Annotated in this window: 43 protein-coding genes and 1 tRNA gene (1 of these 44 running past the window's edge); 34 read left to right on the top strand and 10 right to left on the bottom strand. The window is 66.2% G+C overall.

Translation table 11 applies throughout. The features are described from left to right. The 25 genes from H5T65_01370 to H5T65_01250 form a co-directional block, all read left to right on the top strand. A protein-coding gene (locus H5T65_01370) for a TlyA family RNA methyltransferase (GenBank protein MBC7257877.1) crosses the window boundary here: on the top strand, nucleotides 1–712 show its 3' portion. Its footprint begins 158 nt before the window's first position; 712 of the gene's 870 nt are visible here — the last part of the coding sequence; its start codon lies off the left edge, out of view; the stop codon is at nucleotides 710–712. 27 nt (nucleotides 713–739) lie between these two features. Then, entirely contained in the window at nucleotides 740–1,909 is a 1,170-nt protein-coding gene (locus tag H5T65_01365) for an MFS transporter (protein MBC7257876.1), read from the top strand. Then, nucleotides 1,899–3,686: a glycosyltransferase family 39 protein gene (locus tag H5T65_01360; GenBank protein MBC7257875.1), complete on the top strand. Its 1,788-nt coding sequence runs from the start codon at nucleotides 1,899–1,901 to the stop codon at nucleotides 3,684–3,686. The genes H5T65_01365 and H5T65_01360 overlap by 11 nt, the downstream gene beginning before the upstream one ends. Nucleotides 3,687–3,768: 82 nt before the next feature. Next, on the top strand, nucleotides 3,769–4,806 hold the full coding sequence (locus tag H5T65_01355) for a GDP-mannose 4,6-dehydratase (protein MBC7257874.1): 1,038 nt from the start codon (nucleotides 3,769–3,771) through the stop codon (nucleotides 4,804–4,806). A 13-nt stretch (nucleotides 4,807–4,819) separates the two neighbouring features. After that, complete coding sequence (locus tag H5T65_01350) at nucleotides 4,820–5,974, top strand: glycosyltransferase family 4 protein (GenBank protein MBC7257873.1); 1,155 nt, start codon at nucleotides 4,820–4,822, stop codon at nucleotides 5,972–5,974. Beyond that, nucleotides 5,931–6,764 carry a class I SAM-dependent methyltransferase gene (locus H5T65_01345; GenBank protein MBC7257872.1) on the top strand — a complete coding sequence of 278 codons (834 nt, stop codon included), beginning with the start codon at nucleotides 5,931–5,933 and terminating at the stop codon, nucleotides 6,762–6,764. Before H5T65_01350 ends, H5T65_01345 begins: the two co-directional genes overlap by 44 nt. 13 nt (nucleotides 6,765–6,777) lie before the next feature. Further along, complete coding sequence (locus tag H5T65_01340; GenBank protein ID MBC7257871.1) at nucleotides 6,778–8,775, top strand: glycosyltransferase family 39 protein; 1,998 nt, start codon at nucleotides 6,778–6,780, stop codon at nucleotides 8,773–8,775. A gap of 33 nt (nucleotides 8,776–8,808) precedes the next feature. Next, nucleotides 8,809–13,671 (top strand): glycosyltransferase family 39 protein, encoded by a 4,863-nt coding sequence (locus H5T65_01335; GenBank protein ID MBC7257870.1) that lies wholly within the window; start codon nucleotides 8,809–8,811, stop codon nucleotides 13,669–13,671. A 7-nt stretch (nucleotides 13,672–13,678) separates the two neighbouring features. After that, nucleotides 13,679–16,054: a hypothetical protein gene (locus H5T65_01330; GenBank protein MBC7257869.1), complete on the top strand. Its 2,376-nt coding sequence runs from the start codon at nucleotides 13,679–13,681 to the stop codon at nucleotides 16,052–16,054. Between the two features lie 24 nt (nucleotides 16,055–16,078). Further along, complete coding sequence (locus tag H5T65_01325; protein MBC7257868.1) at nucleotides 16,079–17,800, top strand: glycosyltransferase family 39 protein; 1,722 nt, start codon at nucleotides 16,079–16,081, stop codon at nucleotides 17,798–17,800. A gap of 14 nt (nucleotides 17,801–17,814) precedes the next feature. After that, on the top strand, nucleotides 17,815–20,886 hold the full coding sequence (locus tag H5T65_01320; GenBank protein ID MBC7257867.1) for a TIGR03663 family protein: 3,072 nt from the start codon (nucleotides 17,815–17,817) through the stop codon (nucleotides 20,884–20,886). A 76-nt stretch (nucleotides 20,887–20,962) separates the two neighbouring features. Further along, complete coding sequence (gene sucC / locus H5T65_01315; GenBank protein ID MBC7257866.1) at nucleotides 20,963–22,102, top strand: ADP-forming succinate--CoA ligase subunit beta; 1,140 nt, start codon at nucleotides 20,963–20,965, stop codon at nucleotides 22,100–22,102. Between the two features lie 16 nt (nucleotides 22,103–22,118). After that, a complete protein-coding gene (locus tag H5T65_01310; GenBank protein ID MBC7257865.1) occupies nucleotides 22,119–22,538 on the top strand; it encodes an HIT family protein in 420 nt (139 codons plus the stop codon). A gap of 23 nt (nucleotides 22,539–22,561) precedes the next feature. Then, nucleotides 22,562–23,428: a succinate--CoA ligase subunit alpha gene (sucD, locus tag H5T65_01305; GenBank protein ID MBC7257864.1), complete on the top strand. Its 867-nt coding sequence runs from the start codon at nucleotides 22,562–22,564 to the stop codon at nucleotides 23,426–23,428. A 252-nt stretch (nucleotides 23,429–23,680) separates the two neighbouring features. Beyond that, entirely contained in the window at nucleotides 23,681–23,950 is a 270-nt protein-coding gene (locus H5T65_01300; protein ID MBC7257863.1) for a 4Fe-4S binding protein, read from the top strand. A 44-nt stretch (nucleotides 23,951–23,994) separates the two neighbouring features. Beyond that, nucleotides 23,995–25,113, top strand: a complete 1,119-nt coding sequence (locus tag H5T65_01295) for a 2-oxoacid:acceptor oxidoreductase subunit alpha (protein ID MBC7257862.1) — start codon at nucleotides 23,995–23,997, stop codon at nucleotides 25,111–25,113. Nucleotides 25,114–25,156: 43 nt separating this feature from the next. Next, entirely contained in the window at nucleotides 25,157–25,951 is a 795-nt protein-coding gene (locus H5T65_01290) for a 2-oxoacid:ferredoxin oxidoreductase subunit beta (GenBank protein ID MBC7257861.1), read from the top strand. 28 nt (nucleotides 25,952–25,979) lie between these two features. Continuing rightward, nucleotides 25,980–26,537 carry a 2-oxoacid:ferredoxin oxidoreductase subunit gamma gene (locus tag H5T65_01285; GenBank protein MBC7257860.1) on the top strand — a complete coding sequence of 186 codons (558 nt, stop codon included), beginning with the start codon at nucleotides 25,980–25,982 and terminating at the stop codon, nucleotides 26,535–26,537. Beyond that, complete coding sequence (locus H5T65_01280) at nucleotides 26,534–29,743, top strand: FAD-dependent oxidoreductase (GenBank protein MBC7257859.1); 3,210 nt, start codon at nucleotides 26,534–26,536, stop codon at nucleotides 29,741–29,743. The genes H5T65_01285 and H5T65_01280 overlap by 4 nt, the downstream gene beginning before the upstream one ends. A 1-nt stretch (nucleotide 29,744) precedes the next feature. Continuing rightward, complete coding sequence (locus H5T65_01275) at nucleotides 29,745–30,149, top strand: hydrogenase iron-sulfur subunit (protein ID MBC7257858.1); 405 nt, start codon at nucleotides 29,745–29,747, stop codon at nucleotides 30,147–30,149. Between the two features lies 1 nt (nucleotide 30,150). After that, nucleotides 30,151–31,290: a (Fe-S)-binding protein gene (locus H5T65_01270; GenBank protein MBC7257857.1), complete on the top strand. Its 1,140-nt coding sequence runs from the start codon at nucleotides 30,151–30,153 to the stop codon at nucleotides 31,288–31,290. Nucleotides 31,291–31,358: 68 nt separating this feature from the next. Further along, nucleotides 31,359–32,279: a radical SAM protein gene (locus H5T65_01265; protein ID MBC7257856.1), complete on the top strand. Its 921-nt coding sequence runs from the start codon at nucleotides 31,359–31,361 to the stop codon at nucleotides 32,277–32,279. Nucleotides 32,280–32,305: 26 nt separating this feature from the next. After that, nucleotides 32,306–33,292, top strand: a complete 987-nt coding sequence (locus H5T65_01260; GenBank protein ID MBC7257855.1) for a prenyltransferase — start codon at nucleotides 32,306–32,308, stop codon at nucleotides 33,290–33,292. A 62-nt stretch (nucleotides 33,293–33,354) separates the two neighbouring features. Continuing rightward, on the top strand, nucleotides 33,355–35,751 hold the full coding sequence (locus H5T65_01255) for a hydrogenase iron-sulfur subunit (GenBank protein ID MBC7257854.1): 2,397 nt from the start codon (nucleotides 33,355–33,357) through the stop codon (nucleotides 35,749–35,751). Nucleotides 35,752–35,890: 139 nt separating this feature from the next. Next, nucleotides 35,891–36,031, top strand: coding sequence for a hypothetical protein (locus H5T65_01250; GenBank protein ID MBC7257853.1), 141 nt, complete (start codon nucleotides 35,891–35,893; stop codon nucleotides 36,029–36,031). A gap of 187 nt (nucleotides 36,032–36,218) precedes the next feature. Here H5T65_01250 and H5T65_01245 read toward each other — a convergent pair whose 3' ends face one another. Next, the gene (locus tag H5T65_01245) at nucleotides 36,219–36,437 is read right to left on the bottom strand and encodes an amidohydrolase family protein (GenBank protein ID MBC7257852.1); all 219 of its coding nucleotides are present in this window, start codon (nucleotides 36,435–36,437) and stop codon (nucleotides 36,219–36,221) included. A 102-nt stretch (nucleotides 36,438–36,539) separates the two neighbouring features. Between H5T65_01245 and H5T65_01240 the strand changes: the two genes are divergently transcribed. Continuing rightward, nucleotides 36,540–37,205, top strand: coding sequence for a 50S ribosomal protein L25 (locus tag H5T65_01240; GenBank protein MBC7257851.1), 666 nt, complete (start codon nucleotides 36,540–36,542; stop codon nucleotides 37,203–37,205). 356 nt (nucleotides 37,206–37,561) lie between these two features. Here H5T65_01240 and H5T65_01235 read toward each other — a convergent pair whose 3' ends face one another. From H5T65_01235 to H5T65_01225, 3 genes are all read right to left on the bottom strand, one after another. Further along, nucleotides 37,562–38,818, bottom strand: a complete 1,257-nt coding sequence (locus H5T65_01235; GenBank protein MBC7257850.1) for a hypothetical protein — start codon at nucleotides 38,816–38,818, stop codon at nucleotides 37,562–37,564. 198 nt (nucleotides 38,819–39,016) lie between these two features. Beyond that, nucleotides 39,017–39,454, bottom strand: a complete 438-nt coding sequence (locus tag H5T65_01230; GenBank protein ID MBC7257849.1) for a hypothetical protein — start codon at nucleotides 39,452–39,454, stop codon at nucleotides 39,017–39,019. Between the two features lie 139 nt (nucleotides 39,455–39,593). Beyond that, a tRNA-Lys gene (locus H5T65_01225) sits at nucleotides 39,594–39,667 on the bottom strand. A gap of 713 nt (nucleotides 39,668–40,380) precedes the next feature. On the opposite strand from H5T65_01225, the gene H5T65_01220 reads away from it, so the two are divergent. Continuing rightward, the gene (locus tag H5T65_01220) at nucleotides 40,381–41,646 is read left to right on the top strand and encodes an argininosuccinate synthase (protein MBC7257848.1); all 1,266 of its coding nucleotides are present in this window, start codon (nucleotides 40,381–40,383) and stop codon (nucleotides 41,644–41,646) included. 48 nt (nucleotides 41,647–41,694) lie between these two features. Here H5T65_01220 and H5T65_01215 read toward each other — a convergent pair whose 3' ends face one another. From H5T65_01215 to H5T65_01205, 3 genes are all read right to left on the bottom strand, one after another. After that, nucleotides 41,695–44,538: a hypothetical protein gene (locus H5T65_01215; protein ID MBC7257847.1), complete on the bottom strand. Its 2,844-nt coding sequence runs from the start codon at nucleotides 44,536–44,538 to the stop codon at nucleotides 41,695–41,697. Nucleotides 44,539–44,664: 126 nt separating this feature from the next. Continuing rightward, nucleotides 44,665–45,528, bottom strand: a complete 864-nt coding sequence (locus tag H5T65_01210; GenBank protein MBC7257846.1) for a DMT family transporter — start codon at nucleotides 45,526–45,528, stop codon at nucleotides 44,665–44,667. Nucleotides 45,529–45,531: 3 nt separating this feature from the next. After that, nucleotides 45,532–46,785: a GNAT family N-acetyltransferase gene (locus H5T65_01205; GenBank protein ID MBC7257845.1), complete on the bottom strand. Its 1,254-nt coding sequence runs from the start codon at nucleotides 46,783–46,785 to the stop codon at nucleotides 45,532–45,534. A 673-nt stretch (nucleotides 46,786–47,458) separates the two neighbouring features. Here H5T65_01205 and H5T65_01200 point away from each other — a divergent pair. The 4 genes from H5T65_01200 to H5T65_01185 all read left to right on the top strand — a co-directional run bounded on the left by H5T65_01200 (nucleotide 47,459) and on the right by H5T65_01185 (nucleotide 52,775). Then, the gene (locus tag H5T65_01200) at nucleotides 47,459–48,208 is read left to right on the top strand and encodes a prepilin peptidase (GenBank protein MBC7257844.1); all 750 of its coding nucleotides are present in this window, start codon (nucleotides 47,459–47,461) and stop codon (nucleotides 48,206–48,208) included. Between the two features lie 17 nt (nucleotides 48,209–48,225). Next, nucleotides 48,226–50,205, top strand: a complete 1,980-nt coding sequence (locus H5T65_01195) for a DUF4910 domain-containing protein (GenBank protein ID MBC7257843.1) — start codon at nucleotides 48,226–48,228, stop codon at nucleotides 50,203–50,205. 29 nt (nucleotides 50,206–50,234) lie between these two features. Beyond that, nucleotides 50,235–52,016, top strand: coding sequence for an indolepyruvate ferredoxin oxidoreductase subunit alpha (iorA, locus tag H5T65_01190; protein ID MBC7257842.1), 1,782 nt, complete (start codon nucleotides 50,235–50,237; stop codon nucleotides 52,014–52,016). Between the two features lie 174 nt (nucleotides 52,017–52,190). After that, nucleotides 52,191–52,775: an indolepyruvate oxidoreductase subunit beta gene (locus H5T65_01185; protein MBC7257841.1), complete on the top strand. Its 585-nt coding sequence runs from the start codon at nucleotides 52,191–52,193 to the stop codon at nucleotides 52,773–52,775. Nucleotides 52,776–52,852: 77 nt separating this feature from the next. On the opposite strand, the gene H5T65_01180 is transcribed toward H5T65_01185, so the two are convergent. Then, entirely contained in the window at nucleotides 52,853–53,227 is a 375-nt protein-coding gene (locus H5T65_01180) for a DUF1232 domain-containing protein (protein ID MBC7257840.1), read from the bottom strand. A 215-nt stretch (nucleotides 53,228–53,442) separates the two neighbouring features. Here H5T65_01180 and H5T65_01175 point away from each other — a divergent pair, with 215 nt between their 5' ends. Further along, the gene (locus H5T65_01175; protein MBC7257839.1) at nucleotides 53,443–55,131 is read left to right on the top strand and encodes a helicase-associated domain-containing protein; all 1,689 of its coding nucleotides are present in this window, start codon (nucleotides 53,443–53,445) and stop codon (nucleotides 55,129–55,131) included. A gap of 199 nt (nucleotides 55,132–55,330) precedes the next feature. On the opposite strand, the gene H5T65_01170 is transcribed toward H5T65_01175, so the two are convergent. Both H5T65_01170 and H5T65_01165 read right to left on the bottom strand, forming a co-directional pair. Continuing rightward, nucleotides 55,331–55,816, bottom strand: a complete 486-nt coding sequence (locus H5T65_01170; protein MBC7257838.1) for a hypothetical protein — start codon at nucleotides 55,814–55,816, stop codon at nucleotides 55,331–55,333. A gap of 102 nt (nucleotides 55,817–55,918) precedes the next feature. Beyond that, nucleotides 55,919–56,302, bottom strand: coding sequence for a hypothetical protein (locus H5T65_01165; protein ID MBC7257837.1), 384 nt, complete (start codon nucleotides 56,300–56,302; stop codon nucleotides 55,919–55,921). Here H5T65_01165 and H5T65_01160 point away from each other — a divergent pair. Next, nucleotides 56,292–57,059: an ABC transporter permease gene (locus tag H5T65_01160; GenBank protein MBC7257836.1), complete on the top strand. Its 768-nt coding sequence runs from the start codon at nucleotides 56,292–56,294 to the stop codon at nucleotides 57,057–57,059. The two genes, H5T65_01165 and H5T65_01160, sit on opposite strands and share 11 nt — an antisense overlap. Then, nucleotides 57,056–57,671 (top strand): ABC transporter permease (locus H5T65_01155; protein ID MBC7257835.1); only part of this gene is annotated, 616 nt, incomplete at its 3' end. The genes H5T65_01160 and H5T65_01155, both read left to right, overlap by 4 nt.

Genomic DNA, 57,671 nt, shown 5'->3' with positions numbered 1-57,671 from the left:
GGCCGGGCAGGTGGAGGTGGACGGGCGCACCGCGGACAAGCCGGGGATGGCCGTGCCCCGCGACGCCGACGTGCGCGTGCGCGAGGGGCTGCCCTTCGTCAGTCGCGGCGGCCTGAAATTGGCGGCGGCGCTGGATGCCTTTGGCGTCGCCGTGGGGGGAGCGGTGGCCGCCGACTTTGGCGCGTCCACGGGCGGGTTCACCGACTGCCTGCTCCAGCGCGGCGCCAGGCGTGTGTACGCTCTGGACGTGGGGTACGGGCAACTGGCCTGGCCCCTGCGCGATGACCCCCGCGTGGTCGTCATGGATCGGGTGAACGTGCGCTATCTGGAAGCGTTGCCCGAAGCCGTGGACATCGTTACGATAGACGTGTCTTTCATCTCTCTGGGCCTGGTGCTGCCCGCCGCGCTGCGCGTGCTCAAGCCCGAGTCGGGCCAGGTGGTGGCGCTGGTGAAGCCCCAGTTTGAAGCGGGCAGGAACAAGGTGGGCAAGGGGGGCGTTGTCAAGGATCCCGCCGTTCACCGCGAGGTGCTGGAACGGGTGCGGGACACCGCCCGCGCGCTCGGGTTTCGGGTGCGCGGGCTGATTCGCTCGCCCGTCACCGGCCCCGCGGGCAACGTGGAGTTTCTGATGCACCTGGCGCTGGCCGGCGAGGAGCCGAACTGGGATTCCATCCTGGAAGCGGCATTGGCGGCAGCCTCGCCGAACTCATAGACGAATCCGAAGACGGAGCAACGCACTGTGGCCAAAGTCAACTCGCGAGACCGCTACTCCCGCATGTTCTTCCTGGCTATGCTCGCCCAGTTTGTGTTCTTCGCCAGCATCCACCTGCTCATGTGGACGTTGCCTCTGTACATATCCTTGAAGTTCCCGAGCGCGACGGAAGTGGGGCTGATCATCGGCCTGATGGCGGTTTCCGCGGTGCTGTTGCGGCCCTGGGCGGGGGCCTGGGCCGACCGCTACGGACGCAAGGTGCTCCTCGTCGCAGGGGCTGTGGCCACGGGCATCGCCCCGCTGTTCTACCTTGCGGGCGGGTCCCTTCCTCTGCTGGCGGTTGGGCGGCTCATTCAGGGCGCGGGGATATGTCTGTTCACCACCGGCTACGGTGCGTTGATCCCGGACATCACGCAGCCGTCCAGGCGCGGCGAGGCGATCGGGCTGGCGTCCATCACCATGCCGCTGTCGCTGATGATCATGCCGCGCGTGGGCGCTGCCGTGCAGGAGCACTACGGGTTTGCGGTGCTGTTCGTTGCTTCGTGTGTGGTGGCGGCAATGGCCCTTTCGGTGAGCCTGGTTCTGCCGCGCGGGAACTACAGCGGGCAGTCGGGGGTCAGGCCGGTCTCCTTTCGCTCCGTGCTGGGCATACGGCGGCTGTGGGCGGCGCTGGCGGCGGTGGCGGCGCTGGCGCTGGCCTGGGGCGCGCTGCTGGCCTTCTTGCCCCTCTTCGCCGAATCGCGCGGCATCGCGGGGGGCAGTTACTTCTTCCTGGGCTACGGCTTGGCGCAGGTTGCGGCGAGTTACTCGGTGGGCGGCCTGTCGGACCGCTACGGCCGGGCGCGCCTTATCGTGCCGGGGATGCTGGGCGTCGCGGTGGCGCTGGTGCTGGTGTCGCGGGTGAGCAGCCTGGTCCCATTGCTCGTGCTGGCACCTGTGATTGGGCTGCTGTTCGGCGCGGCGAAGATTTCCCTGGACGCCTTCTGCGTGGATTCGGTGCCTGTGGAGGGGCGCGGGGCGGTTGTAAGCCTGGAGTTCGCCGTGTTTGACGCGGGCATTGGTTTGGGTTCGCTTGGGCTTGGGGCCGTGGCCGATGCGTTGGGCTACGGCAACATGTTCGTGGCCATGTCGGGGCTGGTCCTCGCCGGGCTGCTGACGTTTGTATTTCTTCACAGGAGGAACGGGCGTGCGGCGTAACGTCCTCGGCCCGCGCGTCGGCCTGGTCCTCGTCGTGGCGGTCGCCCTGGCGCTGCGCCTCTACGGGCTGAACTGGGATGGCGGACAGTGGATTCACCCCGACGAGCGCATGATCCTGATGGTGGTGAGCAATCGACTGTCGGTCCCGACGCCCGAGCAACTGCCGCTTCTCCTGACGCCCGAAAGCCCGCTGAATCCGGCGTTCCACGCCTACGGTTCGTTCCCGCTGTACCTGCTCAAGGCCCTGCAATTGATGGCGGGCGGCCGGCTGCCTCTGCACATTCTGGCGCGGGCGCTGTCGGTGGCCTTTGACTGCGGGACGGTGCTGCTCGTCTATGCGCTGGCGGCGTCCCTGGCCGGGGCATGGTGGGGCGTGCTGGCAGCGTTTTTGCTCGCCGTGTCGCCCATCCACGTTCAGTTGGCGCACTACTATACCGTGGACACGGTGCTTGCGTTCTGGACGGCGCTGGGGGCGTATTTCGCCTTGCGGTTGGCCGCGACGGGCAGGCGGCGATGGGCGCTGGCAGTGGGCGCGGTCTCGGGGTTGGCCGCCGCGACGAAACTCATCGGAGCCGCGGTCATCTTGTTGGCGTTCCTGGCGCTTGCCGCGCGAGTGGCGGGGGGCGGGCGGTGGAGCCGCAAGGGCCTTGTGCAGGCGGTCGGGCCGATGGCGGCGGCTGCGGGCGTGGCTTTGGCGGTCTTCGCCCTCGCCGACCCTTACGCGATTGTGGATGCACGGGCCTTTTGGGGCGAGGCGGCCAACCAAGCCCTGATGGCGCGGGGCGATCCCCGCTTCCCGTACACACTCCAATTCTACTATACGGTCGTGTACCTTTACCCGTTGTGGCAGAATCTGACGCGGGGCTGGGGCGTCGGAGCAGGGCTTCTGGCGTGGGGCGGCCTGATTTGGAGAGGCGCGCGGGCGGTGCTTCGGGTTCGCCGTCCCGACGGTTGGGCGGTGCTGGCGGCGTGGGCGCTCGCGTTCTTCGTCGTGGTGGGCGGGTGGCATGCCAAGTTTCCGCGCTATCTTCTGCCGATGATGCCGCTGCTGTGCGTGTTGGCGGCGGGGATGTTGGCGGATGCCTGGCGGCGCTTCGGGGCGTGTGGTCAGCGAGTGGGAATCGCGCTGGGGGTCTTGATTCTCGTCGCCACCACGTGCCTGTACGCGGTCGGCCTGGACGGCATCTTCGGCCAGGAGCACCCGTGGGTGCGGATGTCGCGGTGGATGTACGAGCGCATCCCGAAAGGCGCTGCGGTGGCCACCGAGTACTGGGACATGGCCCTGCCGCTGCCCCTTGTGGTGGAGGGCCAGCCGCGCGACCGGGGCAACTACCGCCTGACCGAGTTGAGCCTGTACGATGCGGACACGCCGGAGAAATGGGAGGGTTTGGCGAAGGCGCTTGCGGCCACGGACTACTATGTTGTGGCGTCGCAGCGGGTGTATGGGCCGGTGGGCCTGCTGCGCGAACTGTATCCCATCACGTCGCGCTTCTATACGCTCCTGTTCCAGGAGCGGTTGGGTTTTCGCCTGGCTCACTGGGAGGGCACGGACATGCGGGTTCTGGGCGTGCGCGTTGTGGAGAACCCCTTCGCGCGGGCGGGGCTGCCCGTGCCCGAAGCCGTCCTGCGTACCTGGCAGGACGGGCGCGCGTTGCTACTGCCGGGGGCCGACGAGTCGTGGACGGTGTACGATCGCCCGCTGGTGATGGTATTCCGCAACGAGGGCCGGCTCAGCGCGCAGGACATTGAGGCGGCGCTGCAGTCGGCGGGGCCATAGCGTGGGGGCTGGCGGCCTGTTTTGTCCAAGATTTGGCAAGGGATTATAATGGCACACCGACTAGGGATATGAGGAGGGCATTGTGGCCGGACCGAGGATACTGGTAACAGGGGGCGCCGGTTTCATCGGCTCCAACCTGGTCCACTCGCTTCTCTCCGATGGCTATGACGTTACGGTTTTTGACAATCTCTCGCGGGCCGGTTCCAAACTCAACGCGGCTTGGTTGGCCTCTGTGCACGGCAAGGCATTTCGCCTGATTGAGGGGGATGTGCGGGATTTTCGGGCCGTGGCCGAGGCGGCACGGGGCAAGGACCGCATCTACCATTTCGCCGCGCAGGTGGCGGTTACCACCTCGGTGCAGGACCCACGCGAGGACTTTGAGGTCAACGCCCTGGGCACGTTCAACGTACTGGAGGCCGCCCGCACGGTGGCCGATCATCCCGTCGTCCTGTTCACGTCTACGAACAAGGTGTACGGGGGCATGGAGGATGTGGTCATCGTGGAATCGGCGACCCGCTATGCGTATCGGGATTTCCCAGACGGCATAGACGAGACGCGGCCCCTGGATTTCCACTCGCCCTACGGCTGCTCCAAAGGCGCGGCCGACCAGTATGTCCGCGACTACTACCGCATCTACGGGATTCCAACCATCGTTTTCCGTATGAGTTGCATCTACGGCACGCGGCAGTTCGGCGTGGAAGACCAGGGGTGGGTGGCCCACTTCGTGATTTCGGCCGTGCGCAATCGGCCCATTACCATCTACGGGGACGGCAAGCAGGTGCGCGACATCCTGTTTGCCGACGACCTGGTGCGGGCGCTGCGGATGGCTCCCGAGCACCTTGACCGCACGGCGGGGCAGGTGTTCAACATCGGGGGCGGCGCGGCCAACACCATCTCCATCTGGGCCGAGTTCAAGGAGATTCTGGCGCGCCTGGCCGGCAAGCCGGTTGAGGCGGCGGGGTGGGGGCCGTGGCGGCCCGGCGACCAACTGGTGTACGTGAGCAACTGCGCGAAAGCAAAGCAGGCTTTCGGGTGGGAGCCTCGGGTTAGCAAAGAGGAGGGCATCGCGCGCCTGTGGCACTGGGTGCGGGACAATCCGGGGCTTTTTGACTCCATGTAGACGGGGGTTGTAGGTGAGAATCCTGTTTGCCCTGACGTACTACAGGCCCCACGTTTCGGGCCTCACCATCTACGTGCAACGGCTGGCCCACGTGATGGCCGCGCGGGGGCACCAGGTAACGGTGCTCACGTCGCAGTACAGCAAAGACCTGCCCGCCGAAGAGGACGACGACGGCGTGCGCGTCGTTCGGGTGCCGGTGGCCTGGCGCATCAGCAAGGGCGTGGTGATGCCGTCGTTCCCCTGGTACGCCTGGCGCGAGATTCGGCGGCACGATGTGGTGAGCATCCACCTGCCCCAGTTTGAGGCGAGCGTGCTGGCCGGCCTTGCGCGGCTGGCGGGCCGACCTGCGGTGCTGACGTACCACTGCGATTTGCAGTTGCCGCCTGGCCTGTTCAACCGATTTGTGGATCAGGTAGTGTTCGTGAGCAACTACATCGCGGGCCTGCTGGCCAATTCGGTTGTGGCCTATACCGAGGACTACGCCGAGAACTCGCGGTACCTGCGCAAGTTTGCCCGCAAGCGGTGCGTGATTCCCCCGCCCGTGATCATGCCGCCGGCGGACGCTGGCGGATGCGAGGCCCTGCGCCAGGAGCATGGGCTGGAAGGCAAGAAGGTCATCGGGTTTGCGGCCCGCTTCGCCGCCGAGAAGGGCGTAGAGTACCTGCTGGGCGCGATTCCCTACATCCTGACGGAAATCCCGAACATCAAGATTCTGTTTGCGGGCGAGTACCAGAACGTCATCGGCGAGCGGGTGTACGAGCGCCTGAAGCCGACCATGGACGAGTATGCCGAGTACTTGGCGTTCTTGGGGGTTCTGTCGCCGCAGAGGATGGCCGATTTCTTCTCGGTGTGCGATGTGGTGGTGCTGCCAAGCATCAACTCCACCGAATCGTTCGGCCTGGTGCAGGTGGAGGCGATGCTGTGCGGGACGCCGGTGGTGGCGAGCAACCTGCCGGGCGTGCGTGTGCCGACCCGCGTAACGGGCATGGGCGAGACGGTGCCGATTCGCAACGAGGTGGCCCTGGCCGAGGCGATTGTCCGCGTCATCCGCAACCGCGAGCAGTACGTGCGCCCGCGCGAGGAGATTGAGCGCGCCTTCAGCCTGGAGACGACGCAGAAACTCTATGAAGAACTCTTTGAACGCCTCACCGCCAAGCGCGCAGGGTAGGCCGGACTACTTCGGGCTGCATCTGCCGGAGGTGCCGGCCTTTCGCGCGCTGATTCGCGCCGTGGAGTGTCGGCTGCTGGCCGAGGTGGAGATGCCGGAGCCTGTGCTGGACATCGGCTGTGGCGATGGCATTTTCGCGCAGATTCTGGCCGGCGGGCGGTGGCTGGCGGGGGTTGACACGTGGGCCGAAGGCGTGCGCCAGGCCCGTGCGCGTCGGGCCTACCGGTATGCGCTGATCGCCAGCGGCACGCGCCTGCCGTTTGCCGACGGCGCGTTCCGAACCGTGGTGAGCAACTGCGTGCTGGAGCACATCCCCGACGTGGACGCAGTGCTGCGCGAGGCGAATCGCGTGTTGGCCGTGGGCGGGCGATTCGCGCTCACCGTGCCCAGTCATCGGTTCGCGGAGATGCTGTTCGGGAGCACCGCCTGCCGGCGCCTGGGGTTGCGGCGCCTCGCGCGCGCCTATGGCGAATGGTTCAACCGAAAGGCGCGGCACTACCACTGCGACCCACCCCAGACATGGGTTGCGCGCTTGGCTGACGCAGGGTTCGCGGTGGAGCGCTGGCAGTACTACCTGTCGCACGCGGCGCTGCAGGCCATTGACCTGGCGCACTACTACGGCGTGCCTTCCCTGGTGTGGAACAAAGTCCTTGGCAGGTGGAATATCGCCCGGGGCAAGTGGAACTATGTGGTTCCCAACCTGTGGCTGCGGCGGTACTACGAGGAGCCTGCGCCGAACCCGGGGGGATATATCTTCCTTGTGGCTACAAAGGCGCGCGTTCTGGAGTGATGGGAGCAAGGCGATGACGCAGGGAATCCAGCGACGATGGCTCGGACTGGGGGTTGCGGTCTGCCTGGCCCTGGCGCTGTGGGGGCAGTACCTGCTTGCGCGGCAGAGACCGGCGTTCGCCGACGGGGTGGTGTTGTACGCCATCAGCGCCGTGCTGTTCCTGGTGCTGAACCGCATGGCCGAGCGCGCGGGCATCGGCGAAGCACCCCCTCAACCGCAACAGGCGGCGCGCCCGTTGCTGTGGGCCAGGCCCGTGCGGATTGGGCTGGTGGCCGCTTCGCTGCTGGCTGCAGGCCTGTGCCTTCGGATCATCATCGGCCGCCCCGCCACGTACTGGACGGCGCTGTACCTGTGGCTCGTGGCCATCATCTTGTTTGTCGTGGCCTACGTGCACCGACCGGCGTGGCCTACCTGGGCCGACCTCAAGCGCAGGGCCTACGCGAACCGCTGGGAGATCGCGGCGGTGGCCCTGATGTTGATTGCGGGGGCTTTGCTGCGCGGCGTGAACCTGGCTGGCATCCCGGCCAACGTGGGCGGAGACGAGGGGTCGCAGGGGCTGGAGGCCATAGACTTCCTGACGGGCGCGAAGACCAACATGTTTGAAACCGGCTGGCTGGGTGTGCCGACCATGTCGTTCCTGTGGCAGGCGGCATGGTTCAAGGTCTTCGGCATCAGCGTTACGACCCTGCGCCTGCCCTGGGCCTTCGTGGGTACGGTTACGATTCTGGTGTTCTACCTGCTGGTGCGTCGCCTTTTCGGGAAGCGGCTGGCGCTGGTGAGCGGGTTCTTCCTGACCGCATACCACTATCACATTCACTACAGCCGCCTGGGGTCTAACCAGGTGGCCGACGCGCTGTTCATGGCGCTGGTGCTGTACTTCCTCACGCGCGGGCTGTCCACGCGGCAGCCGCTGGATTTCGCGCTGGCGGGGGTGTTCCTCGGCGGGAGCATCTACTTCTACGCGGGCGCTCGGTTGACCTTCGTGGTGGTGGCGGCGTACCTGGTGATGGTAGCCCTGCTGGATGAGCGCAAACTCCAGGGGCAGGCGTCCAATCTGCTGGTGCTGGCGGGCGCGGCTTTCGTGGTGGCGCTGCCGCTGGGCTACTTCTACTACAAGCACCCCGACGATTTCAACGCGCGGCTGAACATGGTGGGCATCATCCAGTCGGGCTGGCTGGAGCGCGAGGTGCAAATCACGGGGCGTCCCATGGTGCGCATCCTGGCCGATCAGTTCCAGCGGGCCTTCTTCGCGTTCAATTACTATCACGACCGCACGGTGTGGTACGGCGCGACTATCCCCCTCATGGATTTCGCGTCGTCCATATTCTTCCTGCTGGGGCTTGTGTTGGCGACGTTCCGCTGGCGCCGCGAGCCCTACCTGCCGTTCCTGGTATGGTTCTGGCTTGGCCTCATCCTGGGCGGCATGATGACCGAAAGCCCGCCCAGCAGTCAGCGGCTCATCACCCTGGCGCCGTCGGCCAGCCTGTTCGTGGCGCTGGCGCTCACGCGGACGTGGGACATGTTCGGCGCGGCGCTGGGCAAGGCGCGCGCCTGGAGCGACCGGGTCATCGCCGTCTCGCTGGTGTGCCTGGCCCTCATCGGGACGGTGTACTATTTCCACAGGCTGATGCCCAAGCGGTTGTACGGGAGCCTCAACGGCGAAGTGGCGACGGAGATGGGCTACTACCTGCGAGACCTGGGGCCCGACTATCGCTGCTACTTCTTCGGGCCAGGGCGGATGTACTACGGGTTCGCCACCATCCCGTTTATCGCCCGCGGCGTGGAGGGGGTGGACGTGCTCCAGCCGCTGTCGGGCGCGCCCGACTTCGTGCTGCCGGATAAGGGGGCCGTGTTCGTGTTCTTGCCGGAGCGCCTGTGGGAGTGGAACTTCGTGAAGGAGAAGTACCCCGGAGGCAAGATTCGGGACTTCGCCCATGCCAAGTCGCAGGATTTGCTGTTCACGGCATATGTGGTGCCGCGCAGTGTGGTGGAGGCGGCGGCCAACCCGTAGGGGCGGATGGGCATGTACCTTGCAGGCTGCAACATGGAGGACAACTTGTTTGCGCGTCGCACGGCGAGGGAAACCGTACAGAGGATTTGGAACATGAAGTCGGTGTCGCTGGTGAAACAATGGGCCGCACGTGGGGCGCAGGCATTGGGCATCGCGGTGCGGTGGCTGCTTCACCCGAGCAACAGCGCTATCGTGCTGGCCGCGATTCTTGCGGCGGCGTTGGCGCTGCGCCTGATAGGGCTGGACTGGGACAAGGGCCACGGCATCCACCCCGATGAGCGTTTCCTACGCATGGTGCTGAACGACATCCGCTGGCCCAAGTCCATTGCGGAGTACTTCAACACGGCCCAGTCGCCGCTGAACCCGCGCAACAAGAACTTCACGTTCTGGGTCTACGGCGAGTTGCCGCTGTTCCTGGTGCATCGGCTTGGCGACCTGCTGCACAAGTCGGGGTACGGGCAGATTCACCTGGTGGGGCGCGCGGCGTCGGCGCTGATAGACGTGGGGTCGGTGATCGTCATCTATCTTCTGGGCAAGCGGTTGTACTCCAAGAAGGTGGGGCTGGTGGCCGCGGGGCTGCTGGCGTTCACCGTGCTGGATATCCAACTGTCGCACTTCTTCGCCGTGGACACGTTCGCGGCGTTCTTCGCGACGCTGGGCCTGCTGTGCGCCGTGTACGCGGTGGAGCAGGGGCGCTGGTGGCAGTTCTTCGTGCTAGGCGTAGTCGTGGGGGCCGGGATGGCGTCCAAGATCAGCATGGCGCTGTTCGGCGCGGTGGCGGGGCTGGCCTGGCTGATGTTCGCGCTCCGCACGCACCGCGATGAGGTCTGGGCCGAGCGCACGATCCTTCGGCTGGGGCTGCTGGGCCTGGGGGTGCTGCTGGCGTTCCGAGTGTTCCAGCCCTACGCCTTCTCGGGGCCGAGTTTCCTGAACTTTACCCTGTCGCCGGACTTCTTGGCGAACATGAAGGAAGCCCAAATGTACCAGACTGGCAAGGCCGACCCGCCATGGGGGTTCCAGTGGGCCAACCGCACGCCGTACATTTTCCCACTGTACAACATGGTGCTGTTTGGGATGGGCGTGCCCATGGCGCTGGCGGCCTTTGTGGGGTGGGCTGCGGGCGGCTGGGAGATGCTGTCCAAGAAGCGGATGGCGCACCTGCTGCCGTGGGCATGGGTTACGCTGCTGTTCGTGTATCAGGGCGGGCAGTTCGTGAAGTCCATGCGCTACTTCATCCCCATCTATCCGGCGATGGCGCTGCTGGCGGCCTTCGGAATCGCCTGGGTATATCGCCAGGCCCGAAATCGCGGCGCATGGGCCAGGCGGGCGGCGGCGCTGCTGGCGGTGCTGGTGGTGGTCAGCACGGCGGTGTACGGCGTGGCGTTCGCGGGCATCTACACGCGCCCGCACCCGCGCATGGCGGCCAGCACGTGGATTTACGAGAACGTGCCCATGGCGGCCACGCTGCACTACCGCACGGCGGACGGCACAATCCGCCAGTATCAGTTGGGCATCCCGCACGGCCAGATTCTCTCGCCGTCGTCGCCGGCCTTCGCCTCGTTCTCCCTGCCCGAATCCGGCGACATCGTGGACGTTACGCTGAATCACCTGCGGAGCGACGGGACGGCGCCGAGCACGCTGCGGGTAGAGGTGGCCCGCGAAATGTGGCCGGAAGATACCCTCGTGTCGGCGGAGTTGAGCGGCATCTTCGCGCCCGACGCGGACGGCAAAGGGCGGGCGTATCGGCTTGAGATGCGCGGCCTGACCATGGCGCCGGGCGTGCGCTACGTGGCGAAGTTTTCGGTTACCGAGGGCGCGTCGCTGATCGCCGAGAGCAGCACGATTCTGCAGGAGACCTACGACGACCCCAAAGTGCCCTTCAGCGAAGTGGGGCGCGATCCCTTCCGCAACTACAACATCCCCGAGTTGCGGGTGTACGATGACGAGAGCCCCGATAAACTGCGCCACTTCCAGGAGATGCTGACCCAGGCCGACTATATCTGCTTCACGAGCCAGCGCGGATATGGGTCTATCCCCCGAATGGCGGCGCGCTTCCCCATGGCCACCAAGTTCTACGACTTGCTGTTCGCGGGCCAGTTGGGGTTCAAACTCGTGGGCGAGTTTACGTCCTATCCCCAACTGGACGGCCTGGTGTTCAACGACGACAAGTCGGAGGAAGCGTTCACGGTTTACGATCACGCCAAGGTCTTGTTGTTCCAGAAGGTGGAGCCGATCACGGCGGAACAGATCGCCGCGGCGATTGCCCCCGCGGACTGGCGGGCGATTCCCCACTACACGGCGCGCGAGGCATCCAGGTACAAGACGCTCCTGCTCACGCCAGAGGATTTGTCCATCCAGCAACAGGGCGGCACATGGCGGGAGATCTTCAACCCCGACTCCTGGGTGAATCGGGTGCCGACGCTGGTGTGGTTGCTCCTCGTGGAATTGCTCGGCGTGCTCGGGTTCCTCATCGGGTTCCCGCTGTTCCGCAGCATGACGGACCGCGGATACGCGCTCGCCAAGACCTTTGGCATACTCCTGCTGGTGTTCGTGAGTTGGATTCTGGTGGCGCTGCGGGTTGCTTGGTTCACGCGGCTGACCATCGGCATCGCGCTGGTGCTGCTGGCTCTGGCGGCGGGGGCGGTGGCGTATGCGGAGCGGCGATCCCTGCGGCAGTTCCTGCGGGAGCGGTGGCGACATCTGGCTGCGATAGAGGGACTTTTCCTCGTGTTGTTCTTCGCCTGGCTGCTGGTCCGCTGGGGCAACCCTGACCTGTGGCACAACTATCTCGGCGGCGAGAAGCCGATGGAGTTCGCCTACCTGAACGCGGTCATCAAGAGCACCACGTTCCCGCCGTATGACCCGTGGTTCGCGGGCGGATACCTGAATTACTACTACTGGGGCCAGGTGATTGTGGCCACGCTCATCAAGTTCACGGGCATCGTGCCGTGGGTGGGGTTCAACCTGGCGGTGCCCCTGCTGGCGGCGCTGACGGGGATGGGCGCGTTCACCGTTACCTACCACCTGCTGCCGGAGCGCGTCCGGGGCGCACTGGGCACGCGCGTCCAGGGGTGGCTGTACGGGCTTGTGGGCGTCGCATTCGTCGTGTTCTTCGGCAATCTGGGGAACATGAACCTCATCGTCGGGGGCTTGATTCGGCAAGGTGTGCCCGAGTTCAAGAGCAGCGTTCCCGGGCTGGTTCCTGTTGTGCGGGCGCTCACGGGGTTGTGGAAGGTACTTTCGGGGGCGTCGCTGGGGTTCGCAAGGGAGTGGTGGTTCTGGAACGCCACCCGCACGATTCCGGACACGGTGAACGAGTTCCCGTTCTTCACGTTCTTGTTCGCCGATTTGCACGCGCACCTCATCGCGCTTCCGTTCACGCTGTTGGCGCTGGGGATGGCGGTGAACATCGTGCGCGGGGCGCGCGCGGGGACAGAAGCCTCGCGTCCTGCGCCGAATGCGTCCATTCTGGCGCGGCTGGCGGGCCTGGCGCGGGACTGGGACCTGGGCGTTCTGATGGGGCTGGCGTTGGTGTTGGGGGCGTTGTGGCCGACGAACACGTGGGATTTCCCGACCTACTTCGTTGTCGGCGTGGGGGCGCTGCTGATTCGGGGCTATGCCCGCGAAGGCCGAATCGCCTGGCAGTGGCTGCTGAAGGTGGCGGCCCAGGCGGTGTTCGTGGCGGCCCTGGCGGTGGCGCTGTTCTATCCGTTCCACGCCTACTATGGCAGTTACTACACGAGCGTGGAGTTGTGGAAGGGGCAGCGGACACGGCTCTTGGAATTCCTGACCATATCGGGGCTGTGGCTCTTCATCCTGTTGGCGTATCTGCTGGACAAGGGCCTCGGCAGGGGCGCGGGCGGCGTGATGGGCTGGATCGGGCGCATGTCCGTCCGTCGGAGTCAGGCCGCCAGACGGTGGTCGCTTACTCAGGCGTTGAGTCCGACGTTCGCGGGGTGGTGGACAGGGCTGGTGATGACCGTCGTGGCGCTGGCGATGGGGGCCTACCTGCTGGTGCAATTGAAGTATCCGGTGGTGGCGTTTCTCCTGGTGCCGTTCATTATCGCGATGGCGCTATTCTTCCGGAGGCGCGCGTCGCCGGAAGAGCGGTTCGTGGCGCTGCTCATCCTGGGCGGCCTTGCGTTGAGCATGGCTGTGGAGATCGTGGTGCTCAAAGGCGACATCGGGCGGATGAACACCGTGTTCAAGTTCTACTTGCAGGTTTGGGTCATGTGGGCCATCGCCGCTGCCGTGGCGCTGGCGCATCTGGCCGAGCGCAGCCGCAACTGGGCGCGCGGCTGGCAGAGGTTCTTCCGGGGCGGCGTGGCGTTCCTTGTCGCCATGTCGCTGCTGTACACGGTAACCGCGACGCCAGCGCGCATCGGCCTGCGCTACGACGCGAGCCTAGGCCCTTCGCTGGATGGCATGGCGTACATGGACTCGCCGAAGGCGCAGTACTGGGAGAACGAGCGGGTTCTAGACCTCAAGTGGGACAAGGAAGGCATCCTCTGGCTGTTGGCGAACGCGGAAGGTTCTCCGGTGATCCTGGAGGGCCAGACGGGCGAATACCGTTGGGGTTCGCGCGTGTCTATCTATACGGGCCTGCCGAACGTTGTTGGCTGGCGATGGCATCAGGTGCAACAGCGCATGCTGATGCCAGGCGGCACGGTAGAAGGGCGCGTGGATGATGTTCGCACCATCTACACAACGGCGGACGATGAGATGGCATTGGCGCTGCTGAGGAAGTACGGCGTGTCGTTCATCTACGTCGGCCAGTTGGAGCGGGCGCTGTACGGCGAGGAAGGCCCGGCGAAGTTTGACCGGTGGGCGGAGCAGGGTATCCTGGAATTGGCGTTCTCCAGCCAGGAAGTGAAGATATACCGCATGGTGAAGTAGGTGGCGTATGGGTTCGGTTCTGGCGTGGTGGCTGCTGGTTACCCTGGCAGGCTGGACGGTTCTTCCCGTCGCCCTGCGGCTGTTCAATCGGCTGCCGGGGCGGGGCTATGCGCTGGCGAAGGCGCTGGGGCTGCTTCTCATCGGCTACGTCTTCTGGCTGCTGTGCTCGCTGAAACTGCTGCGCAACGACGTGGGCGGGATTCTCATCGCGTGGGCGGTGGTGCTGGGGCTGTCGGTGTGGTTCTATCGGCGCGGCGGGGGGAGCCTGGACGAACTGCGGGCCTTCATCCGCGAGCGGTGGCGCTACATCGTGGCCACGGAAGCGATCTTCCTGATCGGCCTTGTGGGCTGGGCGGCCTTCCGCGCCTTTGACCCCGACCTGGTGGGCACCGAGAAGCCGATGGAATTCGCGTTCCTCAACGCGATTCTGCGGAGCGACACTTTCCCGCCGCACGACCCGTGGCTGTCGGGCTACGCCATCAGTTACTACTACTTCGGCTATGTGATTATCGCCGCACTCACGAAACTGGCCGGCACGCCACCTGCCGTGGCGTTCAACGTGGGGATTGCGCTGCTGTTCGCGCTGACGCTCACGGGGAGTTTCGGCGTGGTGTACGAACTGGCCGCGTGGAAGCGCGAGGCGAGCGAGGGGCGGGCGCTCGGGTTCAGCCTGTTCGGGACGCTATTTGTGGCGCTGGTGGGCAATCTGGAGGGCCTGCTGGATGCGCTGCATTCGCGGGGCATCGGCTCGGCGGCGTTTTGGAAATGGGTGCAGATCAAGGGGCTTGCCGACGCTCCGATAACCGGCTCGTGGGTTCCGCAAGACCACTGGTGGTGGTGGCGGGCGTCTCGCGTAGTCTATGATATGAGCGCGCTGGGGGAGCACCAGGAAGTCATTGACGAGTTCCCGTACTTCAGTTTCATCCTGGGGGATATGCACCCGCACGTGCTGGCGCTGCCGTTCGTGATGGTGGCGATTGCCCTGGCGGTGCAGGTCATCCGCTGGGCGGCGGAGCAGAAGCCGCTCGCGCTGCCGAAGAAGGGCGGCGTGAGCGCCTGGCTTCCGGCGTACCTGGCACAGGACTGGGAACGCACCCTGCTCATCGCATTGTGCCTGGGCGCGCTCGGATTCCTGAACACGTGGGACTTCCCCATCTACTGGGGCGTCGCGACGTTGTGCTACGCTGCCGGCCGGTATGTGGCAGGCCGCAGGCTGGACATGGCTTACTGGCTGGATGTCGCGCTGTGGGCGGGGAGGGCGCTGATCCTTGGTGTCCTGCTATTCCTGCCGTTCTACATCTCCTTTAGTTCCCAGGCCAGCGGCATTGGTCTGGTGATCATCAACAAGACACGCCCGTGGCACTACTTTGTGATGTTTGGCCTGTTCCTGGCTACTGCCGTGGCGTTCGCGGTGTACGCGACGCGTGCGGCGTTTCGGCAACGCAAGTGGGCCGCGACGGGCGACGTGAGGGCCATCGCCGCGGTTGTGGGGCTTCTCGCGCTCCTATCGGTCATAACCGGCAAGTGGACGGCGCTCATCGCGATCCTGCTTGCGGGCGTGCTGGCGCTTACCGCGACGCGGCGGCTGGCGCAGGACCCCGCCGCAGACGAACATGCGCTGACCGACGCGACCGTGTCCTTGATGATGATGGTGGGATTCCTGCTGACCTTCGCGGTGGAGTTCGTGTTCCTGCGCGACTACTTCGGCACACGGATGAACACCGTGTTCAAGTTCTACTACCAGGCGTGGGTGCTGCTGGGGTTGGGCGGCGCGTATGCGCTGTGGGCCATCTTCGGGCGGGGCGCGGCGGGCCGTAGCCGATGGGCAGCCGCGGGGCGCGCCCTCTTCGCGGCAACGTTCGCCGTGCTCCTCGCGGCGAGTTTGGTCTATACGTTCGCGGCAGGCTACTCCAAGGCCAACGGGTTCCGGGGCCAGGCGACCCTGAACTGCCTGGCCTTCGTCCAACGGTACTCGCCAGCCGAGTACAATGCCATTGCGTGGCTCAATGCAAACGTCAAGGGCGCGCCGGTGATCCTTGAGGCTACGGGCGGCTCCTACACCGAGGCGGCGCGCGTGTCGGCGCGGACGGGCCTGCCCACGGTGCTGGGGTGGGACTTCCACGAACAGCAATGGCGCGGAAAACGGAATCCGGCGGGCAGTCGCGCGATGGACATAGAGACGATGTACCGTGCGCCTGACAGCCCCGAATCTTTGACGCTGTTGGACACCTATGGTATAAGTTATATCTACATAGGGGATTTGGAGCGCAGCAAGTACGGCTTGAGCGAGGCCGTCGTGGACCGGTGGGATCGGATTGCCGTGCGCGTGTACGATGTCGGCGGCGTGCGCATCTACCGGTACGCGCCCCGAACCCCACGATGACCGACAAGGAAGCCGCAAATCGGGATGACCGAAAAGCCTGATGCCAAGAACAGCCCCTTCGCCCGCATAACGATAGAGATGGCGATCTACGGCGTCCTTCTCCTGGTGTCCCTCACGCTCCGCCTGGTGGACCTGGACGCGCGCCCGTTGAGTTCTGCGGAGGCGGCGCGGGCGCTGGGCGCATGGCAACTGGCCCAGGGCCGCGAGCCGGCGTTCGTGGGCAGCCCGTTGCTCACCAACGGCACGGCGGTGGTGTTCTTCCTGTTCGGAGCCAATGATTTCACGGCGCGCCTGCTGCCTGCGCTGTTTGGCGCGCTGATGGTGTTGCTGCCCTACTTCTGGCGCGAGCGCCTGGGACGGGAAGGGGCGCTCCTGGCGGCGGCGCTGTTGGCCATCTCGCCCATGGCGCTGTTCGCGTCGCGCTCCGTCGGGCCAGAGGCGCTGGCCGCCGCATGGGGCCTGGGCCTGGCCACGGCGCTGGTGCGGTTCGCGGATACGGGCGCGCCGCGGTATCTGTACGCGGGCGCGGCGGCGCTGGGGCTGCTGCTCACGTCGGGGGCGGGCGCGTACTTCGTGTTGCTGGCGCTGCTTGCGGTTGCGGTGGCGGCGTGGGCGCTGGGCCGCAGGGGGAATGCGGCTATCGCCTCGTTCCAGGAGCGCCTGCTGGCAAGCCGCGCAACACTCCGCACGGGCGGATTCGTGTTCTCGGGGACGGCTGTGGGCGTTGGCACGCTGTTGCTCTTCCACGTGTCGGGCCTGCGCGGGCTGGGCGATGTGCTGGGCGAGTGGTGGCGTGGCTTCGGGGCGGCAGGCGCGATGCCCTGGTTCAGCCCGCTGCTGTGGCCCCTGCTGTACGAGCCGCTGGTGGTCGTGTTCGGCATCGTCGGCGGGATTCGCGCCGTGCGCGAGCGGGATTTGCTGGGCAGTAGCCTGCTGGGGTGCGCTTTGGGAATCTCGGTCATGCTGATGGCGTGGCCGGCGCGGACATCGGGGGACATGCTCCTGGTGTTGGCACCGCTGACGCTGCTGGCGGGCAGACAAATCGCCGCGTTGCTGCGCGACGCACGGGCCGATTGGCGCGGCCTGCGCGACGGGGTGTACGTGGCCGTATTCGCCATTCTGGTGGCCTATGTGTACCTCCAGTTGGCAGGCTTCGCGGAGCGCGGCGATTCGGTCTTCGCCATTCTCGCATGGGTGGGCACGGCGCTGTTCATCGTGCTGACGACGGGCCAGGGCGTTCTGTACGGCGTGGGAAACGCGCTGCGGAATCTGGGGCTGGCGGGCGCGGCGCTGACGCTGGTCATCACGCTGTCGGCGGCGCTTGGCTCGGCGTACGATGCGGGGCAAGGGCGCGCCGAGATTCTGGAGCCTACGCCGACCTCGCCGCAGGCGCGGGCGCTGGCGGCCGATGTGGCGACGTGGTCACTGCGCCGCATGGGCGACGCGCGCGAGATGTCGGTCGCGGTGGTGCTGCCGAATCCCACCGTGATGCAGTGGTACCTGCGGGAGTTTCGCCATCTGCAAGTCCTCGTGGGCACGGCAGCGCCTGTGAGCGCCGAGGCCCTCATTACGCTTGAGGGCGTGCAACCGGCGGCGCAAGGATCGTATGTCGGCCAGCCCTACGAGTTGACACGGGACTTCCGATGGCGAGCGCTGCCGGCCAGGGATTGGTGGCGTTGGGCCTTGTGGCGCGCGCTTCCCGCGGCGTCGGAGAGCCGCGCGGTGCTGTGGATTCAAACCTCGTGAGAGTGATGGGACGGATGGCTCAAGTCGGAGCGGTTTCGGACGGCAAGGACTGGTGGGAGACGCCGGTCCTGCATAGCCTGCAGAACCTGACGCGGGAGAAGGCCGCGTACATCGGGATTGCGGTTGTGGCGCTGGCGCTGCGCCTGTGGGCGCTGGGGGCGCGCGCCGTGAGTTTTGACGAGTGCCAGCACCTGTATTTCTCGTGGCAGCCCTATTCTGTCGGCTCCATCTTCAAGTTTGACCCCGTTACCGGGCCGATCACGCACGGGCCGTTCCTGTTCCTGGCGAACACGCTGATGTACACGCTGTTCGGCGTGAGCGACTACACATCGCGGTTGGCGTCGGCGTTTTTCGGCACGGCGCTGGCGCTCTTGCCGTACTTCTTGCGCAAGTACCTGGGGCGCGGCGGGGCGCTGGCGGCGGCGGTGATGCTGACTGTGTCGCCGTTCCTGCTGTTCTACTCGCGGGACAACCTCCACGAAATCTACGGCGCGGTCTGGACCATGCTGATGGCCATCGGCTTCCTGCGCTACGTGGACGAGCGGAAGCCGAAGTATCTGTACCTGTTCGGCGCGGCGGTGGGGTTCTACCTGTGCACCAAGGCCGTGGCGTACATCATGGGGTTCATCGTCGTGGCCTTCGTGGTGGTGGCGCTGGTGTGGGAGCGACTGTCGGCGCAGGCGGCGCGGACGGCGCGGGGCGTGGGGCTGGCCGTGAGCGCAGGGGGGCTCGCGCTGCTGGTGTGGCTCACCAATCGGCCCCAGCCGGCGGGGGTCGCGCGGAGCGGACTCCTGCCGGTGCTCGTGGTGGCGGTCTGCCTGCTGGGGGCGGCGGTGCTAGCCGGTTGGGCGTACCCCGGCGGAAAGGAGCGGCCGGTGGCCCGCGCCCTGGGGGCCATCCGCGGGGCGCACTTCTGGGCGATGGTCGGCATCGGCCTGGGGGTGGTGGTGTTGTTGTACACCACGTTCTTTACCAACCCCAGGGGCTTGACCGGCCCCATTAGCCAACTATCCTACTGGTTCGGGCAACACGGTGAGGCGCGGGGCGGCCAGCCGTGGTACTACTTCCTGCTGGTGCTGGCGCCCATGTACGAGTTTCTGCCGCTCCTGGGCGCGGTTGCGGCGATTGTGTACTACGCGGCCTTTCGGAGGCGGCCGCATCCGGAACGCGACGCGGTGCCCTTTGTGCCGTTCGTCATCTTCTGGGCGATTGCGGCCATGGCCATCCACAGTTGGACGGGCGAGAAGATGCCGCAGCACACGGTGTACCTGGTGCTGCCGATGATTCTGCTGACGGGGCGTCTGCTCCAGGATTGGCTGGGAGATGGGAACGGAGACCAGGAGCGTCGGCGCGAGTTCGTTGCGTTCTTCGCGCTGCTGCCCGCCGCCGGGTACTCGGTGATCCGGCTGCTGTCCATCCGGCCCTTTGCGGGGCTTTCGCAGGCGCAACTGAATCAGACGATGGTTTGGCTTGCAACGCTGGGCGTGGCGGCGGGCCTGGCGTGGGCGCTGGCGCGGCTGGGCCAGCGCCTGGGCAAGGCCATGGCGCTTCGGGCGTGCGCGGCGTCGGCCTTCGCCGTCCTGCTTCTGCTGACCGTGCGGGTCAGTTGGGTGGCGAGTTTCGTGAACTACGACAACGCCAAGGAACTCATCGTCTATGCGCATGGAACCCAGGACGCGAAGGTAACGCTGAACGAGATTCTGGACATCTCGCGCCGAACCGTCGGGGACAACCGCATCAAGGTGGCATATGATTCTCGCACGGGGTTCCCCTTCGCCAACTGGTACTTGCGGGACTTCCCGAACGCCGTTTCGTTCTCCGGCGAAAGCCCCAGCCGAGAGGCGCTGGACTCGCCCATCGTCATCGTGCACGGCTGGAACGACGCCAAGGTGCGCCCGATTCTGGCGAATTACGACCGTTTCCCGCGCCTGGTCATGTGGTGGCCCGTGGAGGACTACAAGGGGCTGACGCCCGCGCGCCTGTGGGCCATGCTGCGGGATCCAGCCAAGCGCGCTGAAATCTGGGGCATCCTGTGGTCGCGCACGTATCCCTACGCGCTCAAGGACTGGCCGTACCGCGAGGAGATGATCCTCTACATCCGCAAGGACATCACGGCGCAACTCTGGCAGTATGGCGCTCTGACCGCAGCCGCAGCGCCGCAGCCGCCTGTGGTCGTTACCGAGGATCCGTATCAGGCGAAGAAGGTGCTGGTGCCGGCGGCGCTGACGTTTGGGCGGCAGGGGCAAGGGCCAGGGGAGTTCCAGGACCCGCGCGGGGTGGCGGTGGACGCGGCGGGGAACATCTACGTGGCGGACACGGGGAACCATCGGGTGCAGGTGTTTGACGCGAACGGGCGGTATCTGCGGGGATGGGGTCGGTACGGGAGCGGGCCAGGGGAGTTCAACGAGCCGTGGGGGATTGCGGTGGACGGCGCGGGGAACGTGTACGTGGCGGACACGTGGAACTATCGCGTGCAGAAGTTTGACGGCACGGGGAAGTTTGTGACGATGTGGGGGGAGAGCGGGGACACGGGCGGCGACGCGGCGTCGTTGCCTGGTGCGTTCTACGGGCCGCGCGCGGTGGCGATGGCGTGGGATGGGAGCGTGTTGGTGATGGACACGGGGAACGAGCGGATTCAGCGGTTCACTGCGGAAGGTCAGTTCATTGCTGGGTACGGTGGGTTTGGGGCGGGGCCGGGGCAGTTCTGGGAGCCTGTGGGGTTGGCGGTGGACGGAGAGGGGAACGTGTATGTGGCGGACACGTGGAATCGGCGTGTGCAGGTGTTGGATCGGGAGATGAGGTATGTGAGGGAGTGGGGGGTGAAGACGTGGGCAGGGGAGTCGGTGTTGAACAAGCCGTATGTGGCGGTGGATGGGCGAGGGCACGTGTATGCGAGCGATCCGGAGGGGCATCGGGTGTTGGAGTGGACGGTGGGCGGGGAGTTTGTGGCGGCGTATGGGGAGTATGGGGTGGATGAGAGTCGGTTCAGCCTGCCTGTGGGTTTGGCGGTGGATGGGAGCGGGCGGCTGATCGTGGCGGATTCTGGGAATCATCGCATTATGGTATTTGCGCCTTTCGGGCCGTGAGGCACAGTGGAATCTCGGCTGCGCGGGAGAATGCGACGGCCGTGGGTATAGTCTGTTTTGTTGCGAGGAGGTTGTGGTGAAACTGCATGAGTACCAATCCAAGCGCATCTTTGCGCGTTATGGCATCCCTATTCCAGAAGGGGATGTGGCGACTACGCCTGTGGAGGCGGGTGCTATTGCGGCGCGCCTGGGCAAGCCTGTGGTCGTGAAGTCGCAGGTGCTGGTCGGGGGCCGCGGCAAGGCAGGGGGCATCAAACTGGCGCGCGATCCTGCCGAGGCCGAGCGGGTGGCCGGGCAGATTCTCGGCATGGACATCAAGGGCCTAAAGGTGAAGAAGGTCCTGGTGGACGAGGCGGCGCGAATTCAGAAGGAAATCTACCTGGGGGTTGTGGTGGATCGGGCCAGCAAGCGCGCCGTCATGATGGCTTCGGCGGAGGGCGGCGTGGAGATAGAAGAGGTGGCGCGCGTCTCGCCCGAGAAGATTTACAAGGTGAGCATCAATCCTTTCCTGGGGTTGCAGCCGTTCCAGGCGCGTGAGATCGCCTTCGGCATCGGCCTGGACAAGGACTTGGTGGGGTCTTTTGCCGCGATTGCCCAGGGGCTGTACCAGGCGTTTGTCAGCACCGACGCGTCGCTGGCGGAGATCAACCCGCTGGTCGTTACCGATGAGCACAAGTTGCTGGCGGTGGACGGGAAGATCGTCCTGGACGACAACGGGCTGTTCCGCCACCCCGACCTGGCCGAGATGCGCGACCTGGACGAGGAAGCGCCTGCCGAGACCGAGGCGCGCAAGTATGGGCTGAGTTACGTGAAACTGGACGGCAACGTGGGGTGCATGGTGAACGGCGCGGGGCTGGCGATGGCGTCCATGGATGTCATCAAACTGTTTGGCGGCGCGCCGGCGAACTTCCTGGACATCGGCGGGGGGGCGAAGGCCGACAAGGTGGCGGCGGCCCTGCGCATGATTCTGTCGGATCCGAACGTGAAGTCGGTGCTGTTCAACATCTTCGGCGGCATCACGCGCTGCGACGAGGTGGCGAAGGGCATCCTGGCGGCGCTGGAGGAGGTCAAGCCGAACGTGCCGATGGTGGTGCGTCTGGTGGGCACCAACGAGGAGGAAGGGCGGCGGCTGCTGGCCAGCGCGAACATGCGCGCCACGACGTCGCTGGTGGAGGCGGCGCAACTGGCGGTGGCGGCGGCTCGCGGCGAGGCGTAGTAAAGGAGGGGCCGGCATGGGATGCGTGTTCTGCGACATCGTGGCCAGGCGCGTTCCGGCGCACATCGTGTACGAGGACGAGGCGACGCTGGCTTTCATGGACATCGCGCCGATTCACGAGGGGCACACGCTGGTGGTGCCCAAGACCCATGCGGCCGATGTCTTTGAGGTAAATCCGGAGGATGCGGCGGCGGCGATGCGCACGGCGGTGAAGGTGGCCCGCGCGGTGAAAGCCGCGTTCGGATGCGACGGGGTCAACATCTTTCAGAGCAACGGCCCTGCCGCGGGGCAGACCGTTTTCCATTTTCACATCCACGTGCTCCCGCGCTGGGCGGGCGATCGTTCCATCGCCTTGCGTCGCGAATACTTCGCCGGAGACAGCGATTTGCAGCGGGCAGCCGAGCGAATCCGACAAACCATCGGGTCAAAATCCTGAAGTTTACATAAGAAGGGGATGCGATGAGCGTTTTGGTCAACAAAGACACCCGTCTGTTGGTTCAGGGGATTACGGGGCGTGAGGGGGAATTCCACACCCTGCAGATGATCGCCTACGGCACGAAGGTCGTCGGCGGGACGTCGCCGGGCAAGGGCGGCGAGTGGGCGGCCGGCGTGCCGGTCTTTGACACCGTGAAGGAAGCGGTGAACGCGACGGGCGCCAACACGTCCATCATCTACGTGCCCGCCCGCTTCGCGCCGGATGCCATCCTGGAGGCGGCGGACGCGGGGATTGAACTCGTCGTGTGCATCACCGAGGGCATCCCTGTGCTGGACATGGTGAAGGTGTGCGAGTACCTGCAGCACACGTCCACGCGGCTGATCGGTCCCAATTGCCCCGGCCTGATTACGCCCGGCGAGGCGAAAGTCGGCATCATGCCCGGGCATATCCACATGCCGGGGAAAGTCGGGGTGGTGTCGCGCAGCGGGACGCTGACCTACGAGGTGGTGTACGCCCTGACGCAGAAGGGCATTGGGCAGTCCACCTGCATCGGAATCGGCGGCGATCCGATTATCGGGACGACGTTCATTGACGCGCTGAAACTGTTCCAGGACGATCCGCTGACCGAGCAGGTGGTGCTCATCGGCGAGATCGGGGGCACCGACGAGGAGCGCGCCGCGGAATACATCGCCACGCACATGACCAAGCCGGTTACCGCGTTCATCGCGGGGCAGACGGCTCCTCCGGGCAAGCGCATGGGCCACGCCGGCGCGATCATCTCGGGCGGCACGGGCACCGCGGCGGAGAAGATTGCCACCCTGCGCGAGGCAGGCGTGCGCATTGCCCGCCATCCGGTGGAGGTGGCCGACCTCGTCGCCGAGATGGCGTGATTCGGCTCCGTTGTGTGTTGGCGACCGATGCCCATGGCGCGGCCAACTTTGGGACGTGTTGTGGCGTAGCCTCCTTGACAGCGGCAGGGCTATCGGTATACTGAATTTGACAGGACATGGACGCCGCACGCGCGTAAGCAAGGGCGCTTGGGCGGGGTGTGGAACGCTGGCTATCACCGAGGGCGCTCCATTCGCTCAGGAGTCTGCAATGGAGCGCCCGCGTTTTCGCGAAGAACCGACAGGAGGGGCAGCGTGAAACTTTGGCGTCGTCCTCTGGATGCCGGCCAGGTTGTGGTGCCGCGGGGCAGAATCTCCGTTCTGGTGGAGCGGTGCAAGGGGTGCGGGTTCTGCGTGGAGTTCTGCCCCCGCAACGTGCTGGCGATCTCCGAGACCTTCAACCAGAAGGGCTACCATCCTCCCTATGCCCTGCACCCCGAACAGTGCGTCGCGTGCGGCCTCTGCGAGATGCTGTGCCCCGAATTCGCCATCCACGTGAGTGAAGCGGTGGAGGTGGCCCCATGAGCGAGTCCAAGCGAGAGCCTCGGCTCCTGTGCGGCGAGTACTTTATGAGCGGCGACGATGCCTGCGCCGAGGCGGCCATCTGCGCCGGTTGCCGCTTCTTCGCGGGATACCCCATCACGCCGGCAACGGAAATCGCGGAGCGGATGGCGGCCCGACTACCCGAGGTGGGCGGCGTCTACATCCAGATGGAGGACGAACTGGCCTCCATGAACGCGGTGCTAGGTGCATCCTGGGCAGGGCGGCGGGCCATGACGGCGACCTCTGGCCCGGGCTTCAGTCTGATGATGGAGAACCTGGGCCTGGGCATCATGACGGAGACGCCGTGTGTGCTCGTGAACGTGCAGCGCGGCGGGCCGTCCACGGGCCTGCCGACGCTGGTGGGCCAGGGGGACGTGATGCAGGCGCGATGGGGTTCCCACGGCTGCTACGAGATCATCGCGCTGTGCCCCAGTTCGCCGCAGGAGTTGTTTGACCTCACCATCCGCGCCTTCAACCTGGCGGAGGAGTTCCGCACGCCCGTGCTGGTGATGACCGACGCCGAGGTGGGGCACATGACGGAGAAAGTCGTCATCCCGCCGGAGGAGCAGATTCCCATCTACCCCCGCCGCAAGCCGTCCGTGGGGCCGGATGCGTACAAGCCCTTTGAGGTCGGCGAAGACCTGGTGCCGGCCATGGTGAACGCCGGCGAGGGGTATCGGATTCACATCACCGGCCTCACCCACGACGAGCGCGGCTACCCCATGGTGGACGCCGTTACGCAGCAGCGGATGATCACGCGCCTGGTGGAGAAGATACGCCGGAACCGCCATCGGATGATTGACGTGGAGGCGCAAGCCCTGGACGATGCCGAGGTGGTGGTGGTTACCTACGGCATCTCGGCCCGCACGGCGCACTGGCCCATAGAGCAGGCGCGCCAGGAAGGCATCAAGGTGGGGATGCTGCGCCTCATCACGCTGTGGCCGTTCCCGGAGGAGAAGATACGTGCCCTTGCGGGGCGGGTGCGGGCGTTTGTGGTGGTGGAGATCAACCTGGGGCAGATGGTGTATGAGGTGGAGCGGTGCGCGGCCGGGAAGGCAGCGGTGTACCTGGCGGGGCATGCCGGCGGGGACTTGCACGACCCCCACGACATCCTGTCGCTCATACGCGAGGCTGCGGGTCGGTAACGGGGAGGTGTAGATGATTGAGACGGTGCCACAGGAACTGGAGATGGCGGAATCGCACCCTATGGACGCGGTGCTGCGGCAAGACCGACTGCCGCACATCTGGTGCCCGGGGTGCGGGCTGGGAACGGCCCTCACTTGCTTCGTCAGCGCCCTGGTGAAGTCGGGCCTGGACTTGGACAAGGTGGTGGTGGTGTCGGGCATCGGGTGCACGGGGCGGGTGGCCGGGTATGTGCGGCTGGATTCGTTCCACACGACACACGGGCGGGCCATCCCGTTCGCCACGGGGCTGAAATTGGGCAACCCGGAACTGAAGGTGGTGGTGTTCAGCGGGGACGGGGATTTGGCGGGCATCGGCGGCAATCACCTCATCCACGCGGCGCGCCGCAATGTGGACATGACGGTCATCTGCGTGAACAACTTCAACTACGGGATGACCGGCGGGCAACTGGCTCCGACGACCCCCTTGCATGCCCGCACGTCCACGTCGCCGCGCGGGAATCAGGAGCATCCCTTCAACCTGCCCTACCTGGCGGCGGGGAGCGGGGCCGTGTACGTGGCGCGGTGGACGGTCCTCCACGTGCGGCGCTTGGAGAAGGCCATCGGCGAGGCGCTTGTGAAGCGGGGGTTCAGTTTTGTGGAGGTTATCTCGCCGTGCCCGACGCTGTACGGCCGGATGAACAAACTGCGCGAAGGGCTGGAGCATCTGCGCTACTACCGCGAGCGCAGCCGCATTGTCCACGGCGCTGACCCGCGTGATGTGGACATTGAACTGAGCGGGGACATCATCGTGGGCAAATTTGTGGACATTGAAAAGCCCGTCTGGGGCGATACGCAGTAGGCTGTAGTGCCAACGGATGGAGGGCGCCATGTCGCGGACGGAGATACGGCTTACGGGATTCGGGGGGCAAGGCATTATCCTGGCCGGGTACATCCTGGGCAAGGCGGCCGCCCTCTACGATGGCAAGTATGCGACCTTCACCCAGAGTTACGGCCCCGAGTCGCGGGGAGGCGCGTGCGCGGCGCAGGTTGTGCTGTCCGATGCGCCCGTGCAGTACCCGCACCTCATTGACCCATCCATCGTCGTCATCATGTCTCAGGAGGCGTACAACAAGTACGCGCCTTCGCTGCACGACGGGAACTTGCTCCTGGTGGATGAGGATTTGGTGGTGTTGGGCCCGCTGCCGGAGGGGGTGAAGGTGTACGCCATTCCGGCGACGCGCATTGCCGAGTCGGAGGTGGGCCGCAAGTTGGTCGCCAACATCGTCATGCTGGGCTTTCTGACGGCGGTGTCGGGCGTGGTGTCCGAGGAGTCCATGCGACGGGCCGTGAGCGAATCGGTGCCCAAGGGCACGGAGGAACTCAATCTCAAGGCTTTTCAGGCCGGGCTGGACTATGGCAGGCAAGTCGTGGGGAGCGCCGCGTGATGGACGGGTTCCTGGTCATCGGTGGGACTCTGGCAGGAGCGCAGGCGGCCTGGGATCTGGCCGAGGCGGGGGCGCGAGTCCACCTGGTGAGCGAAAACCCATGGTTTGCGGCGCCCGAGGGCGACCTAGACGTTCGGGCGTGGCTGTTGCAGACTTCGCGCCACCCGAACATTCGGTTTCTCGCGCCGGCGTCGGTGGCGGGGCTGAGCAAGGAGGGCGCGGCGTACAAGGCCCTTGTCCGCGTGCGTAGCCGTTTCGTGGACGTGGAACGCTGCACCGGCTGCGGCGAGTGCGAGCAGGTGTGCCCGGTGGTGGTGGACATAACGCGCCACGCCATTTGGCGGCCCGCAAACGCCGTCCCCGATGTGTACGCCATTGAGCGGAGCGGGCGGCCCCCTTGCTCCGACACGTGTCCGGGGGGCATCCACGTGCAGGGCTATGTAGCGCTCATCGCCCAGCGGCGCTTTGAGGAGGCGCTGGAACTCATCCGCGAGGCCATTCCCCTTCCGGCGATTTGCGGGCGCGTGTGCGATCACCCATGCGAGGCCAATTGCCGGCGCAACGAGGTGGACAGGGCGGTGTCCACCCGCGCCCTCAAACGGTTCGTCGCGGATTACGAATTGCGCGCGGAGCGCCGCCCGTCGCTCCTGGGCCGCAAGGGGCGGGTGGCCGATGTGGGCCAAGGGCGCAAGGTGGCGGTCATCGGCTCCGGGCCTGCCGGGCTGACGGTTGCGGCGGAACTGGCGCTCATGGGGTACCAGGTTACCGTCTTTGAGGCGCTGCCCGTCGCGGGCGGCATGCTGGCCGTGGGCATCCCACCCTACCGGCTGCCCAAGGATATCCTGCGCCTGGAGATAGAGGCTGTTGAGGCGCTGGGAGTTGAGATTCGCCTGAATTCGCCCGTGAGGCTGGGCGACGGCGGGCTGGACGGGCTGTTCGCGCAGGGGTACGAGGCCATCTTTATCGGCGTCGGCGCGCATCGTAGCACCGAACTGGGCATCCCCGGCGAACACCTGGAGGGCGTCGTCCACGGCGCGCGACTGCTCAAGATGCTGAACCTGTCGCAACAGGTGGACGACCCGCAGTGGAAGCAGGCGTTGGCGCGGGTTTTGGTGCGCGGCGCCGACACGCGCGTGGCCGTTATCGGCGGCGGGAACACGGCGATGGATGTGTCGCGGTCGCTCCGACGGCTGGGGGTCAAGGACGTTACGGTGCTCTACCGTCGGTCGCGCGAGGAGATGCCCGCGATTCCAGAGGAAGTGGAAGAAGCCGAGCGAGAGGGGATTCCGTTCCAGTTCCTGGTGGCGCCGGTGCGGGTTGTGGAGCGCGACGGGCGCGTGGCGGGCCTGGACTGCGTCCGCATGCGGCTGGGCGAGCCGGATGCTTCCGGCCGTCCCCGTCCCGTTCCGATTCCCGGCAGCGAGTTCCGCCTGGACGTGGACGTGGTTGTGCCGGCCATCGGGCAGTCGCCAGACCTGTCGTTCCTGGGGGCCGGGCACGGGTTGGCGATCACGCCTCAAGGCACGTTCCACGTAGACCGTCGCACGTACATGACCAACCGGCCGGGCATTTTCGCGGCGGGCGACGCGATCACGCAGCCGGTGTCGGTGATTCACGCGATTGCTTCGGCCAAGCGCGCTGCGGCGGCGATGGATGCATATCTTCGGGGCGTGCCGCTGGCGGATGAGAGGGCGGACGTGCCCGTGGCGCGGCGGGAACTGGCGGAAGCCCAGCGCCAGGTGCGCCCACGTGTCCCTGTGCCCACAATCCCCATGGATGAGCGTCTGTCCACGTTCAAGGAGGTGGAACTGGGGTTTGACGAGGAACAGGCCGTGGCCGAGGCGAGCCGATGCCTGGCCTGCGGCCCCTGTTCCGAGTGTCTGGCGTGTGTGCGCGTATGCGAGCCTGGTGCGATTCGCCACGACTGGGTTGAGGAAGAGCGGACGCTGACGGTGGCAGGGGTCATCGTGGCGGAGGAGCGGCCTGGGCTTGACGTTGCGCCGAGCCGGCGGACGCTTCACGTCGCGGCGGACGACCGCATCGGGGCGTCGGCGGCCGCGGCGCGACTCCTGGCGCTGGCGGCCGGGCGGCCTCGCCAGACGGTGGCCGCTTGGCGCAGGCGAGCGGCAGCGGCAAGCCCGCGAATCGGCGTGTGGGTGTGCGCCTGCCAGGGGCAGATTTCCGAGCGCCTGCCGCTGGATGTCATCGTCCAGCGCGCGGCGGCACTGCAAGATGTGGTGTGGGCCGAGGTGGTGGAGCAAGCCTGCGCGCCAGATGCAGGGGCGCGCTTGGCCGAGGCGGTGGCTCGCCACGACCTCAACCGCGTGGTGGTGGCGGCGTGCTCCTGCTGCGCGCTGGATCAGGTGTGCTATTCGTGCACGACGCAGCGGCTTCGGTGCAAGGGTCAGTTGCTGCCCTTGAACGAGGCGGGCACGTGGCTGGAGTTCGTGAACATCCGCGAGCAGTGCGCGTGGCTGTACGAGGGGGACGAGGCGAACGTCGTGGCGGAGAGCCTGATGGCCCTGGGAGTGGCGCGAGCGAGAGCGGGCGGGGCCGACATGCCGTTTGCCGAGTATCCCGTCATGCCGGCGGCGCTGGTGGTGGGGCAGGGCAGGGCGGCGCCGGAGATGGCAAGGCTTCTGTCGCGCGTGGGCATCACCACGTCGTGGGCGAGGCCGGCGGGCGGCGAGCGGCACGAGGACGCGCCGAACGGGGTGCAGGTGCTGCCTGCGGCCAGCCTTGAGCGCGTGGAGGGCGCGATGGGCGACTTCCGCGTTACGCTGCGCGGAGAGCGCGGCGAGATGTCGGCGACGTGCGGCGCGGTGGTGCTGGTGGGCCAGGAGCCCGACCGTCGCGTTCCGGGCTTGTACACAGTGCACCCCGCGGCATCCAAGCAGGCGCTGGAGGCAATGGCGGCGAAGATAAGCGCGCTGTTGGGGCGGAACGTGATCCGCCGGGATGGGAGCGGCGCAACGGTGCGCGAGGCGCTGTGCCGGGCGTGTGGCACGTGCGCGGAGGTGTGCCCGTTCGGGGCGGTGGAGGTGCGCGAGACCGGCGGACGACGGGCCGCCGTGGTGGACGCGGGCCGATGCCAGGGGTGCGGGCTGTGCGTGGCGCGGTGTCCGTCGGGGGCGATGGTGCAGGGCGCCTATTCGGACAGGGACGTGTCGCTGGCGCTGGAACTGCTGTGCCGGGGGTGGAAGTAGGATGGCGGAAATGGACACCTGCCCGCGAGTCGTCGTGTTTGCGTGCAACTGGGAAGGGTATCGCGGGCTGGAGGAACTGGGCCGGGCGCGGCTTGGGGTGGGAGTCCAGGTGCGCGTCGTGCGGCTTCCGTGCCTGGCGCGATTGCACCCGGGGCTGATCCTCAAGGCGTTCCAGGCGGGCGCGGAAGGGGTTCTGGCCTTGGGCTGCTCGCCCGACCGCTGCCATTTCGGCGTGGGCGGGGAACATGCCCAGGCCCTCACGCGGCAGGCGTCGGAACTGCTGCACCTGCTCGGCATCGCGCCGACGCGCCTGGCGGTGGATTCGGTTCCGGAGGGGAGCGCGACCGCTTGCGCCGAACGGATAGCATCCTTCGCGCGCGGGCTTACGGACGGTCGGAGGGCGTAGCATGGACGCACTGGAGACAGCACTCCGAGAGAATCGCGCCTACCTGTGCCTGAGTTGCGGCAAATGTACGGCCGTGTGCCCGGTGGCCCGCAAGGACGCCGGCTTTTCGCCGCGCCGCACGGTGGAGCGCGCCGTGAATGACGACCCGGCCAGCTGGCTGGGCGGCGAGGATCTCTGGAAGTGCCTGACATGTCTGCGGTGCAGCGCGCTGTGCCCGGGCGACGTGCGGTTCTCCGAGTTCGCCCGCGACCTGCGCGCGCTGGCCCGGGAGCACGGGAGTACGGGGGCCTGCACGCACGGCGACGCGATTTTCACGTGGATGCGCCTGATGCAGGATCCAAACCTGCGTCAGAATCGCCTGGGCTGGATCACGGACGATTTGCAGGTGTCCGAGGATGGCGACACGCTGTACTTCGTGGGTTGCTTGCCGCACTACGACGCGATGTTCCGAGGCCAGGGGTTTGAGGGCGTCGCGATTGCGCAGAACACCGTTCACTTGCTCAACCGCGTCGGCATCGCGCCTCGCGTGCTGCCCGACGAGCGATGCTGCGGGCACGATTTGCTGTGGGCCGGCGACGTGGAGGGGTTCCGCGCTCTGGCTCACCTCAACGCAACGCTCTTTGCGCAGGCGGGGATTCGGCGCATCGTTACGTCCTGCGCCGAGTGCTACCGTACCTTGAAGATGGACTACCCATCGGCGTGCGGCCTCAAGGTGGAGGTGCTGCACATCTCCCAGGTGCTCGCCCAGTCCCTTGCCGCGGGGTCGCTGGCGCTGCGCAGGAGCGCGCTGCGAGTTGCGTTTCATGACCCCTGCCGTCTGGGGCGGCACGGGGGCGAATACGACGCGCCGCGCACGCTCCTGGCGGCGGCTGCCGAGTTGCGCGAGATGGAGCACGAGCGAGAACGGGCGCTGTGCTGCGGCACCAGCGTGTGGACGCAGTGCGGGCAGGTGGCGAAGGCCATCCAGGACGAGCGCATCGGCGAGGCCCTGGCCGCCGATGCCGAGGTCATGGTTACGGCCTGCCCGAAGTGCCAGATTCACTTCACGTGCGCCATGAGCGGCGCGGGCGAGGCGTCGGGGCCGCGTGTGGCCGTCCGCGATTTGACCGGCGTGCTGGCCGATGCGCTCGTGGGAGAGTAATCGGCCGTTGAGACTTGCGATGTGGGAGCCTACCCTAGCAATGCCATTATACACACGGAGGACTTGGGGTGAGCGTTCAAATCAGGCAACTGGGCTACTATGCGGGTTACTTCGTCCGCACGCGCGTTCTGGGCAGAAGAGCCCCGCTGGTAGGCGGAATCAACATCACATCGTACTGCAACCTGGCCTGCGTGCATTGCCCGTATGTGGGTTCGGATGTCCCGCGCGAACACCTGACGCGGGCGCAGTTGGAGCAGATGATGCAGTCGTTTCTGGATCGGGGCGTGCGCATCCTGTTCCTGCAGGGCGGCGAGCCGACCCTGTGGCACGATGGCGACTACCGATTCAACGATCTCGTGCGGGATACCAAGAAGCGGTTCTACAAGGTGGCCTGCGTAACGAATGCCATCCTGCCGATTGACAACCCATGCGACCTGGTGTGGGTGAGCGTGGACGGCTCGCCGGAAGTGCACGACCAGGTGAGGGGCGCGGGCAGTTATGAGAAAATGGTGCGGAACGTGGCCGAGAGCCGCAACCCGAACATGTACGCAAACATCACGCTGTCCAAGATCAACGTACACGACCTGGAAGCCAACGTGCGCAACATCGTGGAGGCGATGCCGAGGATCAAGGGCATCTCGGTCAACTTCCAGATTCCCTATCCGGGCGTGGAGGCGCACACGCTGGACTATCCGCAGCGGGCGGCTGCCGTGGAGCGGATCGTGGCGCTGAAGCGCCAGGGCTTCCCGATACTCAATTCCGAAACGTCCTTCCGCCTGATGCTCAAGCCCGGGTGGAATAAGACCCACTGGCTGATTCACCTGGCGCACCCCAACGGGATGGTGGTGGAAGGGTGCGGGGCGAGGTTGGTGGATCCGCGCATCTGCGAGCACTGCGGCTACGGGGTGATGGCGGAAGTGCAGGCGATCTACAACGGCTCGCTATCCGCCATTCTGGACGCCTTTCGCCTGTTCCGCATCGTTGCTTGACATAACTATCGCGTGGAGAAGCGGCTATGCCGACCTTTGAGGAAGTTCACCGATACTACAAGCAACGCATGGATGCGATTGAGCCCGACAGCGCCAGGGCGTTCTACGAGATCATGGTGGCGCGGTTCATCTTGCTTTCGGCCTCGCTGCCGTTCACGTTGGGCGCGGTGCTGGCCTATTTTGAGACGGGTCAGTTCAACTGGCCGGTCTTCATCGTGTCATCGGTAACGGTCTTCCTGATCGTGGGGGCGGTGAACGCCGGCAACACGTACTTTGACTACGAGACGGATTTGAACAACTGGGAGTTCAGCGCCTATTCGGGTGGCATCCGCCTGCTGGTGGAGAACAAGATCACCAACCGCAAGCGGGCGCTGTACTTCGCGGTGGGGTTGCTGGTGGCCGCGCTTCCGCTGGGCCTGTCGCTTCGGTTCCTGCTGCACACCGGCCCGTGGACGATCCCACTGGGGGTGTTCGGCGCGCTGGCGGGCTGGTTCTACACGGGCAAGCCTCTGATGCTGGTGTACCATAGCATGGGGGAACTGGTCATCGCCACCTGCTCGGGCGCGCTGACGGTGATCGCGGGGTACTATCTGCAAGCGGGGCGATTCTCCCCTGGCCTGGTGCCGTTGAGCATGGCCCTGGCATTCTCCATCCTCAACGTCATCTTGGCCAACGAGTTTGCCGACAGGCGGACGGACGCGGCATCGGGCAAGCGGACGTGGCTGGTGGTGTTGGGGCCGGAAAGGGCGTCGCAGTTGTACCGCGTGAACGTCGTGATTTCGCTGGCGGCGATGGCGACGGCATGGCTGTGGGGGATACCGATATATGCGGCACTGATTCCACTGGGGTTCGCGCTCCCGACGGCGGTGGACAATTTCCGCAAGATGGCGCGGCGCGGGTACGAAGGCGATGGCATCAACGAGTTGACGCTCAACACGTTCAAGGTGCATTTCGCGCTGGAACTTTTCGCAACGTTGTGCCTGCTCGTGGGCGGGCTGGTGAGATGGCTGTAGGCGCGCCTGGCGCGTCCTGCGTGCCGGGACAGGGCGAAGTTTGGAGCCAAAGGAGGCCGTACATGCCAGGAGAGGAATTGCGTATCGGGGTCTTCGTGTGCGACTGCGGCACGAACATCGCGAGGAGCGTGGACACGGAGCAGGTGCGGGCGTTTGCCGCGGGGCTTCACAATGTGGTGGTGGCGGCGCGCAACAAGTACACGTGCTCCGATCCCGGCCAGCAGGAAATCAAGCGGCTGGTGGTGGAGCACAACCTGAACCGCGTGGTGGTGGCGTCGTGCTCGCCCCGCCTGCACGAGCCCACGTTCCGCGCCTGCGTCCAGGCGGTGGGCCTGAACCCGTACCTGCTGGAGATGGCGAACATCCGCGAGCACTGCTCGTGGGTGCACTTCCGCGAGCCGGATCTGGCCACCGAGAAGGCGAAGGACATCGTGAAGGCAGCCGTGGCGCGGGCGCGCTGGCTCTACCCCCAGGACGAGGAGCGCATCCCCGTAACCGACGCGGCCCTGGTCATCGGCGGGGGCGTGGCGGGGATTCAGGCGGCGCTGGATTTGGCCGACGCGGGACATCAGGTCTATCTTGTGGAGAAGAAGCCGTCCATCGGTGGGATCATGGCGCAGTTGGACAAGACCTATCCCACCATGGACTGTTCCATATGAATTCTCGGGCCGAAGATGATGGATGTCGGTCGACATCCCAAGATCAAACTGCTGGCCTACAGCGAGATTGAGGACGTTTCGGGGTACGTTGGCAACTTCAAGGTGAAGGTGCGGAAGAAGGCGCGGTACGTGCGCGAGGACGAGTGCACGGCCTGCGGCGACTGCGCGAAAGTCTGCCCTGTGGTCGTGCCGAACGAGTTTGAGGCGGGGCTGTCCACGCGCCGCGCCATCTACATCCCGTTTCCCCAGGCGGTGCCCTCGGCGTATGTCATCAACATCCAGGAGTGCCTGGGCGATGTGCCCATCGCTTGCGGCAAGTGCATTGAGAAGTGCGAGAAGAAGTGCATTGACTTTGACATGCGCGACGAAATCCTCACCCTCAACGTGGGCGCGATTATCGTTGCGACGGGCATGGAGCCTTACGATCCGACCGAACTGGACGAGTACGGCTACACGCGGTACGAAGACGTGATCACGAGCATGGAGTTTGAGCGGCTCATCTCGGCGGGGGGACCGACGGAGGGCCACCTGGTGCGGCCGAGCGACCGCAAGCATCCCCGGCGCATCGCGTTCATCCAGTGCGTGGGTTCGCGCTCGGATAAGAAGGGCAACCCGTACTGCTCCAACATTTGCTGCATGAACACCGTCAAGGACACGCTGCTGCTGAAGGATCATTATCCCGACGTGGAGTTGACGGTGTACTACATGGACATTCGGGCTTTCGGCAAGGGGTTTGAGGATTTGTACAAGCGGAGCAAGGCTACGGGCGTGCGCTACATCCGCGGGCTGCCGGGCGAGGTAGCCCGCGACCCTGCGACCGGAACGCTGCGGGTGGTGGTGGAGAACACGACGGCGAACCGCATTGAGGAGCACGAGCACGACCTGATTGTGCTGTCCATCGGCGCGGTGCCCAGCGGCGACACCGAACTGGTGCGGCAGTTGCTGACCCTGTCGCGGACGAGCGACGGGTTCCTGATGGAGTCGCACCCGAAGTTGAAGCCGGTGGATACGCCGACGAAGGGCGTGTACCTGGCTGGGTGCGTGGAGTCGCCCAAGGACATCAAGGACAGCGTAACCCAGGCGAGCGCGGCGGCGGCGCGGGCGCAGGTGCTGCTGAACAAGAGCAACGTTGCCGTGGAGGCCATCACGGCGGTGGTGGATCCCGACAAGTGCAAGTTCTGCGGCGTGTGCGCCCGGGTGTGTCCCTACGGCGCGATCACCGTGGACGTGAAGGCGAAGACGCCGGCGTGCGTCATTACGGCGGCCTGCGCGGGGTGCGGCACGTGCGCGGCCGAGTGCAAGTTCAACGCGATTCAGATGCGCCACTTCTCGGATCAGGCCATCTACGCGATGATAGACGCCATCCTGGAGGAGCGGCCGGAGAACAAGATCGTAACGTTTGCGTGCAACTGGTGCTCGTATGCGGGCGCCGACACCGCCGGCACCGGCCGCATGACTTACCCGCCGAACGCGCGCGTCATCCGCACCATGTGCAGCGGGCGGGTGGACGAGGACTTCGTGCTGTACGCGTTCCGCAAGGGCGCGCCGGTGGTGCTGGTGTCGGGCTGCCACTACGCCGACTGCCATTATATCAATGCCAACCGCAATACGGTGCGGCGGGTGGATCGGCTGTGGGACAAACTGGAGAAGCTGGGGATTCGTCCGGAGCGGCTGCAGTTGGAGTGGGTGAGCGCGGCAGAAGGGCAGAAGTGGGCCAAGACGATGCGCGAGATGGAGGAATTGCGCGCGTCGGTTACGCCGGAGGAGATTCGGTACACGATGGAGGTCTTGAAGGGGTAACCGCGAATAACACGAATCTACGCGAATTGGATGAAAGAGTTAACCGCGAATAGCACGAATCCACGCGAGTTGAGCGGGGAGATACAAAATCCCTCGCGGTTATTTGCGCGATTCGCGGGTGCTCGCTGTGGAGGTGGCGATGGCAGAGAAGGCGCGGTTCAGGTGCATGCGCTGTGGGCACGAGTGGGAGGCGGAATACGATCCGGAGAAGGAGCGGATGTGCCCCAAGTGCCGCAGCAACAGCGTGCGTGTGCTGAAGGCGGGGAAGGAGGGCAAGTAGGGCGCGCATAAACGACCGGGATGCTCGTGCGGCAGGCATGAGCATCCGGCCATCCCGCATGCAGCAGCGAACTGCCCACAGCCGGCGGGATGCTCGTAGGGAGCGCCGCGAGTCCTGGCGCGGTGATCGCTGGCCGTTGGCGGGTTCAGATACTCGTCATTGTGCGGACTTCGCAGGTACGAAAGCCCTATTGTCCCACTTGCACCGACGGCATGTAGACGACGTGATCTTTGCTGTGCGCCACGATTTTCCCACCAACGATGGTCATGAGCGCCGTGAGGTCTTCCAGTTCTTCGGGGTCGGTAACGGAGTACAGATCGTGGCTCCACACAACGAGGTCTGCGAATTTGCCAGGCTCAATGGATCCCTTGCGATCCTCCGCGAACTCGGCATAGGCTGACCCCATGGTGTGAACTCTTAGTGTTTGTCGTGTCAAGTGCGTTTTTGACGCCAGGGGCCTTTGAGCATATAATGCGCTGCTGCAATTCGGGAAGGAGTGTTGGCATATATGGATCAACTTGTATTGGAAGCAGAACCCCGGACCATCAAGGGGAAGCATGTAAACCAGTTGCGCCGCCAGGGGCTGGTGCCGGCGGTCGTGTACGGCAAGGCCACCGCGCCTATTCCCGTCCAGGTGCCGCGGCGTCCGCTGGAAATGGTACTGAGCAAGGCGGGCGAGTCCACGCTGATCTCGCTGCGCGTGGCCCATCGCGCCGAGCCGCTCACGGTGCTGGTGCGCGATCAGCAGCGCGATGCCCTGACGCAAGTCATCACGCACGTGGATTTCTACGCCGTCGTCATGACGGAAACCATCCGCGTCCGCATCCCGCTGGTTCTGGAAGGCGAGCCGCCCGTGCTCCAGAAGTTCCAGGGAGTCCTCCTCCAGCAGAAGGAAGAGGTGGAGGTGGAGTGCTTGCCCAAGGACCTGGTGCCGCACATCGCGGTGGACGTGAGCGCGCTCCAGACGTTTGATGACGCCATCTACGTCAAGGACCTGGTGCTGCCCCCGGGGATTGAGGTGCTGGACGAGCCGGATGAACTGGTAGCGATGGTCAGCCCGGTGGCCGAGGAAGTGCTGGAGGCTGAAGAGGCTCCGGTGGAACCCGGCGAGGTAGAGGTCGTCAAGAAGGGCAAGAAGGAAGAGGAAGAGGAAGAGGAAGAGGCCGAGGAATAACCCTCTGCCGGTGCCATGCGTGCGAAAAGCGGCGGGAGCCCCGCCGCTTTTGCTTTGCCACGTGCGAGCGGAGACCACACAGAATACAAGAGAAATCTCTGCGGTCTCTCCGTGCTCGGCGGTGAGTCTTGCGGGGCGGCGATGCCTGGCCGTCCCGTCCAGGGCAGGTATGAAGACCTGCCCTGCGCTCGCTGTGCGGCCCGCCTGCGACGCACCTCCAAGGTGCGTCGCAGGTTTGAGTGTGAAGGCCCCAAGGGTCTCGCAGACCCGTTGTCCGCAGACACGTAGGGCGGCTTTCCATAGCCGTCAGAGGCCGGGGGCAGGTAGGGAAACGAGTCCTACTGCGTCGCCAAGGGTCAGTTGAGGATAAGCAGCGCCGGGGGCGGGCTGAAGAAGCGTCCGTTGCGGATGGGAGCCAGGCCGAACAATTGGCGCGGCGTGAGCGGGTCGTAGTCGTAGCGGGTTACGCTGACATAGTCGTTGGGCGGGAAGATCTTGATGGCGGGGTACGCGCCCTTGCCGAAGAACGGGTACGCCCTCGGGTCCGTGATGCCTCGGTATTTGGACAGTTTGACCTCCTGGCTGTTCTCGCTGGGACTGAAGCCATCGGCGTCAAAGACAAGGGTGATGCCAGGGGGAATCACGATATCGGCCTTGTCCACGATCATGGTGCGCTTGTCCGAGGGCACGTTGAGGTCCTCAAACTGGTGCAGGCCCACGATGACCTCGCGGCGGATGCCCTTCTGCTGCATGAACTCGTGGATGCGCCGCAGGGCGGCGTTCACGTCGGCGGCGTCAATCCGCCCGGGCAGTGGCCTGCCAGGGATGGTTACCTCGCCCGATTCGTACTGCTCCGGGTAGACGTGGAATTCCGGGTCAAAGAAGAAGTGTACGTTGTCGTACTTCTCCAGGTAGGGGAGCATGGCCTCGGTCTGGCTCAGGACGGTTGACAGGCCCAACTGGTTGTCCAGGAACACGAGCACGCCCTTATCGGCAGCGGGTTTGACATAATCTTCCTCAAATGACCCTCCGCCGGTGGCGTCCAGATACTCCTGCACGCTGATGAGGAAGGTGCCGCCGCCGTTCTCTTTGGTTCCCGACGCCAGTTGGAAGATGATGTCCATGGCAGGGATGACGCCTAGATCGCCGTTGGCGGCATCCACCTCGGCGCAGTAGGAGATGACCTCGGTGTAGAAGTGGTCAAAGTTGTCGTAGTAACCGAGTCTTCCCAGGATGGCGACCTTGTCCATGTGATCGTGGGGCGAGAAAGCCCTGCCGTAGAAGGCTACGATGGTGTGGGTGTTCATGATGGACGTTCGGACGCCTGGCGGCACTGGCGTCGGCGTCGGTGTGCGGGTGGGCGTGGCCGTGGGCGTCGGCGTGGGCGTGGCGGTCGGGGTGGGCGTGGGGGTTGGCGTCCTGGTGGGCGTCGGCGTGGGCGTGGGGGTTGGCGTCGCGGTCGCGGTCGGCGTCGGTGTGGGCGGGTGGGGCGAGCCGGGCGACGCGAAAGGCCGCTGGAGCGCCAGGAGCGTGATGAGCATGGTCGCCGCCGCCAACAACAGCGAGGCGAGCAGGTTCCGCCGATTTGCGTAGGTTGAGAGCGTCGGTTCCAAAGGCTGCATCCTCACAGAGGGCGGGCGTCCGTATGGCTCGCCATGGCCCGCGCCCCAGGTTGAAACGCGTATGGAGACATTTCGGTGCGGGAAGCGCAAATGTCCGTCGCATTGTACATCAGAAGCACGCGCGGGGCAAAGAAAAGGCGGTGGGAGAGGTCTCTCCCACCGCCTGGTCGTATTCGGTTGTAGCGGGGTCTATTGCTGTTCCAGCAGGTCGCAGATGCCGTTGCCGTCGGCGTCCACGAAGTTGGCGCCGCGCGCCCCGTAGCCGCGCCGGGCCATGCCCGCGCCCTGGCCGTTGGAGGCGGTGCGGGCCGTGCGCCCGTAGCCCAGGCCCTGGCCCGCGTTGTCGCAGACCCCATCGCCGTCAGCGTCCACGAAGCGGTCGTTCACGCCGTCGCCGTTCTCGTCAACGAAGCCCCAGGCATGCCCGAGGCCCTGGCCGACGTTGTCGCACACGCCGTCGCCGTCCGCGTCCACGAACCCGTAGGCGTGCCCGTTGCCGTTGCCCGACAGGTCGCGGATGCCGTCGCGGGTTCCCGCGGGCCCCTGGGCGAAGGCCGCCGTGGCGACCACCATGGCCAGCGCGAGCGCCAGCACAACTGCTACACCGATTACCACTGTCCGTTTCATGTTGAAATCCTCCTGTGTGAGTTTCGTTTGATTTGGGAAGGTCCGTGTGTCTCTCATCCTTCCGCGGACAGGATACCACAGGAGTGTGAAGGGATTATGAAGAGGGGCTGAAGGTGTGATGAAGAATGGGACAAAAAGGTGAGCCGTGCGCGACTCGAACGCGCGACACCCTGCTTAAAAGGCAGGTGCTCTGCCATGCTGAGCTAACGGCCCACGGCTTCAGTATACCACAGGCCGGCGCGGGCGTCAAAAGCACCCCTGGCCAGGTAGTGATATACTTCGGTGAGAATTGGTCAGGCCGATGCGCGGCAGGATGAAACGCATAGAGCATATGGGCAGCTTCCCATACCTGTCCCCTGCGTCTGGCGACTATGGAAAGCCGCCCTAGGGATAGTCTCCCCGCCTGTTCCCTGCCCGGCCAGGCGGGGGCCGCGAAGCCCCTAAGAACGCTCGCATCTCCATTGGGGCCTGGCGGGATAGGGAACGCGCCGGACGTAGGGCAAATTGCCAATTTGCCCTACGATGACCGCCGCGCGAGCAGCGCCAACCGAACGTGCGATCGCCCGATAGGTCTCCTGGCACTATGCTACCACATCGTGCGTTCCTGCGAAAAAGCGAGCGCCAATAGGGTCTGCCTTTTCGCAGCGGCCGACGAAAATTGACAAGTCTGGCCTTTGGGCATATATTTGTTCCAGCCTAGCGTGAGACTTGTAGGTAATGAACGTCATGCCGGCAGTGGAAATCCGACGACGAGCGGACGAAAGGTCAGACCCCGCGTCTGGATAGTCCCGCTCGGCTTGCGTTAGCATACACGAGGCCGGCCTCCAGACAGGGGGCTGGCCTTTCTTTTTGGCGCGATGGGGATACCCGTCGCGCTTTTGCATACCCACGGCTGTAAGATTCCCATACCATGAGGAGGAGGCAAGATGAAACGGCAGCAGTTCAAGAAGGTGGTTTTGGCGTATTCGGGAGGGCTGGACACGTCGTGCATCGTGCCCTGGCTCAAGGAGAACTACGGCTGCGAGGTGATTACGTTCACCGCGGACCTGGGCCAGGGGGCAGGCGAATTGGCCGGCCTGGAGCAGAAGGCGCTGGCCAGCGGGGCGAAGAAGGCGTACATCGTGGACCTGCGCGAGGAGTTCCTGATGGAGTACGCTTTTCGCACCATGAGGGCCGGCGCCATCTACGAGCGGCTGTACCTGCTGGGGACCTCGTTCGCGCGCCCCGTTACCGCCAAGCATCTGGTGAAGATCGCCGAGCAGGAAGGCGCCGATGCCGTGGCCCACGGGTGCACGGGCAAGGGCAACGACCAGGTGCGGTTTGAACTGTCGGTCAAGGCGCTGAACCCGCACCTGAAGGTCATTGCGCCGTGGCGCGAGTGGGAGATTCGGTCGCGCGAGGACGCCCTGGCCTACGCCCGCGCCCACAATGTCCCCGTGGCCGTTACCGAGAAGTCCATCTACAGCCGCGACCGCAACCTGTGGCACATCAGCCACGAGGGCGGCGTGCTGGAAGATCCCTGGGCCGAACCCGAAGAGTCCATGTTTATGCTCACCGTCGCGCCCGAGGCGGCCCCAGACACGCCACAGTATCTCACGCTGAAGTTTGAGCACGGGTATCCGGTGGCGCTGGACGGCGAGGCGATGGGGCCGGTGCAGATTCTGGAGCGGCTCAACGACGTCGGCGGCGCTCACGGCGTGGGGCGGGTGGACCTGGTGGAGAACCGCCTGGTCGGGATGAAGTCGCGGGGCGTGTACGAGACGCCAGGCGGCACCATCCTCTACGCGGCTCATCAGGGACTGGAGCAGATTTGCCTGGATCGCGAGACGCTGCATTACAAGGAACTGGTCGGGCATCGCTACGCCGAACTGGTGTACTACGGCCAGTGGTTCACCCCGCTGCGCGAAGCCCTGGACGCTTTCGTGGACAAGACCCAGGAGCGCGTTACGGGCAGCGTGCGCGTCAAACTGTACAAGGGATCGTGCACGGTGGTGGGGCGCAAGTCGCCATTCAGCCTGTACCGCGAGGATTTCGCCACCTTCGGCAAGGACGACGTGTACGACCAGAGCGACGCGCAGGGGTTCATCAACCTGTTCGGCCTGCCGATGAAGGTGAAGGCGCTGCTGGATATGGAAAACGGCTGGGCGAGCGGCCTGGAGCGCCCCGACTACAGCCGCTTCAAGCGGGACTAGGCCAGGGCAGGGGCAGACACGGGGTCGGGCAGACGCGAAGGTCTGCCCCTACGACCCGACGCGCACGGTGGCGGTTGCCCACGGCCCGCAGGACACGCGCACCCTGCGCCCGTCCGCGATGGTCAGCGGCTGCGGTGCCTGCTCGGCGAGGTTCACGCGCTCGGCGCGGCGGATGGGCCAGGCGAATGTCAGTTCCGCGTCCACGGCGCGCGCCGCGTAGTTGCACACGCGCACGATGAGGCCATCGCCTTCTTCGGGCGCCTTGATGGCCGTTACGACGACAGAGTCGGGCTGCGCCGACAGGACCGATGCCGCGGCAGGGAGCGGCCCTCCCGCCGACGGCGCGACCAGTACGGCGCGCATGGGCGTCTCAAAGGCGTGGGCGCGGCGGAAGGCCTGCTCCCAGCCGCCCGCGTGGGGGATGATGGCGTAGGCGAAGGTGTGCTCGCCGATTTCCTGCGCCTCGGGCGTGGGACGGCCCGGCCCCGCGCCCCACTTGCGCGTGGCCAGGTCGTCGCGGGATAGCCATCCGACGCACCGCAGCAGTGTTACGGCGATGGTTGCGCCGTCTGCGCCCGGGATGACCTCGCCCTCGGGCAGGCCGCGGACGGCCACCATGACGCCCTTCTCGCCGTCGTTCACGTCGCAGAAGGCGCGCTGTGGGAAGGTGGGCTGGGGCTGCTCTATCCAGTCGGCGGTGTCTGTGGGGATGGCCAGGGGGCGGCGCACCACGTCGTAGTGCCCCTCGGCAAACGAGTGGTCGGTCTGGATGGGCGTCGGCACCAGGACGCGGAGACGGTGGTCGCGCGCGGTGTTGGCGACGGTGGTCTGGATGTCGCACCGCGGCACGCCAGCGGCAAGGGAGACGCGCGTCGTGATGGGGATGACGACGTGGTGGGGTGAACGCGAGGCGCGGTCGGGCGACAGGGCCTCGGGCAGGCGGTAGAGCAGGTCAATCTCCAGCGCCGCGCGGGCGGGGCCGGTCTCCACCAGGCGTATGACGGGCTTCTCGCAGGGAGCATCCACGACCGTGTCGCGTTCCGGCGGACAGTAGTTGTACTCATCGCCGCGGTCGCCGCCGTCCACGAAACGGTTGACGCCCGAAAGCCGCATGCCCGTGGGCTTGTGCAGGATGGACAGGGTGCCGTCGCGCGGCTCCACCTGCACCGACAGGAATTCGTTTTCCAGGCGCAGGGCCGATGCGCTGACGGTCGCAGTATGGCCGACGGGCCTACCCGGACGCAGGGCAAACGCGCGATAGCCAAACCCGGGGATGTCGGGCGCGGCCAGGGCGACGCGGCACCGCAAGGGGCTTCGCACCCGCACCTGCACTTCGCGCACGGTCTCGTCCTCCAGCAGGCTCTGGGACAGCGCTGCCCAGTTGCGGAGAACGGCGGGGTCGGGCGCGCCGCTCTCGCCCAGCGTTACGTCCAACTGCGCACGACCGCCTTCCTTGCGCACCACCACCTCGCGGATGGGCCTGTCCTGCACCTTCCCGTCCTGCACGGCTCCCGCGACGAGGAGCAATTGCTCGCGCGCGAACGTGCCGCCGAAGAATTCCTGCTGCTCCCGCTCCAGAATCTGGCAGGGCACCGGCCGCCCGTCTTCGTCCACGATGACGAAATCCTCCAGGCTCTGGGGGAGTTCCAGGGTGGCTTCCAGCGCGTCCGTTCGCGGGCCTGCCAGCGGGTTGAAGATCACGAGGGCGGGCGTGTCGCCGGGGTGTGTTGTGGCGCGCGCGATGGCGTCCAGGCTCTGCTGGACGACGGTCTCGCCGATTTGCTCCGCCCAGTCGTAGCGGGTGCGCATCTCGCGGTGCACCTGATCCACGCTGCACCCGCAGATGGAATCGTGGGGCTGATTCTCCAGCAGGTAGCACCAGGCGCGCTGCACAATCGGGCGAGTGGGCGCAAGGGGCACGTGGGGCGCGCCGGCCTGCTCCGCGAGTTGTTCGGCGAAGGCGGCCCAGGGTTCCGCCCACCGCTCCAGCAGGGTCTGGAGGGCGGCATTGCGCTGCTTGATCCACATGCGGGCAGACAGGACGCCCGGCAGGAGATGCTGGGTCTTGCAGGAGCGGAGTTCGCCCTGAACGACGGGGAGCGCCTCCAACCCCGACGGGCCGAGGGCTTCGCGGACGGCCTGGATGTAGGCGGGCAGGGTGCTGTGCTGGATGTCCAGCGACGGCAGTTGCTCGGATGCGCGGCGGATGGAGGCGGGCAGGCTCGGGTGAGGCTCCATGTGGTCGGTGCCGTTCATGAGCGGCAGGCACCCGCTACGGGAGTGGGCGGTCATGTCGGCTACGAGGGCCTCCACGGCGGCGACGAACGCATCGGGGTTGGTGGCGGGCAGGTGAGCCGCGTTGCCGTAGCCGCCGCGCAGGTAGAGGAGCAGCACCTCATCGCTTCCCGCTCCGCGCCACCGCAATTCAAACGGGTGATCATCTAGCCCGCGCCACAGGACTGCCTCGCTCATGCCGAAGCCGCGCAGGATGTGCGGCAGTTGGGAGATGTGGCCGAACTGGTCGGGAACGTAGCCCACGTTCATCTTGGCGCCGAACCGCCGCGCGATGCGGTCGCCCAGCAGGAGGTTGCGCACGATGGCCTCGGGACTGACGAGGAACTCGTCGGGCAGGATGAACCACGGGCCGATGAGCAGGCGGCCCGACTGCACCAGCGCGCGGATTTCGGCCTCGCGTTCGGGCCGCATCTCCAGGTAGTCCTCCAGCACCACGGTCTGGCCGTCCAGCATGAAGAAGCGGTATTCGGGATCCGAGGTCATGATGTCCATCAGGCCATCCACCAACTTGACCAGGCGCAGGCGGAACTCCTGGAACGGCTGGTACCATTCCCTGTCCCAGTGCGTGTGCGAGATGATGAACGCCTTGTGTGTCATTGTGTTCGCCTCCCGATGCTTGACTTATGGGAACAAGCCTCGCGATTCACCGCAGAGAACACAGAGAACGCAGAGAATGCACGAGGAATCTCTGCGACCTCCGCGCGCGCCGTGGTGGGGACATTTTCATCTCCGCGGCCCCTGGATGATCACGAGGGCAACGCCCAGGAGCGTGATGGCCGCGCCGAGCGCCGCGTTCCACGTTGGGGCTTCGCCCAGCAGAAGCCAGCCCAGCAGGATGCCGCCGGTAACCTCTTGGGTTGCGACGAGATTGACGTACGTTGCATGGGTTCTGCGCAGGGCCGCGTTGTACAGGGTGTGGCCCAGGCCGAGCGGGAATATGCCCAGCGCCAGCACCGACAGGGCCTGCGGCCACCCCCAGCCCGTGCCCGCCAGGGGCACCGCCACAGGCGTCAGCCATAGCGCGGCCGCGCCGTAGGTGGTCAGGGCGTAGGTGAATAGCGGATACCGGTCGCGCTGGGAGCGGCCCGCCACGGAGTAGAACCCGAAGGCGATGGCCGAGCCGAGGGCCAGGGCATCGCCGATGAGCATGGCGCGGCTGAACTGCGGTTCAAAACCTGCCAGGATCGCAACGCCCGCCACGGCCACGATCACGCCCAGGTACTTCCAGCGGGCGATGGACTCACGCAGGAACAGCGCCGAGAACAAGGTTACGAAGATCGGCGCGGTGTAGGTGAGGGTGAGGGAGTGGGCGATGGTCGTGTAACTCAGGGATGCGATGTAGCAGAAGAAGTGCGCGGCGGTGATGCCGCCGAAGAGCAGGAACCGCGGGATGTCGCCGCGCACCAGCCGCACGCGCTGCCGCGACGCCAGGGCCAGCGTGGCGACGGTGAGCGCGGCGATGGCCAGCCGCGCCCAGGTGATGACATAGGGCGACAGGGGCGCTGCCCAGCGGATGAGCACGGGCGACGTGGAAAACATCAGCGTGCCCAACGCCACGTACAGCAGTCCCTTTCGGCTCTCGGACATGCCCTATTCCCCTCCCAGGTGCGAGGCGCGCGGGGGCAGGCGCTTGCGCAGGTAGGTTACGCGCGTGGGTTGGCCGTTCAGCGAGACCGTCGTCTCGCGGTAGGCGGTGAAGCCCTCGCGTTCGTACAGGGCGCGCACGCGGCTGTCGTCGGAGCGCACGCCGATTTCCAGCGTTGCGATGTCGCGCGCCGAAGCCTCGTCGGCCAGGGCGCGGATGAGCGCCGTGCCCAGTCCCCGCCCCTGGAGCGATGCCTCCACCGCCAAGTTGGCGATTTCGGCGCGGTCGCCCGTGATGCTGAGTTCCCCGCTGGCCACGGCCTCGCCCGCGTCCACGACCAGGTGCACCCTGCGGCCCCGCGCGCTCTCGGCCAGGCTCCACTCCAGATGCCGAGCGACATCGTCGGGGGGCGATGCGGGCAAACAATTGCGCGCAAGCGCGTCGGCGTCGTCGGGTTCGGCGCGGCGGATGCGCCACGCAGGCCCAGGGTTCAGGTGGAACGCCAGGTGATGTTCCAATTGCGCGGCCACGAACCGCACGTCGTGCGCGCCTGGACGCTGTCGGTATTGGGCCAGGATGCCCTGGGCGCGGCAGGCTTCCACGAACCGTTTGCCCAGGGGCCGATCCCAGGCGGCGTCGCCGGTGGTTACCAGCAGGCGCACGTCGCGCAGGGCGTGCGCCAGGGCAGCGGGGTTGTGCTTGCGCCAGGTCGCGCAGTCGTCGCCGAGGAGCGCTCGCAGGCCAGGGTAGTCGGGGCAGAGCGGCTCAATGTCCAGCGGGCCGAGGATGGACGACGCGCTGGCGAACAGGTCGGGATGGCGAGCGGCCAGGTACATGGCGCCGAACCCGCCCATGCTGAAGCCGCAGATGGTGCGGCGGTCGCGTGAGCCTCCTACGGGGTGTCGGGCCTCCACGGTGCGCAGGGTGGCCAGGAACGCAGTTTCGCCTCGGCTGCGCGGGTCCACCGGGCTGTCCAGGTACCAGCGTTTGCCCCCGTCCACGAACACCAGGCAGGCGTCCGCCGCCATCGGCAGCAGACGCGCCGTGGGCAGGTCAGTGAAGAAAGAGGCCGGCGAATGTCCCGCGCCGTGCAGGAAGTAGATGACGAGAGCACGCGTGGGCGGGCGGCCCGTGGCTTCGGGCGGGCAAACCAGCACGCGCTCGCGGCGCAGCGGCCCAACGCGAACCCACTCCCAGCGGCAGCGCGGCGGGAGGGGCACGGGGAATACACGATTGCCTCGCAGTGGGTTGCGCGCCATGTTTGTACTCGTCGGACTCCGTAAGGTCAGGGGCAAGTATAGCAGGGTGGGCGGGTACCTGCAAAGCGGGGGTGTTTCGGTGCGCGGCGGCTCGCGAATCCAACACGGCACAGAAGCGCAGGGGCACCACCGGCGGCTGTGGAAAGCCGCCCTACGAGTCCGCACACCGTAGGGTGGCGAGCGTAGGGCAGGTTTCCGTACTTGCCCCTACCTCCGGCGGCTACGGAAAGCCGCGCTACGAACTGTAACCGCGAATCACGCGAATCCACGCGAATGGAGAGCAGGGGACTGTCTTGGGACTTCGCCCCGCGCCATGGGCATGGGTGCGACGCAATTCCGAAAGTGCGCCGCACGTTGTGCCCTCTTGTCATTGCGAGCGAAGCAATCGCGCCGGACTGCACCCCCTCGTTTCCCCCTCTACGCGGGCGGTGAGAGGGGGAGGCCGAAAGCGCAGGGGTGCGGTGTGCAGGTGCGCTGCGCCCACCCTGCTGAAGGGCCAGCCCGAAAGGTTTTTTTCTCTCAGCGCGGGGGCTCAACTCCGCGCGACCATGCGGCGATTCACCCCCGCCCGCGTGGAGCAAATTGGCAATGTGCTCCACGCTCTCGCGGTTTGTGATTGAGGCCAACCGTGGTATAATGCGGCGACAGGCCAGATTGCGCAGAGAGTATGGGGATGATAGTCGCAGCAGCGCTACTTGGATACTGCGTCGGCGTGTTCCTGAACCTGTGCGCCGATTTTCTTCCCGCCGAACCTCGGCAATCTCCCTTTCAGTTTCCCCGATGTTCTGCGTGCGGCGCGGCTCGGCGTCCGTTGAGCCTGGCGGGGGTGATCGCGGATTGGGCCGGGTGGAGTCGCTGTCCGCAGTGCGGTGCGGGGCGAGGGCTGCGCGCGCCCATCGTGGAACTGGCAACTGCTGCCATCTTCGGCTTCTTGGCCTGGCGATACGGGGTTGGGGTGCAGTTTGTCTTCCTGGCCCTCTACTTCGCGGTGCTTGTCCTGGTTACCGTTACGGACCTGGAGCACCGCCTGATTTTGGACGTGGTTACCTATCCGGCCATGGGGCTGGCGCTGGTGGCGAGTTTCTTCATGCCTCACATGACGCCGGTAAAGGCGCTCATTGGCGGGGCCATTGGTTTCGGGTTGTTCTTTGTGCTGGCCGTGATCGCCCGGGGCGGGCTGGGCGGTGGCGACGTTACGCTCATGGGGTTTGTGGGCCTGGCGACGGGGTTCCCGGTGGTGCTGGTGGCGATCCTGGTGGGCATCTTGCTCGGCGGGGTTGGAGCAGGGGTGATGTTGGCCCTGCGCCGCGTGGGTCGCAAGAGCGCCATCGCCTATGGCCCGTACCTGGTGCTGGGGGCCGCATTCGCGCTCCTGTACGGGCGCGAGTTCATCCTGTGGTATCTGGCACCCTATGCGCGCTAGGCGCAAGGAGGGAATGCATGTTTGACTCATTGATGGCAACGCTTCGCAAGGAGATTTCGGGGGCGGCGGCGAAAAACCACGTGGCCGAGATTACCCGCTACCATCGCATTCAGGCCAGCCCCGGATTCCGCGCGGCGGCGCAGCACGTCGCGGAGACGCTCAGGGACGCGGGCCTGGAGGTGCGCGTTCTGTCGTATCCTGCCGACGGCGCAACGGCCTTCTGGTCCATGCGCACGTTCCTGGAATGGGATTGCAAGGCGGCGACGCTCCACCTGCTGGGGGAAGACGGTCAGCCGACGGAGAAACTGGCGGACTATCGTGACGAGAAGATTTCGGTGATCCAGCGGAGCGCGCCCGCGGACGGGGATTTTGAAGTTGTGGCGCTGGAGGGGGGCGAGGAGCGTGCCGACTACGAGGGCCTGGACCTGGAGGGCAAGGTGGTGCTGGCGCGCGCACCCATGGACCGCATCATGGATTTGGCGGTTCGGGAGCGCGGGGCGGCGGGCGTGCTGTTTGACGGGATGATGAAGACGCCACCCGTGCGCGAGCGCATTGATTTGCCCGACGCCCGCCAGTACACGTCGTTCTGGTTCCGCGGCGGCGAGCACCTGTCGGTCTTCGGATTCGTGCTGACGCCGCGCCAGGGCGACACGCTGCGAGAACGATGCCGCAAGGCCCGCGCCGAAGGCAAGGCGGTCCGCGTGCGGGTCCACGTGGATTCGTCGCGCTACGCGGGCCAGATGGAGGTGGTGGAAGCGGTCATTCGCGGGGAGACCGCCGAGGAAGTGCTGCTCGTCGCGCACCTGTGCCACCCGCAGCCATCGGCCAACGACAACGCGTCGGGGGCGGGGGCGCTGATGGAAGTGGCGCGGGCCCTGGCCGCCTGCGTGGCCGACGGGCGGCTGGCCAAGCCGCGACGCACGCTGCGGTTCCTGTGGGTGCCGGAGATGTCGGGCACGTATGCGTATCTGGCGTCGCGCGAGCAGGATATTCCCCTCATGGTTGCGGGGCTGAACCTGGACATGGTGGGTGAGGATCAGGACCAGTGCGGCAGTTCGCTCCTGGTGGAGTCGCCGCCGGCGTCCATGAGCAGTTTCGCGCCGACCGTGGCGCGGCATATCCGCGACCTGCTGCTGGGCGACGCCAAGAGCCACGCGGGCCAGGGCGAGTTTCCGCTGTACCGGTACGCCGACACGCCTTTTTCGGGCGGGAGCGATCATTACATTCTGTCGGATCCCAGCGTGGGCGTGCCGACGCCGATGATCATCCAGTGGCCCGACCGGTATTACCACACGAGCGAGGACACGCTGGACAAAGTCAGCCCCAAGATGATGGGGACGGTGGCGGCGCTCGCGGCGGCCTACGGGTATTGGGTTGCGAACGCGGGGCCGAAGGAAGCCGAGTGGCTTGCCCACGAGATGACGGCTCGGTTCAAGGTGGACATCCTGCGGCGCGCCCAGGCGGCGATGGCAGCAGGGAGCAGCAAGGGCAGCGTGGCGAAATTGCGGCGAGAGGTGGCATTTGCCACGGCGCGGCAATCCGAGGCGCTGGCCACCTTGCGCCGCCTGGCTCCTGTGGATGTAGCGCCGTTCCAGGCGGAATGCGCGGCGTTCGCGGACGGCGAGTTGCGACGCGCGGCCTCGTTCCTGGGCGAGGAGGCGGGGGAGCCTGGCGCGCCGCCGTCGGGCGAGTGGGAGGAAAAGGCCGCCAGCCTGATTCCCGTGCGGCGGTTCCGGGGGCCGCTGTCGGTGGGCGATCTGCTCATCAAGCCGGGCGACCGCGAGGCCTTCCACCGTTTCAGCAAAGAGCATGAGGCATTCGGGCGGACGATGCCCGTCCTGGCGCTGTACTGGGCGGACGGCGAGCGGTCGCTATCGGACATCGCCGACCTCTTGGAGGCCGAGACGGGATCGCGGCAGACCCAGGCGCTGGTTCAGTACTTTGAACTCCTGGCGCGGGTGGGAGGTGTAGAACTCCGCCGCCGAGGAGATGGATAGAGGCACCGATTACCACAGGGAGGTGTGGAATGCGAAAATTGCTGTCGGGAAATGAGGCGATCGCGCGCGGCGCGTGGGAGTACGGCGTGGCCGTGGCGTCGGCCTATCCGGGGACACCGAGTACCGAGATTCTGGAGGAGTTTGCGCGTTACCCCAACGTGTACGCCGAGTGGGCCACCAACGAGAAGGTGGCGCTGGACGTAGCCATCGGGGCGGCGTATGCGGGCCGGCGCGCCATGTCCACCATGAAGCACGTGGGCCTGAACGTGGCCGCCGATGCGTTCTTCTACGCGTCCATGACAGGCATAGAAGGCGGGCTGGTCATCGTGTCTGCCGACGATCCGTCCATGCACAGTTCGCAGAACGAGCAGGACAACCGCAACTTTGGTAAGTTCGCCCGCGTGCCGGTGGTGGAGCCGGTGGACAGCCAGGAGGCGAAAGATTTGGTGGGCGCGGCGCTGGACATCAGCGAGCGGTTTGACACGCCGGTCATGCTGCGCATCACGACACGCATCGCCCATTCCAGCACGCCGGTGGAACTGGGCGAGCGTCGGGAAGGCCCGCCCCCGCTGCCGACCTATCCGCGCAAGTTTGAGAAGTATGTGATGCTGCCGGTGAACGCGCGCAAGCGGCATCCGGTCATTGAGGAGCGCATCCGCAAACTCACGGAGTTCGCGGAGACTTTCCCGTTCAACCGCATTGAGTGGGGCGACCGAAGCCTGGGGATCGTAACGTGCGGCGTGGCCTATCAGTACGCCAAGGAAATCTTCCCCACGGCATCCATCCTGAAGTTGGGGATGACCTACCCGATACCGCCGAAGATGGTGCGGGAGTTCGTGGGGCAGGTGGAGCGGGCCATCGTCCTGGAGGAATTGGATCCCTTCGTGGAGAACGAGATCAAACTGCTGGGCATCTGGGTGGAGGGAAAGTCCATCTTCTCGGGCATTGGCGAGATGGATCCGCGCACGGTTCGCGAGCAGGCCGTCGCAGCGGGCCTGCTGCCCGAGTCGGTGCGGAAGACGTACATCGTGCCCGACGTGGGGAGCCTGCCCGGACGGCCGCCGGTGCTGTGTCCCGGGTGCCCGCATCGGGGGTTCTACGTCATCACGCGGAAACTGAAACTGCCCATCAACGGCGACATCGGGTGCTATACGCTGGGCGCGCTGCCCCCGCTGAATTCCACGGATACGTGCGGGTGCATGGGGGCCAGCATCGGGGTGGCCCACGGCGCCGACAAGGCCGGTTCGCCCGAGCGCAACATCGCTGTGCTGGGCGATTCCACGTTCTTCCACACGGGCATGCCGGCGCTGCTGAACGTGGCCTACAACAAAGGCAAGGCGATTACCGTCGTGCTGGACAACCGCGTAACGGCCATGACCGGCCACCAGGACAACCCGGGCACCGGCCGCACGCTCCAAGGCCAGGAGACGAAGGAGATTGAGTTTGAGCCGCTGCTGCGGGCGCTGGGGATGGATCACGTGCAGACGCTGGACGCCTTTGATCTGCGCGAGGTGGAGCGGGCGCTGCGAGAGGCGCTGAAGCGGGACGAGGCGTCGGCGCTGGTGGTTCGGGGCGAGTGCGCACTGCTGCCCGAGGCGCGCAAGCGGTACGTGCCGTTGCGGGTGGACGAGGAGCGGTGCAACGGGTGCGGGCTGTGCTTCCGGGTCGGCTGCCCGGCCATCGTGAAGCGCCCCGACGGTAAGGCGTCCATTGATGCGCTGCTGTGCACGGGGTGCGAGGTGTGCGCGCAGGTGTGCGGGCGCAAGGCCATCCTGTTCCGGGCGCAGGTTCTGGAGCAGTCGGAGGCTTGACCTCACCCCCTCAATCCCCCGAAGGCGGGCGGGGGGTCTGACCTCACCCCCTCAATCCCCCTCTCCGCCGGCGGAGAGGGGGACGGCCGAAGGCTGGGGGCGAGGTGCGGCAGGCGGACAGAGGGGTGGGAAATCGCAAGCAGTTGCAGGTGATCCAATCAGGGAGGAAGGACTATGAAGAGCGTAGATTTCACTGTCGTCGGTGTGGGCGGTCAGGGCACGCTCCTTGCCAGCGACGTGATCGCGCAGGTTGGGCTTGAGGCTGGCCTGGAAGCCAAGAAGTCGGAAGTGCACGGGATGGCCCAGCGGGGCGGCAGCGTCATCAGCCACGTGCGCTGGAGCGAGAAGGTGTATTCCCCGCTCATCGGCAAGGGCGAGGCCGATTTCCTTGTGGCGTTTGAGAAACTGGAGGCGCTGCGCCACGTGGATTGGCTGAAGCCTGGCGGCGTGGCGCTGGTCAACGATCAGGAGATTCCGCCGGTGGCGGTGAGTTCAGGCGGGGCCGAGTACCCGTCGGACGAGCGGTTTCTGGCCGCGTTCAAGGCGGTTACCGATAGGCTCTACCTTATTCCCAGCCTGAAGGTGGCCCAGGAGGTTGGAAGCGCCCGCGTGAACAACGTGGTGATGCTGGGGGCGCTGTCGACGCTGCTGGATGTGGACGCGGCGGTGTGGCGCGCCGCGATAGAGGAGCGGGTGCCGCCCAAGTACGTGGAGATGAACCTGCGGGCCTTTGATCGGGGGCGCACCCTGATCAAGTAGGGCCTTCCTCGTGTGGCGTCGCGCCCGAAGCCCAGGCGCTACTTCGGCGCCCTGCTTCGGGCGCTTTCGTTTGGCGATCAATCCTGGTGGACGGTGTACTCGCCTTCCACCACTTCGCCTTCGGGGGCAGGCTTCACAGAGGCGCCCCGCAGGCGCGCCATGTGCTCGGCGGCCACGTCCCTGGGGCAGAGGGAGATGAAGGCCTGCAGGCCCAGGGCCAGGAGCGTCAGGTCGTCCAGTTGGCCCACGAAGGGCGTGAGATCGGGCAGGATGTCCAGCGGGAAGATCACGTAGGCGAGCGCGACAGTGGGAACCACGATTTTGGGCCACAGAGGCACGCGCGGGTCGCGGAACAGCCTCCACGCGAGCCGCACCCGATTCCAGAGCGCGGTTACGAATCCGACCTTGTTCTTGGGCGCGTATTCGGACATGCCGATCACCTCCATGCGCATCCAGTATAGTCGTTTCCGTGCGGCGCGCAACATCGGGCGCAAGGGCGCGACAAGGTGCGGTTCTATAAGGTGCGACGCACTTTCGGAAGTGCGTCGCACCTGGACCCATGCCGCGACCAACAGGGTTTGGAGCCAGGTCGCGAAGAGAGTGCGGTTGTCGGCGCGCGGCGCGGCACGTATAATACCGCCGAAGATTCCATCCCACGAGGGCCGCGATGCGAGAACTGGCGGAATGCTTGTTGGACTACTCGGTGGCGCGGCTGCGCGCACTGGCGGCGGCGCGGGGCATAGACCTGCCCACCAACAATCGGGTGCAGGCGGCGCGCTTCCTGGCCGACCAGATGCTGCGCCCTGAATCCGTGGCCGAGGCGCTGGAAATCCTGAACCCCCAGGAGCGCGAGGCGCTGGAGACGGTGCAGGCGGCGGGGGGCAGGGTGCGGGCCGACCCGTTCATGCGGCGATTCGGGGAGATTCGCCCCATGGGCGACGGCAGGCTGATGCTGGAACAACCCTGGCTTGCGCCTGTCAGCGCCACCGAGCGGCTGTGGTTCCTGGGATTTCTCTTCAAGGCGTTCGCCGACTATGCGGACGAGCGCGTGGCGTTTTTGTTCATCCCCTCGGACGTGCTGCCTCTGCTGCCGCCGCCCAGGGCGCAGGCGGGCTTGCCGTTTGAGCCGCGCGACCCGCCTGCACAGGTATGGCGAGCGCTGGATACGGCATCGGTGGACGTGTGCACGTTCCTGGCCTACGTGCAGAACCACCAGCCTCGCTACGTGCGCGGGCGCGGGCTTTCGCCCCAGGATGAGTCGGCGTGGCGGCGGCGCTGGGTTTGGCGGCCCATGTCCCCGCCCCCGTTCGCGACGTTCGTGCCTATGCGTGCGCAGTGGCTGCTTCGCGTCGTCGGGCGGCTGAAGTTGGTGCGCAGGGCAGGCGACCGAATCAGGCCGGCGTCGGATGCGGCGCGAGCCTGGTTGAGCGCGCCCACACCCACACGGCAAAGTCAAATGTGGTCGGCGTGGGTGGCCGACGAAGGCTGGGATGAATTGCGGCGCATCGCGGAGATTCGCTGCGAAGGGAGCGGCTGGAGCCACGACCCCGTGCGCACGCGCCAGCGGCTTCTGGACTTGCTGAAGGGGTGCGAGGCTGGAACTTGGTATTCGCTCAAGCAGGTGGCGCAGACGATCCGCGAGTACGCGCCTGACTTTCAGCGCACGGGCGGCGACTACGAATCCTGGTACATTCGGGATGTGAAAACGGGCCAGTACCTCAGGGGGTTTGAGCACTGGGATGAGGTGGAGGGCCGCCTGATTGCGCAAATTGTCGCAGGGGCGATGCACTACGTGGGCGCGGCGGACCTGGGCCGCGATGCTCAGACGGGCGACGTGCTCTTCGCGCTCACCGAGTGGGGATGGGCGTGGCTGCATGGCGGCGAGGTGGAGCCAGCGGCGGAGTTCGCGCCGATCACGGTTGGGGACGACGGGCGGGTGCGCTGGCCCGCCGACGGGAATCTCCTGCACCGCTTCCAGTTGGAGCGCTTTGCCACGTGGGTGAGCGACGGCGACGGCGCAGTGTACGAGATCAAGCCCGTGTCGCTGGCGCGGATTCTGAGCCAGGGCGTGAACGTGGACGCGGTGGTGAAGTTTATCGCGCAGGCGAGCGCGGGGCAGGCCCCCGAGGGCATCCTGGCGCGCATTCGCGAGTGGGCGATGCGCAGGGGCCGAGCGCGGTTGTCCCGCGCCGTGCTCCTGGAGGCGGACTCGGCAGAGATTCTGGCGGAGATTCGCGCCGACCCGGAGATCGGGCCGCTGTTGGGCCAGACTGTCGGGCCGTCGTGCGTGCGCGTGCCCGAGGCGCATCGGCGGCGGGTTGAGGCGCTTCTGCGCAGCAAGGGGTTTATCGCGTAGGGGGTGCTTGTGGGGCAGGGGTGGCCCCTCACCCTAACCCTCTCCCCGCGGGCGGGGCGAGGGGACGGGCGGCTATGGAAAGCCGCCCTACGCATGCTGACCACCCCTCACCCGAACCCTCTCCCCGCGAGCGGCGCGAGGGGACGGGCTGTCCTTCGCATGGGCAGGCGGCGGACTTCGGAACCGCGCCGTTGCACTCCTACGGGCGGGCGGCGGCGCGGACCGCGTCCAGAAACGCCGCCAACGACATGTCGCCGATTGTGCCGTCCTCCACCGCGTACACGCCCTGCGGCCCACCGAGCACCGCGGCACCTTTCAGGAACAGCACCACCTGCTGGCCATCCTCAAGCGACACGCCGCCGCTCACCGCCTGGGCGATGTCTCCCACCTGGCCCCCCTCCATGCGCAGCACGACCTCGCGCGGCTTGGCGCCCTTCACCGCCTCGCTCACGCGCAGGCGCACCGTGGTGAAAATGGCGGTTCGGTCGGCGTTCCACGCGCTCTCGGACGAGACCACCGTGCCTACCACGATTCGGTCGGCGTCGCGGGCCAGTTGTTCCAGCGACATCATCTCCCGAATCGCCGCGCCGCCGTTCAAGTCCACGGTCAGCGTGGCGGGCCTCTTCGCCGCGCACGCCGCAAGGAGCACTATCAGCAACCCCCATAGCACCAAGCGTGTCTTCATCTTTTCCATCCTTCGGATGCGGCTGTGGTGCACGGACTCTCCCGCCGTTGCGCGAGCCGCTTCCACCCAAAGGACGCTCGGAGCACGCTTCGGGTTCCCGAATCAGCGTTTCTCCTCGCGGGCGTAGGGCAAGCCCAGGGCAGCGGGCGCGCCCACGCGCTTGCGGATGCCTTCCCACCATGTAACGAACACCAGTACTACGATGGTGAAGGCGTAGGGCAGCATGTTGAGAAACGCCGCCGGGATGGTCGTGCCTGCCGCCTGCATGCGGAACTGGACGGCGTTGATGCCGCCGAACAGGATGGCGCCCACCACGGCGCGCACCGGGTCCCATGTGGCGAAGATGACCAGGGCGACGGCGATCCAGCCGCGCCCCGCCGTGAGGCCCTCGGTCCAGCCGGGCGTGTAGGCCAGCGACAGGTGCGCGCCACCCAGCGCGATGAGCATTCCGCCCACGATGGTGTAGAGGTAGCGGATGCCCCTCATGATCGTGGCAGGGTTCCTGGCGGGGGCCCTCTGGGGCCTCATCCCCGCCTTCCTGCGCGCTTTCCTCGGCGTCAACGAGGTCATCACGACCTTGATGATGAACTACATTGCCATCCTGTGGATTGAGTACCTGTTCTACGGCCCCTGGCGCGACCCGAAAGGATACGGCTTTCCGGGCACCGCGCCGTTCCCGCAAGAAGCGTGGTTGGCGCGCTATCCGGGCACGCGCGTGCACCTGGGGCTGGTGTTCGGCCTCGTGGCGGCGGTGGCGCTGTGGCTGGTGCTCACGCGCACGCGATGGGGCTACGAGGTGCGCGTCATCGGCGAGAACCCCAGGGCGGCCCGATACGCGGGCATCAGCCTGTGGCGCAACGTCCTGCTGGTGATGCTCATCAGCGGCGGGCTGGCCGGATTGGCCGGCGTGGGCGAGGTGGCGGGCATCTCCCACCGCCTGCAGAAGGGCCTGACGGTGGGCTACGGCTACACGGCCATCATCGTAGCGTGGATGGGGCAACTGAACCCGTGGGGCGTGGTGCTGGTGGGGATCTTGCTGGCCGGCCTGCTGGTGGGCGGCGACCAGATACAGATCACCATGCGACTGCCCGCGGCGGTGGCCCTGGTGCTCCAGGGAGCCATCCTCTTCTTCATGCTCGGAGGCGTGTTGTTCAACCAGTATCGGCTGAGGGTGGACTGGGGGCCGCGCCGCAGGGCTGCGAAGCCCGCTGCTCCCCCTGCCGTCTCAGGAGGCGAATCATGACCCTTGCGCTCATCACCTCCATCCTGTGGGTTACCATCCGCGCCGGCACCTCGCTGCTGTACGCCACCGTCGGCGAAATCCTCACGGAGCGGGCCGGTATCCTCAACCTGGGCGTGGAAGGCATCATGATCGTCGGCGCGGTTACGGGGTTCGCCGCCGCCTTCCACACCAAACAGGTGTGGGTGGGCGTGGGGGTGGCGATGCTGGCGGGCGCGGCCATGGCGTCCATCCACGCCTTCCTGTCGGTGAGCCTGCGCGCCGAGCAGGTGGTCAGCGGCCTGGCGCTCACCATCTTCGGCACGGGCCTGGCCAACTACCTGGGCCAGCGGCTGGGGCCAGGCGGCGCGCCCCTCGTCGGCATGGTCGGCCCCAAGTTCACGCCCGTGCCCCTGTCGGCCCTGGCCGACGTGCCGCTGCTGGGCAAGTCGGTCTTCAATCAGGACATCCTGACCTACGCCACGTACCTTCTGGTGCCGCTCCTGTGGTTCTTCCTCAATCGGACGCGCCCTGGGTTGCACTTGCGGGCGGTCGGCGAGAACCCCCAGACCGCCGACGCCATGGGTGTCAACGTGACGGGCATCCGCTACCTCTACACCATCGTGGGCGGAATGC

The sequence above is a fragment of the Chloroflexota bacterium genome (assembly GCA_014360805.1).
Taxonomy (GTDB): Bacteria; Chloroflexota; Anaerolineae; order DTLA01; family DTLA01; genus DTLA01.
Note: the sequence above shows the minus strand (reverse complement) of the source record. Positions and strands in the feature narration are given on the sequence as shown.

What these genes read in the sequence shown, in the direction of transcription:
- H5T65_01160 (MBC7257836.1), top strand. Translation starts at nt 56,292, where the DNA reads ATGCCCCTCATGATCGTGGCAGGGTTCCTGGCGGGGGCCCTCTGGGGC.
- iorA (MBC7257842.1), top strand. Translation starts at nt 50,235, where the DNA reads ATGCGAAAATTGCTGTCGGGAAATGAGGCGATCGCGCGCGGCGCGTGG.
- H5T65_01290 (MBC7257861.1), top strand. Translation starts at nt 25,157, where the DNA reads ATGGCGGAATCGCACCCTATGGACGCGGTGCTGCGGCAAGACCGACTG.
- H5T65_01230 (MBC7257849.1), bottom strand. Translation starts at nt 39,454, where the DNA reads ATGAAACGGACAGTGGTAATCGGTGTAGCAGTTGTGCTGGCGCTCGCG.
- H5T65_01335 (MBC7257870.1), top strand. Translation starts at nt 8,809, where the DNA reads ATGGAGGACAACTTGTTTGCGCGTCGCACGGCGAGGGAAACCGTACAG.
- H5T65_01295 (MBC7257862.1), top strand. Translation starts at nt 23,995, where the DNA reads ATGAGCGGCGACGATGCCTGCGCCGAGGCGGCCATCTGCGCCGGTTGC.
- H5T65_01165 (MBC7257837.1), bottom strand. Translation starts at nt 56,302, where the DNA reads ATGAGGGGCATCCGCTACCTCTACACCATCGTGGGCGGAATGCTCATC.
- H5T65_01175 (MBC7257839.1), top strand. Translation starts at nt 53,443, where the DNA reads ATGCGAGAACTGGCGGAATGCTTGTTGGACTACTCGGTGGCGCGGCTG.
- H5T65_01345 (MBC7257872.1), top strand. Translation starts at nt 5,931, where the DNA reads ATGAAGAACTCTTTGAACGCCTCACCGCCAAGCGCGCAGGGTAGGCCG.
- H5T65_01260 (MBC7257855.1), top strand. Translation starts at nt 32,306, where the DNA reads ATGCCGACCTTTGAGGAAGTTCACCGATACTACAAGCAACGCATGGAT.
- H5T65_01240 (MBC7257851.1), top strand. Translation starts at nt 36,540, where the DNA reads ATGGATCAACTTGTATTGGAAGCAGAACCCCGGACCATCAAGGGGAAG.
- H5T65_01200 (MBC7257844.1), top strand. Translation starts at nt 47,459, where the DNA reads ATGATAGTCGCAGCAGCGCTACTTGGATACTGCGTCGGCGTGTTCCTG.
- H5T65_01310 (MBC7257865.1), top strand. Translation starts at nt 22,119, where the DNA reads ATGGGATGCGTGTTCTGCGACATCGTGGCCAGGCGCGTTCCGGCGCAC.
- H5T65_01330 (MBC7257869.1), top strand. Translation starts at nt 13,679, where the DNA reads ATGGGTTCGGTTCTGGCGTGGTGGCTGCTGGTTACCCTGGCAGGCTGG.
- H5T65_01320 (MBC7257867.1), top strand. Translation starts at nt 17,815, where the DNA reads ATGGCTCAAGTCGGAGCGGTTTCGGACGGCAAGGACTGGTGGGAGACG.
- H5T65_01245 (MBC7257852.1), bottom strand. Translation starts at nt 36,437, where the DNA reads ATGGGGTCAGCCTATGCCGAGTTCGCGGAGGATCGCAAGGGATCCATT.
- H5T65_01340 (MBC7257871.1), top strand. Translation starts at nt 6,778, where the DNA reads ATGACGCAGGGAATCCAGCGACGATGGCTCGGACTGGGGGTTGCGGTC.
- H5T65_01185 (MBC7257841.1), top strand. Translation starts at nt 52,191, where the DNA reads ATGAAGAGCGTAGATTTCACTGTCGTCGGTGTGGGCGGTCAGGGCACG.
- H5T65_01275 (MBC7257858.1), top strand. Translation starts at nt 29,745, where the DNA reads ATGGCGGAAATGGACACCTGCCCGCGAGTCGTCGTGTTTGCGTGCAAC.
- H5T65_01210 (MBC7257846.1), bottom strand. Translation starts at nt 45,528, where the DNA reads ATGTCCGAGAGCCGAAAGGGACTGCTGTACGTGGCGTTGGGCACGCTG.
- H5T65_01205 (MBC7257845.1), bottom strand. Translation starts at nt 46,785, where the DNA reads ATGGCGCGCAACCCACTGCGAGGCAATCGTGTATTCCCCGTGCCCCTC.
- H5T65_01270 (MBC7257857.1), top strand. Translation starts at nt 30,151, where the DNA reads ATGGACGCACTGGAGACAGCACTCCGAGAGAATCGCGCCTACCTGTGC.
- H5T65_01285 (MBC7257860.1), top strand. Translation starts at nt 25,980, where the DNA reads ATGTCGCGGACGGAGATACGGCTTACGGGATTCGGGGGGCAAGGCATT.
- H5T65_01215 (MBC7257847.1), bottom strand. Translation starts at nt 44,538, where the DNA reads ATGACACACAAGGCGTTCATCATCTCGCACACGCACTGGGACAGGGAA.
- H5T65_01220 (MBC7257848.1), top strand. Translation starts at nt 40,381, where the DNA reads ATGAAACGGCAGCAGTTCAAGAAGGTGGTTTTGGCGTATTCGGGAGGG.
- sucD (MBC7257864.1), top strand. Translation starts at nt 22,562, where the DNA reads ATGAGCGTTTTGGTCAACAAAGACACCCGTCTGTTGGTTCAGGGGATT.
- H5T65_01170 (MBC7257838.1), bottom strand. Translation starts at nt 55,816, where the DNA reads ATGAAGACACGCTTGGTGCTATGGGGGTTGCTGATAGTGCTCCTTGCG.
- H5T65_01325 (MBC7257868.1), top strand. Translation starts at nt 16,079, where the DNA reads ATGACCGAAAAGCCTGATGCCAAGAACAGCCCCTTCGCCCGCATAACG.
- H5T65_01250 (MBC7257853.1), top strand. Translation starts at nt 35,891, where the DNA reads ATGGCAGAGAAGGCGCGGTTCAGGTGCATGCGCTGTGGGCACGAGTGG.
- H5T65_01180 (MBC7257840.1), bottom strand. Translation starts at nt 53,227, where the DNA reads ATGCGCATGGAGGTGATCGGCATGTCCGAATACGCGCCCAAGAACAAG.
- H5T65_01195 (MBC7257843.1), top strand. Translation starts at nt 48,226, where the DNA reads ATGTTTGACTCATTGATGGCAACGCTTCGCAAGGAGATTTCGGGGGCG.